53 protein-coding genes, 1 tRNA gene and 1 pseudogene are annotated in these 40,703 nt (G+C 67.9%); 44 read left to right on the top strand and 11 right to left on the bottom strand.

The features are described from left to right. The 25 genes and pseudogenes from Q0916_RS11260 to secY all read left to right on the top strand — a co-directional run. A partial coding sequence (locus Q0916_RS11260; protein ID WP_299237365.1) for a putative RNA uridine N3 methyltransferase occupies positions 1 to 79 on the top strand: 79 nt, incomplete at its 5' end. 5 nt (positions 80 to 84) lie between these two features. Then, on the top strand, positions 85 to 1,095 hold the full coding sequence (locus tag Q0916_RS11255) for a 50S ribosomal protein L3 (protein ID WP_299237364.1): 1,011 nt from the start codon (positions 85 to 87) through the stop codon (positions 1,093 to 1,095). 3 nt (positions 1,096 to 1,098) lie between these two features. Beyond that, positions 1,099 to 1,845, top strand: coding sequence for a 50S ribosomal protein L4 (gene rpl4p / locus Q0916_RS11250; RefSeq protein WP_299237363.1), 747 nt, complete (start codon positions 1,099 to 1,101; stop codon positions 1,843 to 1,845). After that, entirely contained in the window at positions 1,842 to 2,090 is a 249-nt protein-coding gene (locus Q0916_RS11245; protein WP_299237362.1) for a 50S ribosomal protein L23, read from the top strand. The genes rpl4p and Q0916_RS11245 overlap by 4 nt, the downstream gene beginning before the upstream one ends. A gap of 2 nt (positions 2,091 to 2,092) precedes the next feature. After that, a complete protein-coding gene (locus Q0916_RS11240) occupies positions 2,093 to 2,824 on the top strand; it encodes a 50S ribosomal protein L2 (protein WP_299237361.1) in 732 nt (243 codons plus the stop codon). Then, on the top strand, positions 2,821 to 3,243 hold the full coding sequence (locus Q0916_RS11235) for a 30S ribosomal protein S19 (protein WP_299237360.1): 423 nt from the start codon (positions 2,821 to 2,823) through the stop codon (positions 3,241 to 3,243). The genes Q0916_RS11240 and Q0916_RS11235 overlap by 4 nt, the downstream gene beginning before the upstream one ends. A 2-nt stretch (positions 3,244 to 3,245) precedes the next feature. After that, on the top strand, positions 3,246 to 3,710 hold the full coding sequence (locus Q0916_RS11230; RefSeq protein ID WP_299237359.1) for a 50S ribosomal protein L22: 465 nt from the start codon (positions 3,246 to 3,248) through the stop codon (positions 3,708 to 3,710). Next, positions 3,710 to 4,603, top strand: a complete 894-nt coding sequence (locus Q0916_RS11225) for a 30S ribosomal protein S3 (RefSeq protein ID WP_299237358.1) — start codon at positions 3,710 to 3,712, stop codon at positions 4,601 to 4,603. Before Q0916_RS11230 ends, Q0916_RS11225 begins: the two co-directional genes overlap by 1 nt. Before the next feature lie 2 nt (positions 4,604 to 4,605). Further along, on the top strand, positions 4,606 to 4,815 hold the full coding sequence (gene rpmC, locus Q0916_RS11220; protein WP_299237357.1) for a 50S ribosomal protein L29: 210 nt from the start codon (positions 4,606 to 4,608) through the stop codon (positions 4,813 to 4,815). Beyond that, positions 4,812 to 5,090 carry a ribonuclease P protein component 1 gene (locus tag Q0916_RS11215; RefSeq protein WP_299237356.1) on the top strand — a complete coding sequence of 93 codons (279 nt, stop codon included), beginning with the start codon at positions 4,812 to 4,814 and terminating at the stop codon, positions 5,088 to 5,090. The genes rpmC and Q0916_RS11215 overlap by 4 nt, the downstream gene beginning before the upstream one ends. Then, positions 5,081 to 5,419 (top strand): annotated as a pseudogene (locus Q0916_RS11210) (30S ribosomal protein S17); the annotation flags it as partial. The gene Q0916_RS11215 and the pseudogene Q0916_RS11210, both read left to right, overlap by 10 nt. A gap of 2 nt (positions 5,420 to 5,421) precedes the next feature. Beyond that, entirely contained in the window at positions 5,422 to 5,820 is a 399-nt protein-coding gene (locus tag Q0916_RS11205; RefSeq protein WP_299237354.1) for a 50S ribosomal protein L14, read from the top strand. Positions 5,821 to 5,822: 2 nt separating this feature from the next. Next, the gene (rplX, locus tag Q0916_RS11200) at positions 5,823 to 6,191 is read left to right on the top strand and encodes a 50S ribosomal protein L24 (protein ID WP_299237353.1); all 369 of its coding nucleotides are present in this window, start codon (positions 5,823 to 5,825) and stop codon (positions 6,189 to 6,191) included. Next, a complete protein-coding gene (locus Q0916_RS11195; protein ID WP_299237352.1) occupies positions 6,188 to 6,904 on the top strand; it encodes a 30S ribosomal protein S4e in 717 nt (238 codons plus the stop codon). The genes rplX and Q0916_RS11195 overlap by 4 nt, the downstream gene beginning before the upstream one ends. Beyond that, a complete protein-coding gene (locus Q0916_RS11190; RefSeq protein WP_299237351.1) occupies positions 6,901 to 7,431 on the top strand; it encodes a 50S ribosomal protein L5 in 531 nt (176 codons plus the stop codon). Before Q0916_RS11195 ends, Q0916_RS11190 begins: the two co-directional genes overlap by 4 nt. Next, positions 7,428 to 7,601 (top strand): 30S ribosomal protein S14, encoded by a 174-nt coding sequence (locus tag Q0916_RS11185; RefSeq protein ID WP_299237350.1) that lies wholly within the window; start codon positions 7,428 to 7,430, stop codon positions 7,599 to 7,601. Before Q0916_RS11190 ends, Q0916_RS11185 begins: the two co-directional genes overlap by 4 nt. A gap of 2 nt (positions 7,602 to 7,603) precedes the next feature. After that, positions 7,604 to 7,996, top strand: coding sequence for a 30S ribosomal protein S8 (locus Q0916_RS11180; protein ID WP_299237349.1), 393 nt, complete (start codon positions 7,604 to 7,606; stop codon positions 7,994 to 7,996). 3 nt (positions 7,997 to 7,999) lie between these two features. Next, complete coding sequence (locus tag Q0916_RS11175; protein ID WP_299237348.1) at positions 8,000 to 8,533, top strand: 50S ribosomal protein L6; 534 nt, start codon at positions 8,000 to 8,002, stop codon at positions 8,531 to 8,533. Further along, complete coding sequence (locus Q0916_RS11170; RefSeq protein ID WP_299237347.1) at positions 8,533 to 9,270, top strand: 50S ribosomal protein L32e; 738 nt, start codon at positions 8,533 to 8,535, stop codon at positions 9,268 to 9,270. Before Q0916_RS11175 ends, Q0916_RS11170 begins: the two co-directional genes overlap by 1 nt. Next, positions 9,267 to 9,716, top strand: a complete 450-nt coding sequence (locus Q0916_RS11165; protein ID WP_299237346.1) for a 50S ribosomal protein L19e — start codon at positions 9,267 to 9,269, stop codon at positions 9,714 to 9,716. The genes Q0916_RS11170 and Q0916_RS11165 overlap by 4 nt, the downstream gene beginning before the upstream one ends. Continuing rightward, on the top strand, positions 9,716 to 10,267 hold the full coding sequence (locus Q0916_RS11160; RefSeq protein WP_299237345.1) for a 50S ribosomal protein L18: 552 nt from the start codon (positions 9,716 to 9,718) through the stop codon (positions 10,265 to 10,267). The genes Q0916_RS11165 and Q0916_RS11160 overlap by 1 nt, the downstream gene beginning before the upstream one ends. Continuing rightward, positions 10,264 to 10,899: a 30S ribosomal protein S5 gene (locus tag Q0916_RS11155; protein WP_299237344.1), complete on the top strand. Its 636-nt coding sequence runs from the start codon at positions 10,264 to 10,266 to the stop codon at positions 10,897 to 10,899. The genes Q0916_RS11160 and Q0916_RS11155 overlap by 4 nt, the downstream gene beginning before the upstream one ends. Then, positions 10,896 to 11,360 (top strand): 50S ribosomal protein L30, encoded by a 465-nt coding sequence (locus tag Q0916_RS11150; protein ID WP_299237343.1) that lies wholly within the window; start codon positions 10,896 to 10,898, stop codon positions 11,358 to 11,360. Before Q0916_RS11155 ends, Q0916_RS11150 begins: the two co-directional genes overlap by 4 nt. After that, on the top strand, positions 11,360 to 11,854 hold the full coding sequence (locus Q0916_RS11145) for an uL15m family ribosomal protein (RefSeq protein WP_299237342.1): 495 nt from the start codon (positions 11,360 to 11,362) through the stop codon (positions 11,852 to 11,854). Before Q0916_RS11150 ends, Q0916_RS11145 begins: the two co-directional genes overlap by 1 nt. After that, the gene (gene secY, locus Q0916_RS11140) at positions 11,855 to 13,342 is read left to right on the top strand and encodes a preprotein translocase subunit SecY (protein ID WP_299237341.1); all 1,488 of its coding nucleotides are present in this window, start codon (positions 11,855 to 11,857) and stop codon (positions 13,340 to 13,342) included. 117 nt (positions 13,343 to 13,459) lie between these two features. On the opposite strand, the gene Q0916_RS11135 is transcribed toward secY, so the two are convergent. Then, the gene (locus Q0916_RS11135) at positions 13,460 to 14,194 is read right to left on the bottom strand and encodes a universal stress protein (RefSeq protein ID WP_299237340.1); all 735 of its coding nucleotides are present in this window, start codon (positions 14,192 to 14,194) and stop codon (positions 13,460 to 13,462) included. Positions 14,195 to 14,408: 214 nt separating this feature from the next. Here Q0916_RS11135 and Q0916_RS11130 point away from each other — a divergent pair, with 214 nt between their 5' ends. From Q0916_RS11130 to Q0916_RS11115, 4 genes are all read left to right on the top strand, one after another. Further along, a complete protein-coding gene (locus Q0916_RS11130; protein ID WP_414689340.1) occupies positions 14,409 to 16,595 on the top strand; it encodes an amino acid permease in 2,187 nt (728 codons plus the stop codon). Between the two features lie 403 nt (positions 16,596 to 16,998). Further along, positions 16,999 to 18,336, top strand: a complete 1,338-nt coding sequence (gene trkA, locus Q0916_RS11125; RefSeq protein WP_299237338.1) for a Trk system potassium transporter TrkA — start codon at positions 16,999 to 17,001, stop codon at positions 18,334 to 18,336. Further along, positions 18,337 to 19,839, top strand: a complete 1,503-nt coding sequence (locus Q0916_RS11120; RefSeq protein ID WP_299237337.1) for a TrkH family potassium uptake protein — start codon at positions 18,337 to 18,339, stop codon at positions 19,837 to 19,839. It abuts the gene before it with no gap. Positions 19,840 to 20,001: 162 nt separating this feature from the next. After that, the gene (locus tag Q0916_RS11115) at positions 20,002 to 21,669 is read left to right on the top strand and encodes a potassium channel family protein (protein ID WP_299237336.1); all 1,668 of its coding nucleotides are present in this window, start codon (positions 20,002 to 20,004) and stop codon (positions 21,667 to 21,669) included. 48 nt (positions 21,670 to 21,717) lie between these two features. Here Q0916_RS11115 and Q0916_RS11110 read toward each other — a convergent pair whose 3' ends face one another. After that, positions 21,718 to 22,062 carry a hypothetical protein gene (locus tag Q0916_RS11110; protein WP_299237335.1) on the bottom strand — a complete coding sequence of 115 codons (345 nt, stop codon included), beginning with the start codon at positions 22,060 to 22,062 and terminating at the stop codon, positions 21,718 to 21,720. A gap of 85 nt (positions 22,063 to 22,147) precedes the next feature. Between Q0916_RS11110 and Q0916_RS11105 the strand changes: the two genes are divergently transcribed. The 5 genes from Q0916_RS11105 (at position 22,148) to Q0916_RS11085 (ending at position 25,414) form a co-directional block, all read left to right on the top strand. Further along, positions 22,148 to 22,765: an adenylate kinase gene (locus tag Q0916_RS11105; RefSeq protein ID WP_299237334.1), complete on the top strand. Its 618-nt coding sequence runs from the start codon at positions 22,148 to 22,150 to the stop codon at positions 22,763 to 22,765. 78 nt (positions 22,766 to 22,843) lie between these two features. Next, positions 22,844 to 23,746, top strand: a complete 903-nt coding sequence (locus Q0916_RS11100) for a DUF106 domain-containing protein (protein ID WP_299237333.1) — start codon at positions 22,844 to 22,846, stop codon at positions 23,744 to 23,746. Between the two features lie 84 nt (positions 23,747 to 23,830). After that, the gene (gene cmk, locus Q0916_RS11095; protein ID WP_299237332.1) at positions 23,831 to 24,409 is read left to right on the top strand and encodes a (d)CMP kinase; all 579 of its coding nucleotides are present in this window, start codon (positions 23,831 to 23,833) and stop codon (positions 24,407 to 24,409) included. Between the two features lie 2 nt (positions 24,410 to 24,411). Continuing rightward, positions 24,412 to 25,290 (top strand): RNA-guided pseudouridylation complex pseudouridine synthase subunit Cbf5, encoded by an 879-nt coding sequence (locus Q0916_RS11090; RefSeq protein ID WP_299237331.1) that lies wholly within the window; start codon positions 24,412 to 24,414, stop codon positions 25,288 to 25,290. 53 nt (positions 25,291 to 25,343) lie between these two features. Further along, positions 25,344 to 25,414: transfer RNA gene (locus Q0916_RS11085), tRNA-Pro, on the top strand. 95 nt (positions 25,415 to 25,509) lie between these two features. Here Q0916_RS11085 and Q0916_RS11080 read toward each other — a convergent pair. Further along, on the bottom strand, positions 25,510 to 26,760 hold the full coding sequence (locus tag Q0916_RS11080) for an MFS transporter (RefSeq protein WP_299237330.1): 1,251 nt from the start codon (positions 26,758 to 26,760) through the stop codon (positions 25,510 to 25,512). 150 nt (positions 26,761 to 26,910) lie between these two features. Here Q0916_RS11080 and Q0916_RS11075 point away from each other — a divergent pair, with 150 nt between their 5' ends. Both Q0916_RS11075 and Q0916_RS11070 read left to right on the top strand, forming a co-directional pair. Beyond that, positions 26,911 to 28,212, top strand: a complete 1,302-nt coding sequence (locus Q0916_RS11075; protein ID WP_299237329.1) for a M28 family metallopeptidase — start codon at positions 26,911 to 26,913, stop codon at positions 28,210 to 28,212. A gap of 67 nt (positions 28,213 to 28,279) precedes the next feature. Further along, the gene (locus Q0916_RS11070) at positions 28,280 to 28,633 is read left to right on the top strand and encodes a hypothetical protein (protein WP_299237328.1); all 354 of its coding nucleotides are present in this window, start codon (positions 28,280 to 28,282) and stop codon (positions 28,631 to 28,633) included. Positions 28,634 to 28,746: 113 nt separating this feature from the next. Here the strand turns inward: Q0916_RS11070 and eif1A are convergent, their stop codons facing one another. Next, a complete protein-coding gene (gene eif1A / locus Q0916_RS11065) occupies positions 28,747 to 29,031 on the bottom strand; it encodes a translation initiation factor eIF-1A (RefSeq protein WP_299237327.1) in 285 nt (94 codons plus the stop codon). A gap of 208 nt (positions 29,032 to 29,239) precedes the next feature. Here eif1A and Q0916_RS11060 point away from each other — a divergent pair, with 208 nt between their 5' ends. Then, on the top strand, positions 29,240 to 30,427 hold the full coding sequence (locus Q0916_RS11060) for a redox-regulated ATPase YchF (protein ID WP_299237326.1): 1,188 nt from the start codon (positions 29,240 to 29,242) through the stop codon (positions 30,425 to 30,427). Between the two features lie 107 nt (positions 30,428 to 30,534). After that, entirely contained in the window at positions 30,535 to 31,908 is a 1,374-nt protein-coding gene (locus Q0916_RS11055; protein WP_299237325.1) for a cytochrome P450, read from the top strand. On the opposite strand, the gene Q0916_RS11050 is transcribed toward Q0916_RS11055, so the two are convergent. Continuing rightward, positions 31,905 to 33,026: a thiamine pyrophosphate-dependent dehydrogenase E1 component subunit alpha gene (locus Q0916_RS11050; RefSeq protein WP_299237324.1), complete on the bottom strand. Its 1,122-nt coding sequence runs from the start codon at positions 33,024 to 33,026 to the stop codon at positions 31,905 to 31,907. The two genes, Q0916_RS11055 and Q0916_RS11050, sit on opposite strands and share 4 nt — an antisense overlap. A gap of 162 nt (positions 33,027 to 33,188) precedes the next feature. On the opposite strand from Q0916_RS11050, the gene Q0916_RS11045 reads away from it, so the two are divergent. Next, entirely contained in the window at positions 33,189 to 33,311 is a 123-nt protein-coding gene (locus Q0916_RS11045) for a hypothetical protein (protein ID WP_299237323.1), read from the top strand. Positions 33,312 to 33,351: 40 nt separating this feature from the next. On the opposite strand, the gene Q0916_RS11040 is transcribed toward Q0916_RS11045, so the two are convergent. Together Q0916_RS11040 and Q0916_RS11035 are read right to left on the bottom strand one after the other, a co-directional pair. Then, positions 33,352 to 33,681, bottom strand: a complete 330-nt coding sequence (locus tag Q0916_RS11040) for a DUF5658 family protein (RefSeq protein ID WP_299237322.1) — start codon at positions 33,679 to 33,681, stop codon at positions 33,352 to 33,354. 15 nt (positions 33,682 to 33,696) lie between these two features. Next, positions 33,697 to 33,840, bottom strand: coding sequence for a hypothetical protein (locus Q0916_RS11035; protein ID WP_299237321.1), 144 nt, complete (start codon positions 33,838 to 33,840; stop codon positions 33,697 to 33,699). Positions 33,841 to 33,953: 113 nt separating this feature from the next. Here Q0916_RS11035 and Q0916_RS11030 point away from each other — a divergent pair, with 113 nt between their 5' ends. Then, the gene (locus tag Q0916_RS11030) at positions 33,954 to 34,151 is read left to right on the top strand and encodes a hypothetical protein (RefSeq protein WP_299237320.1); all 198 of its coding nucleotides are present in this window, start codon (positions 33,954 to 33,956) and stop codon (positions 34,149 to 34,151) included. Positions 34,152 to 34,236: 85 nt separating this feature from the next. After that, positions 34,237 to 34,668, top strand: a complete 432-nt coding sequence (locus tag Q0916_RS11025; RefSeq protein ID WP_299237319.1) for a universal stress protein — start codon at positions 34,237 to 34,239, stop codon at positions 34,666 to 34,668. Here the strand turns inward: Q0916_RS11025 and Q0916_RS11020 are convergent. After that, complete coding sequence (locus tag Q0916_RS11020) at positions 34,665 to 35,378, bottom strand: fumarylacetoacetate hydrolase family protein (protein WP_299237318.1); 714 nt, start codon at positions 35,376 to 35,378, stop codon at positions 34,665 to 34,667. The two genes, Q0916_RS11025 and Q0916_RS11020, sit on opposite strands and share 4 nt — an antisense overlap. A gap of 70 nt (positions 35,379 to 35,448) precedes the next feature. Continuing rightward, a complete protein-coding gene (locus Q0916_RS11015; RefSeq protein WP_299237317.1) occupies positions 35,449 to 36,132 on the bottom strand; it encodes an SOS response-associated peptidase in 684 nt (227 codons plus the stop codon). Positions 36,133 to 36,250: 118 nt separating this feature from the next. On the opposite strand from Q0916_RS11015, the gene Q0916_RS11010 reads away from it, so the two are divergent. From Q0916_RS11010 to gcvPB, 3 genes are all read left to right on the top strand, one after another. Next, on the top strand, positions 36,251 to 36,631 hold the full coding sequence (locus tag Q0916_RS11010; RefSeq protein WP_299237316.1) for a hypothetical protein: 381 nt from the start codon (positions 36,251 to 36,253) through the stop codon (positions 36,629 to 36,631). A gap of 148 nt (positions 36,632 to 36,779) precedes the next feature. Next, positions 36,780 to 38,108 (top strand): aminomethyl-transferring glycine dehydrogenase subunit GcvPA, encoded by a 1,329-nt coding sequence (gcvPA, locus tag Q0916_RS11005; RefSeq protein ID WP_299237315.1) that lies wholly within the window; start codon positions 36,780 to 36,782, stop codon positions 38,106 to 38,108. Next, entirely contained in the window at positions 38,105 to 39,592 is a 1,488-nt protein-coding gene (gene gcvPB, locus Q0916_RS11000) for an aminomethyl-transferring glycine dehydrogenase subunit GcvPB (RefSeq protein WP_299237314.1), read from the top strand. Before gcvPA ends, gcvPB begins: the two co-directional genes overlap by 4 nt. 89 nt (positions 39,593 to 39,681) lie before the next feature. On the opposite strand, the gene Q0916_RS10995 is transcribed toward gcvPB, so the two are convergent. Continuing rightward, positions 39,682 to 39,942 (bottom strand): HalOD1 output domain-containing protein, encoded by a 261-nt coding sequence (locus Q0916_RS10995; protein ID WP_299237313.1) that lies wholly within the window; start codon positions 39,940 to 39,942, stop codon positions 39,682 to 39,684. Between the two features lie 221 nt (positions 39,943 to 40,163). After that, positions 40,164 to 40,703: helix-turn-helix domain-containing protein (locus Q0916_RS10990; RefSeq protein ID WP_299237312.1), on the bottom strand; the 540-nt coding region annotated here is incomplete at its 5' end.

Here is a 40,703-nt window from a genome sequence, read left to right as displayed (position 1 = left end):
GGTTCCGAACCAGGGTAGCGAGGTCGTCCGGACGGAGGAAGCTCTGTTCGCGACGCTTGCGCCCCTCACACTGGAGTGAGATAAATGCCACAACCAAGCAGACCACGAAAAGGCTCGATGGGCTTCAGCCCCCGCAGCCGTGCGGCCAGTGAGATACCGCGTTTCAACTCCTGGCCGGGCGACGAGGGACAGCCCGGGCTACAGGGCTTTGCCGGCTACAAAGCGGGCATGAGTCACGTCGTGACGATAAACGACGAGCCCGACTCCCCTCGGGAGGGCCAAGAGCAGACCGTTCCGGTGACCGTCGTCGAGACGCCGCCGATGCGGGCTGTCGCCGTTCGAGCTTACGAAGACACACCGTACGGAAAACGACCGCTGACCGAGTCCTGGACCGACGAGATCCACGACGACCTCGGTCGGTCGCTGTCCGTACCCGACGAACAGTCCGGCGACGCCGAAAGCGAGATCCGCGAGGCACTCGACCGAGGAGTCCTCGCGGACGTGCGGGTCATCACCCACACCGTCCCCCGCGGGCTTTCGAGCGTGCCGAAAAAGGAACCCGACGTGATGGAGACGCGCGTCGGCGGCGGCTCCGTGGCCGACCGGGTCGAGTTCGCGTTCGACCTCGTCGACGACGGGGGCGAACACGCCATGACGGACGTGTTCCGCGCCGGCGAGTACACCGACGTCGCGGGGATCACCAAGGGCAAAGGGACGCAGGGTCCCGTCAAGCGCTGGGGCGTCCAAAAGCGGAAGGGTAAACACGCCCGTCAGGGCTGGCGCCGACGCATCGGCAACCTCGGGCCCTGGAACCCCTCGCGGGTCCGCTCGACGGTCCCCCAACAGGGCCAGACCGGCTACCACCAGCGGACCGAACTGAACAAGCGGCTCGTCGACATCGGCGACGACGCGGTCACCCCCGACGGTGGCTTCGTCAACTACGGCGAGGTCGAGGGATCGTACGCGCTGGTGAAAGGCTCCGTTCCGGGACCGAACAAGCGTCTCGTTCGCTTCCGCCCGGCGGTCCGACCGGCCGACCAACCGCGTCTCGACCCCGAGGTGCGGTACGTCTCCACCGCCTCGAATCAGGGATAACCAATGCAGACAACAGTACACGACCTGGACGGGGAGGACGCGGGCGAGACCGAGCTGCCGGCCGTCTTCGAGACGGCCTTCCGGCCCGATCTCATCAAGCGCGCCGTCCTCGCCGCTCAGGCCAACCGAACGCAGGACGCAGGCACCGACGAGTACGCGGGCCTCAGAACGCCGGCGGAGTCCCAAGGCAGCGGCCGCGGGATGGCCCACGTTCCGAGACAGAACGGGCGCGCACGCGAGGTGCCGCAGGCCGTCTCCGGCCGCGCGGCCCACCCGCCGAAAGCGGAGACCGACCGCGGACTCGACATCAACACGAAGGAGCGCAAACTCGCGACGAGAAGCGCGATCGCGGCCACCGCCGACGGCGAGTCGGTCGCCGAGCGCGGCCACGACTTCGATGAGGACCTCGCCTTTCCGCTTGTCGTGAGCGACGAGTTCGAGCACTTAGAGAAGACGAGCGACGCCGTCGACACGTTCGAGGCGCTCGGCGTGTACGCCGACATCGAGCGCGCCGAGGACGGCAAGACGGTCCGCGCCGGCCGCGGCACCACGCGCGGACGGAAGTACACCCAGCCGAAGTCGGTGCTCGTCGTCACGAGCGAGGAGCCCTCGCTGGCCGCCCGCAACCTCGCGGGCGCGGACGTCGCAACGGCCGCCGAGGTCAACGTCGAGGACCTCGCGCCCGGCACCGACGCCGGTCGGCTCACGCTTTGGACCGAACGCGCACTCGAGGGGGTGGCCGAGCGATGACGATCAAACACCCGCTCGTGACCGAGAAGGCGATGAACGACATGGACTTCGAGAACAAGCTACAGTTCATCTGTCTGTCCGAGGCGACGAAGACGGAGATCGCCGAGGCGGTCGAACGGCAGTTCGACGTCGGCGTCGCGTCGGTCAACACGCAGATGACGATGAACGGCGAGAAGAAGGCGACGGTCGAGCTCTCGGCCGACGACGACGCACAGGAAGTCGCCTCGCGGATCGGGGTGTTCTGACGATGGGACGACGCATCCAGGGACAACGCCGCGGCCGCGGAACGTCGACGTTCCGCGCCCCCTCACACCGGTACAAGGCGGATCTCTCGCACCGAAACGTCGAGGACGCCGACGTCGTCTCCGGCGAGATCGTCGGCATCGAACACGATCCCGCGCGGTCGGCGCCGCTCGCGGACATCGAGTTCGCCGACGGCGACCGACGGCTCGTCCTCGCCCCCGAGGGCGTTGCGGTCGGCGACGAGATCCAGATCGGCGTCTCCGCGGAGATCGCCCCCGGCAACACGATGCCGCTGGCGGAGATCCCCGAGGGCGTGCCGGTCTGTAACGTCGAACGACAGCCCGGCGACGGCGGGAAGTTCGCCCGCGCCTCCGGCGTGAGCGCGACGCTTATGACCCACGACCGCAACGCCGCGGTCGTCCAGTTGCCGAGCGGCGAGACGCGGCGGCTCTCGCCCGAGTGCCGCGCGACGATCGGCGTCGTCGCCGGCGGCGGTCGGACGGAAAAGCCGTTCGTCAAAGCCGGCAACAAACACCACAAGATGAAATCCCGCGGGACGAAGTACCCGCGCGTCCGCGGTGTTGCGATGAACGCCGTCGATCACCCCTTCGGTGGCGGCGGCCGACAGCACCCCGGCAAACCAAAGAGCATCTCCCGCAACGCGCCGCCGGGCCGGAAGGTCGGCGACATCGCCTCCAAGCGGACCGGACGCGGCGGGAAAGGAGGACGAGAATGAGTTCGGAATACCAGATCGGCCACGAGGGCGAGTTCACCTACCGTGGCCACACGCTCGACGAGTTGCAGGAGATGGAACTCGACGAGGTCGCGGAACTGCTTCCCGCACGCCAGCGGCGAACAATCGATCGAGGCCTCTCCGTCGAGGAGCAGAAGCTCCTCGAGAAGGCCCGAAACGCGGGCGAAGAGGAGACCGCGAACGACCCGATCCGGACGCATCTGCGCGGCATGCCGATCCTTCCGGAGTTCGTCGGGCTGACCTTCGCGGTCCACAACGGCCAGGCGTTCGAGCGCGTCGCGGTCGAACCGGAGATGCTCGGCCACTACCTCGGCGAGTTCCAGTTGACGCGGAGCTCCGTCGAGCACGGCCAGGCCGGCATCGGTGCGACCCGATCCTCGAAGTTCGTACCGCTCAAGTAACCATGGGAATCAGCTACAGCGTCGACGTCGACCCGGACGAGACGGCGAAAGCCATGCTTCGGGAGCGTCACATGAGCCACAAGCACAGCAAGGAGATCGCCAGGGAGATCAAGGGCGAAACGGCCGCCGACGCCGTTTCGTACCTCGAGTCGGTCGTCGACGGCGAGCGATCGGTCCCGTTCAAGTCCCACAACAGCGGCGTCGGTCACCGAAACGACGTCGACGGGTGGGACGCGGGCCGGTACCCCGAGAAGGCCTCGAAGGCCTTCCTCGATCTCTTGGAGAACGCCATCAACAACGCCGACCACCAGGGCTTCGAGGGCGAGGCGATGACGATCGAACACGTCGCCGCGCACAAGGTCGGCGAGTCCGCCGGCCAGCGGCCGCGGGCGTTCGGTCGCGCCTCCTCGTGGAACACACCTGAGGTCGACGTCGAACTCGTGCTCAGACGGGAGGGCGAGGAGTAATGGCCGACGAACACCAGTTCATCGAGGACGGGCTCCAGCGGACCCGGATCGACGAGTTCTTTTCGGACGAACTCTCGCGGGCCGGCTACGGCGGCATGGACGTCGCCAAGACCCCGATGGGCACGCAGATCGTGCTCAAGGCCGAAAAGCCGGGGATGGTCATCGGGAAGGGCGGAAAGAACATCCGGAAGATCACGACGACGCTCGAAGAGGAGTTCGACCTCGACGACCCCCAGATCGATGTCCAGGAGGTCGACGAGCCGGACCTGAACGCCCAGATCGTCGCCGACCGGCTGGCGAACGCCTTAGAGCGCGGGTGGTACTTCCGGAAGGCCGGTCACACGACGATCGACCGGATCATGGACTCGGGCGCGCTGGGCGCGGAGATCATCCTCAGCGGGAAGGTCACGGGCGCTCGCTCCCGCGTCGAGAAGTTCAACCGCGGCTACATCAAACACAACGGCGAACCCGCCGAGACGATCGTCGACAGCGGCGTCGGCACTGCGGTGATGAAACTCGGGACGATCGGCGTCCGCGTGAAGATCATCCCGCCGGACGCGGAGCTTCCGGACGACTTCGAGGTCTACGAGGACGTCGAGGTTGAGGATTTCATCGAGGAGCCCGAGGGCGACGTCGAGGAGCTGCTCGAAGCGCCCGAGGATCCCGAGGCCGAACCGGTCGGCGCCGACCCCGAGGCCGTCGCCGACGACGCGCCCGACGTCCCCGACGACGTCGCCGAGGAGGTCATCGAGGAGGTCCCCGACGAGGAGGTCGTCGAGGAGGAGGTCGTCGACGAGCCCGACGAGGAGCCCGAAGCGCTCGATGAGGCGGTCGAAGCCGAGGCCGCCGAACTCGTCGAGGAGATGGAAGACGGCGACGAGGAGGCCGAGTGACCATGGCCATCCTGCACGTCGACGAGATGCGCGACATGACGCCCGCCGAACGCGAGGCGGAGCTCGAACAGCTCGAAACGGAGTTGCTCAACGAAAAGGCCGTCCTGGCCGCCGGTGGCGCCCCCGAGAACCCGGGCCGCATCGGCGAACTGCGACGGACGATCGCTCGCATGAAGACGGTTCAGCGAGAGGAGGGCGACCTCGAGGAATGACCCCCGAAACGCTCGCTCGCCACGAACTCGCCGGACTCGACGTCGCGGTCGACGAGTCGCCGAACCCCGACGCGGTCGGGATCGGCGGCCGCGTTCGCGACGAGACGATGCGGACGCTCGTCGTGGCGACGGGCTCGGGGGTCAAGCGGGTGCCGAAGGCGGGGACGACGTTCCGGTTCGAACTCGAGGAGTGCGACGTGCTCGTCGACGGCGACCGGCTCGTCGCGCGGCCCGCCCGCCGCACCGAAACACGCGGAGGTTCACTATGGCAATAGGACTCGACGTACCAAAGCCCCCGGAGCCCGAAAACCCGGAGGCCTACGACTACGAGACGTGTCCCTTCTACGGTGAGTTGCCCGTCCGCGGGCAGGTCATCGAGGGGACGGTCGTCTCGACCGACATGGACCGTACCGTCGTCGTCGAACGGGAGTACGAGGTGAACGTACCCAAATACGATCGTCAGATGAAGCGACGATCGAAGATTCCGGCGCACGTGCCGGGGGTACTGGAGCCGCTCTCGGTCGGCGACGACGTGAAGATCGCGGAGACACGACCGCTCTCGAAGACGAAGAGCCACGTCGTGGTAGAGGTCACGGAGGGGGCCTGATGGAGGCACTCAACGCCGACGTGACCCAGGGCCTCGAGAAGGGATCGCTCGTCGCCTGCGCCGACAACACGGGCGCGCGACAGCTGAAGATCATCTCGACGGCCGGCTACTCCGGCACCAAGAACCGCCACCCGAAGGCCGGACTCGGCGACAAGGTGACCGTCTCGGTCACCAAGGGCACCCCGGAGATGCGGCGACAGGTGCTCGAGGCGGTCATCATCCGCCAGCGGAAGCCGATCCGACGACCCGACGGGACGCGGCTCAAGTTCGAGGACAACGCGGCGGTCATCATCGACGAGAACGACGACCCCCGCGGCACCGAACTCAAGGGCCCGATCGCCCGCGAGGTCGCCGAGCGGTTCGGAAGCATCGCCTCGACGGCGACGATGATCGTATAGCCATGACACGACAACCACACAAACAGCGCAACCGACAGGAGCGCGCCCCGCTGCACGAGAAACAAAAGCAGGTCCGCGCGCCGCTGAGCCCGGAGCTCCGCGAGGAGTACGGAACGCGGCGCGTCCGCGTCAACGCGGGCGACACGGTCGAGATACAGCGCGGCGACTTCGCCGGCGAGTCCGGCGAGGTCATCCGCGTCGACCTGCGGGCCACCGAAATCCACGTCGAGGACGTGACGCTCGAGACGGCGGACGGCGAGGAGGTCCCCCGCCCGCTCGAGGCGAGCAACGTCCAGGTGACGGATCTGGACCTCGAGGACGACCGCCGCGAGGCGCGCCTCGAAGGCGACGCCGAGGAGGACACCGAATGACGAACCACCAGAAACGACTGGCCGTCCCGAAGTCCTGGCCGGTCGAACGGAAAGAGGAGACGTACACGACGAAAGCCGCCGCGGGCCCCCACGGCGAGGACGGGGTTCCGCTTTTGATCGTCCTGCGCGACGTGCTCGGCTACGCCGACTCGAAAAAGGAGGCCCGCTACGCGCTCGATCAGGACAGCGTTCTGGTCAACGGAACGGCGGTCTCCGACGAGCGGCGACCGATCGGGATGTTCGACATCCTCGCGTTCGTCGAACGCGAGGAGTACTACCGGGTGTTCCCGGACGAGGGCGGCCGGCTCTCGTTGACCCCGATCGACGCCGAGAGCGCGGGCTCGAAGCTCGGCAAGATCGTCGGCAAGAGGCAGGTCCCCGGCGGCGACACGCAACTGACGCTGCACGACGGGCGGACGCTTCTCGTCGAGGACGCCTCGGCGTACGCCGGCAACGACTCGATCGTCGTCTCGAACGATACTACGGATATCGTCGCCCACTTCACCTACGAGGAGGGCGCGCTCGTCACGGCCGTCAGCGGGGCCCACGCGGGTCGGATCGGGACGATCGACGAGATCCAGGTCACGCCCGGCTCGTCGGCGAACAACGTCCTCATCGACGCCGCCGACGGCGAGGAGCGCTTCGAGACCATCGAGGAGTACGTCGTCGTCATCGACGAGAACTTCACCGACGACGGGGGTGACGAGGAATGAGCTCCGAGCCCGACGCGGGCGAGTTCCACGAGATGCGGCGCCCGACCGTCGAGAAGGTCGTCGTCCACATGGGCGTCGGCCAGGGCGGAGAGCCCCTCGCGCAAGCCGAGGAGATCCTCGGCGAGGTCGCCGGCCAACAGCCGGTCCGAACGACGGCCAAGCGGACGATCCAGGACTTCGAGGTCCGTGAGGGCGACCCGATCGGCGCGAAGGTGACGCTCCGCGGGGACGAGGCCGTCTCGTTTCTCGAGACCGCCTTGCCGCTCGCCGACATCGACGAGACGCAGTTCGACGACACGGGCAACTTCAGCTTCGGGATCGAGGAACACACCGACTTCCCGAGCCAGGAGTACGACCCCGAGATCGGCATCTACGGGCTCGACGTGACGGTCAACCTGGTTCGGCCGGGCTATCGCGTCCACAAACGCGACAAGCGGACCCAACAGATCCCGGCGAACCACCGGCTGACGGCCGAGGACGCGGTGACGTTCCTCGAAGCGAACTACGACGTGGAGGTCTCAGAATGAGCGAATCAGAACAACAGACGGGCGAGCAGGCCGCAAAGCGGACCGGCCAGCTCGAATCGTGCCAGCGCTGTGGGCGCAAGCAGGGCCTCGTCGGGAAGTACGACATCTGGCTGTGCCGACAGTGCTTCCGCGAGGTCGCCCGCGGCGTCGGATTCAGGAAGTACAGCTAACAATGGCGGACAACGATCCACTGGCCAGCGCGCTGTCGGGGCTCGACAACGCCGAGAGCGTCGGCCACTTAGAGCAGACGATACAGCCCGCCTCGAACGAGATCGGTTCCGTGCTCGAGGTCTTCTACGACCGCGGGTACGTCGGCGGCTTCCAGTTCGTCGACGACGGGAAAGCCGGCCGCTTTGAGGTCGAACTGAAAGGCGCTATCAACGAGTGTGGCGCGGTCAAGCCCCGCTACTCCGCGGGGGCCGACGGGTTCGAAAAGTGGGAAAAGCGGTTTCTCCCCGCCCGCGACTACGGGACGCTCATCGTCACGACCAGCCACGGCGTCATGAGCCACTACGAGGCCCGCGAGGAGGGCGTCGGTGGACAGGTAATCGCATACGTCTACTGAACAATGCGCACAGAAATAGACATCCCGGACTCGGTCACGGCGACGATGGACCACCTCGAGTTGACCGTCGAGGGGCCGAACGGACGCGTCACGCGACGCCTCTGGTACCCCGACATCACGGTCAGCGCGACGGACGGCGCCGTCGTGATCGAGTCCGACGACGACAACGCGAAGACCAACTCCACGGTCGGCACCTTCGAGAGCCACGTCGAGAACATGGTTCACGGTGTCACCGAGGGCTGGGAGTACAGCATGGAAGTGTTCTACTCGCACTTCCCGATGCAGGTCACGGTCGAGGGCGAGGAGGTCGTCATCGAGAACTTCCTCGGCGAGAAGGCCCCGCGACGGACGCCCGTCCGCGGCGACACCGATGTCTCGATCGACGGCGAGGAGCTGACGATACGCGGCCCGGACATCGAGGACGTCGGCCAGACCGCGGCCGACATCGAACAGCTGACGCGCGTTTCGGACAAGGACACGCGGGTCTTCCAGGACGGCGTCTACATCACGGAGATGCCCGACGGGGGTGACGCCTGATGAGCGAGGACGGCGAGTCCGACCCGGACCCGGCCCCCGAGTACGACGAGCTGACCGACATCAGCGGCGTCGGCGACGCGAAGGCCGAACGGCTCCGCGAGGCCGGCGTCGAGACCGTCGACGGCATCCGGGGACTCACCCAGGAGGAACTCGCAGACATCGAGGGCATCGGCAACGCGCTCGCGGCGCGTATCAAAGCCGACGTCGGCGACCTCGAGGTCGCAGACGAGACCGAAGCCGAGGTCGAAGACGAGACGCCCGACGCCGACGAAGCGGAGACGGACGAAGACGTCGAGACCGAACTGCGGCCCCGCGGTTTGGCCGAGAAGACGCCGGAGCTGAGCGACGCCGAATCGCGGCTCCTCGCACAGCGGCAACGCGTCGGGAAACCGCAGTTCAACCGGCAGGACTACCACAAAAAGAAGCGGACGCCGACCTCGTGGCGACGGCCCCGCGGCGGCCTCTCGAAACAGCGCCGCGGCGTCAAGGGGAAAGGCCCCAAAGTCGAGGCGGGCTACCGGACGCCGAAGGCGGTCCGGGGGCTTCACCCGAGCGGCTTCGAGGAGGTCCGCGTCGAGAACCCCGACGACCTCGAGGGGATCGACGGCGATCGGGAGGCCGCGCGGATCGGGTCGACGGTCGGCGCGCGCAAACGCGAGCGGATCGAGGAACTCGCCGAGGAGGCGGGGATCCGCGTCCTCAATCCGACGTACGTCGAACAGGAGGTCGAGGAATGACTGATCTGAAGGCACAAAAACGGCTCGCGGCCGACATCCTCGGCGTCGGGAAGAACCGCGTCAGGTTCGACCCCGAGGCCCAAAGCGAGATCGCGGACGCGATCACACGGGACGACGTCCGGGAGCTGATCGAAGACGGAACGATCGAAGCGAAAACGGCGACGGGCAACTCCCGTGGCCGCGCCCGAGCGCGACAGAAGAAACGCTCCTACGGCCACCAGAAGGGCCACGGAACCCGGAAGGGGAAATCGGGCGGCAGACAGAACGAGAAGGACAACTGGCAGAGCAAGATCCGCGCACAGCGGCGCGAGCTCCGGGAGCTCCGCGACGAAGCGGAGATCGACCGCTCGCAGTACCGCGAGCTGTACGAGATGGCCAGCGGCGGCGAGTTCGACAGCGTCGCGGACCTACACAGACACATATCCGACGAATACGGTGAACAATAATGGCGACAGGACCACGATACACGGTGCCGATGCGGCGTCGCCGCGAGGCCCGAACCAACTACCACCAGAGGTTGCGCCTGCTGAAATCCGGCAAACCACGCCTCGTTGCTCGCAAGAGCAACAGCCAGACCAGGGCGCAGCTGATAGTCACGGGCCCGCAGGGCGATGAGACAGTCGTGAGCGCCGCCTCGAACGACCTCGAGACGTTCGGCTGGGAGGCGCCGACGGGCAACCTGCCCGCGGCGTACCTGACCGGCTTTCTGGCGGGGAAACGCGCACTCGCGGCCGGCCTCGGGGAGGCGGTCCTCGACATCGGGCTCAACACCGCGACCCCCGGAAACAAGGTGTTCGCGGTGCAGGAAGGGGCGATCGACGCGGGCCTCGAGGTCCCGCACAACGAGGACGTCTTCGCGGACTGGGAGCGGACCCGCGGCGGACACATCGCGGCGTACGCCGAACAGGAAGACGGGCTCTACGGCGGCGACTTCGACGCGACGGAGCTTCCGACCCACTTCGACGAGGTACGGGAGCGCATGGAGGATGAACTATGAGTAACGGATGGGAGCCGCGAACGCGGCTCGGACGACAGGTAGCGGACGGTGAGATCACTTCGATGCGCGAGGCCCTGCAGTCGGGGCTTCCGCTGAAGGAGCCGGAGCTCGTCGATCAGCTCCTCCCGGGGCTCGAAGACGAGGTGCTGGACATCAACATGGTCCAGCGGATGACCGACTCCGGGCGGCGCGTGAAGTTCCGGTGTGTCGTCGTCGTGGGCAACCGCGACGGCTACGTCGGGTACGCCCAGGGCCGCGACGACCAGGTCGGCGGCGCGATCCAGAAGGCGATCGAGATCGCGAAGCTGAACATCATCGACGTGCCCCTCGGGTCCGGCTCCTGGGAGGACCGCCCCGGCGGGCAGAACTCGCTGATGCGCCGGACGACGGGCAAGGCGGGCTCCGTCGAGGTCGAACTCGAACCCGCGCCGCGCGGGCTCGGCCTCGCGGCCGCACCGACCGTCAGACACGTCCTCGAACTCGCGGGCGTCCAGGACGCCTGGACGAAGTCCCACGGCAACACGCGGACGACGCTGAACCTCGCGAAGGCGACGTACAACGCCCTGCAGAACGCCTCGGAGTCCCGGACGCCGGAGCACACCCGACAGGTCCGACAGGAGGCCAGAGAATGAGAGCGATCGTCCAGCTCCGCGGCGAGGTCAACCAAAGCGAGGCCGTCCGCGACACGCTCTCGATGCTGAACCTCCATCGGGTCAACCACGCGACGTTCGTCCCCGAGACGGACACCTACCGCGGGATGGTGACGAAGGTCAACGACTGGGTCGCCCACGGCGAACCGTCCCGGGAGACGGTGGAGATGCTCCTCGCGCGGCGCGGCGAGCCCGCCGAGGGCGACGCCGACATCGACGACGCGTGGGTGTCCGAACACACCGCCTACGATGACCTCTCGGCGCTCGCCGAGGCGCTGTTGGGAGAGGAGACGAAACTGCAAGAGGAGGGGCTCGCACCGACGCTCCGTCTGCACCCGCCGCGCGGCGGTCACGACGGGGTCAAACACCCGACGAAGGAAAACGGGCAGTTGGGCCCACACTCGAGCGTCGAGATCGACGCACTGCTGGAGGCGATGCGATAATGACTTCAAAGAAACGACGACAGCGCGGGTCCCGAACGCACGGCGGCGGCACGCACAAGAACCGCCGCGGCGCCGGCCACCGCGGCGGGCGCGGTCGCGCGGGGCGCGACAAACACGAGTTCCACAACTACGAACCGCTCGGCAAGTCCGGGTTCACGCGGCCACAAAAGACCCGACGCGAGACGGAGACGGTCAACCTCCGCGAGATCGACGAGGACATCGCGGTGCTTTCGGCCGACGGCGTCGCCGAGGCGTCCGGCGACGGGTACGCGGTCGACGCCCGCGATCTCGTCGAGGACGGCCACGACGCCGACGTCGTGAAGATCCTCGGCGCGGGACAGGTACACAACGAACTCGAGGTCGTCGCCGACGACTTTTCGGCCGACGCCGAGGCGGCACTCGAGGCCGCCGGCGGCGCGGCCGTCCTCTCGGAGCGCGGCGAAGAACTGCGAGCCGAAAAAGACACAACCGACGAGGACAACGAGGAAGCGTAAATGAGCTGGAAGGAGGCCGCCGAGCCGGTACTCACGCGGCTGCCCGCCGTCGAGCGACCGACGGGCCACGTCCCGTTCAAGCGGAAACTCGCGTGGACCGCGGGCGTGCTCGTGTTGTACTTCTTCCTGACGAACGTCGGGGTCTACGGGCTCGGACAGGGACAGGACATCTTCGGGCAGTTCCGGACCATCCTCGCCGGCGCACAGGGATCGATACTGCAGGTCGGGATCGGCCCGATCGTCACGGCGTCGATCGTGCTACAGCTGCTCGGCGGAGCGGACCTGCTGGGGTTGGACACCGAGGAGAACCCCCGCGACCAGGCGCTCTATCAGGGCCTCCAGAAGCTCCTCGTTATCATCATGACGACGCTGACCGCCCTGCCGATGGTGTTCGCCGGCTTTCTGCAGCCGAGCGCTCAGATCGCCGGATCCATCGGCCCGAACGGAATCTCGACGACCGCGCTCTCGTGGATCATGTTCGCCCAGATCTTCGTCGGCGGCATGCTCATCCTGTACATGGACGAGGTCATCTCGAAGTGGGGCGTCGGCTCCGGGATCGGGCTGTTCATCATCGCCGGGGTGAGCCAGCGACTCATCGGCGGGTTCATCGCCTGGAGCGGACTCGACGCCGGCTACGTCGGTTTCTTCCCGCGGTGGTACGGCATCCTCACCGGACAGGTCGAGGTCGGGCCCGTCCTCACGCAGACCGGGCTCTCGGATCTGTTCTTGGGTCCGGGCGAACTGCTCGGGTTCATCACGACGCTTTTGATCTTCGGGATCGTCGTCTACGCGGAGTCCGTCCGCGTCGAGATCCCGCTGAGTCACTCCCGGGTCAAGGGCGCCCGCGGTCGGTTCCCGGTCAAACTCATCTACGCGAGCGTCCTGCCGATGATCCTCGTTCGCGCGCTACAGGCGAACATCCAGTTCGTCGGGCGCATCCTCAACGCCCAGTGGAGTTCGATGCCCGCCTGGCTCGGCGACTACCCGCCGCAGTCCGAGGGGCTGGCCGAGCCGACCGGCGGGCTGTTCTACTACCTGGCCCCCATCTACACGCCCGAGGACTGGATGTGGTGGCTCGGCGAGACCCAGGCCGCGACCTGGCAGATCATGGCCCGCGTCGGCGTCGATCTGACGTTCATGATCGTCGGCGGCGGCATATTCGCCATCTTCTGGGTCGAAACGACCGGCATGGGGCCGAACGCGACCGCAAAGCAGATCCAGAACTCGGGGATGCAGATCCCCGGGTTCCGGCAGTCACCGGGCGTCACCGAGAAGGTGCTCGAACGCTACATCCCGCAGGTGACCGTCATCGGCGGCGCGCTGGTCGGCCTGCTGGCTGTCATGGCGAACATGCTCGGGACCATCGGACAGGTCTCCGGCACCGGGCTGTTGCTGACGGTCTCTATCACCTACAAGCTCTACGAGGAGATCGCCGAGGAACAGCTGATGGAGATGCACCCGATGATGCGCCAGATGTTCGGCGACTGATCGGGTTCACCACCGCTCTCGACGCCTTCGCCCCGGGCGGCCGCGTCGGTCCGCCGGTAACGATACCAACGAATACGACGCGTGTCGACTCCCGGTACCGATTTGATGCGCGGCCTCCTATGCGTCCCGGACGACGAGAACCGGCCGCTCGACGCGTTCGACGACGCGTCCGGTCGTCCGACCGAGGATCCGATCGCGGAGCGAGGGCTCGGATTCCCCGACGATGAGTATCTCGAACTCCCCGGCGGCCGCGACGATGGCGTCCGTCGACGAGTCGCCCCGGTCGAGTCGACACTCGATGCGGTCGGACCCGATCCCGCGCTCTATCAACCGATCGCGGGCGTCTTCGAGCAGCGACTCGCCCCGAGCGGCCTCGTCGTCCGATCCGGCGACGTTGTACAGGGCCACGGTGATGCTGTTGTCTCGCATCAGATCGCCAACGAACCGAACGATCCGCTCGAGGTTCTCGTCGCCGCGTATTGGCACGAGCACGCGGGCGAGCGTCGCGGCGTAATCGCCGGGGACGAGGACCGCATCGACGTCGTACTCGTCCGCGACGCGATCGATGGTCTCGTCCTTGTCGTGGGTGAAGACGACGACGGACTCGACGTCTGCGCCCCGGTCCGCGAACCGGGCGACCACGTCCTCTATCGCGGCGGTCACCTCCTCCTCGCGGTTCGCTCGGATCTGATCCGGCGCCGCCTGGCTCGGGACGGGGTAGTACCCCAACACGACGATGCGTATCGGGGCGAGCGCCTCGGCCAGCGCCACGGGCAGGGTCTTGGCCTCGGCGGCGTCTATCGGAACCAGCACCGTCGATCCCTCGCGCCCGTCGGCGTCGGTGTCGCTCATACACCGGTGTTCCCGCCCACCGCAATTAAACGGCGGGGCTGCCGTACTCACCGTCGCACGCATCCAGGCGTTTATATACCGCCGAGCCGTCTCACATCGTGAGACAAGACGGTGAGTACCACTCGCATCCGTTCGCACGGTCGGGACACCTCAACCCCGGGGCGATGACGTGAGCGAGAGCCAACTTGATCGGACGCTCGGCTTCACCGAGGCGATGACGCTGGGCGGCGGGACGATGATCGGCGCGGGGATATTCATCCTCCCGGCGATCGCGGCCGAGGGCGCCGGCCCGGCGAGTTCGATCTCCTTCGGTATCGCGGGTTTCGTTGCGCTTCTCGCCGCGCTCTCGCTTGCGGAACTGGCGACCGGGATGCCGATCTCGGGGGGCAGCTACCACTACGTCAACCGCGGGCTCGGGAGCTTCTTTGGGAGCATCGTCGGGTGGGGGATGTGGACCGGCCTGATGTTCGCCAGCGCGTTTTATATGGTCGGGTTCGGGCAGTACATCGTCGAATCCGCCCCGTTCTTGGACGGGCGGGCGCTCATCGTCTTCGTCGGACTCATCGGGCTCTGTCTCATCGTCGGGGTGAACTACTACGGGACCGAGGAGTCCAGCGGCGCACAGAACATCATGATCGGCACCGAGTTCGTCATCGTGCTGCTCTACACCGGCATCGGGCTCTTTTTCATCGAGACGGCGAATCTGGTCGACTTCGCGCCGACCGGCCCGTCGGGGATCGTCGCCACGACCGGAACCGTTTTTGTGACGTTTCTCGGCTTCGAGATAATCGCGACCGTGGCCGGCGAAATCAAAGAGCCCGGCAGGCTCATCCCCCTGACGATGGTGCTCTCGGTCGTCGGGGTGACGATCCTGTACATGATCATCATGATCGTCTCGACCGGCATCATCCCGTACCAGGAACTCGGCGGATCGCTGGTCCCCGTCGCCGACGTTGCGGTCGTGTTCGCGGGCTCGATCGGCGTGCTCGCCATCGTTTTCGCGGCGGTCATCGCGGCCATCTCGAGTTCGAACTCCTCCATTCTGGCGGCCTCGCGGGTACTTTTTGCGATGGGACGGGACAACCTGATGACCGACTGGCTGAACGAGACCCACGACCGGTTCCACACGCCTCATCGCGCGGTCGTTGCGACCGGCGCGGTGACGGCCGGGCTGATCGGCGTCGGTCTGGAGATCGAATCGATCGTTGCGCTGCTCGCCGAGGTGGCGAGTTTCAGCTTTCTCGTGACGTACGCGCTCGTCCACGTTGCGCTCGTCACGTTCCGGCGGGCCGACCCCCCGGAGTACGACCCCGACTTCGAGGTGCCCGGGCTGCTGTACCCGGCGATCCCCGTCCTCGGCGTGCTCGCGTCGGTGTTCGTCATCACGCAGATGTCGCGGATCGTCCAGTTCGTCGGCGTGGGACTCACCGTGCTCGGGGGGCTCTGGTACGTCGTCTACGCCCGGAACAACGCCGTCGAGGACGGGCTGCTCCGCGACGCCCTTCCCGGGCGAGAGCCGACGTACACCGTGCTCGTTCCCATCGTGAACCCGGACACACAGCGGGGCTTGCTGGAACTCGCCGGCGCCAGCGCCGCCGCGAACGCCGACGGGAAAGCGGTGGACATCGTCGCGCTCAACGTACTCCAGGTCACCGGCGACGGCCGACAGAACGTCGCGGCCGCCCGTCTCGACCACCAGCGCGACCTGCTGGAGGCCTCCCGAGATATCGCCGAACGCATAGACATCCCGATCCGAACCCGCGCGGTCGTCGGCAGCGACGTCAGCGAGACCATCCGCGAGGTGATCGAATCCGACGAGGCAGACCACGCTCTGCTCGGGTGGCGCGGGTCCTTCGGCCGTGGCGCGTACGCGTACGGACCGAACCTGGACGCCCTCCTTGCGAGCCCGCCGACCGACGTGACGCTGGCCAACTTCCGCGAACGCCCCCTCGGCGACGTCGTGGCGCTCGTCGGCCGGGGTCCGAACGCCCCGACGGCCGCGCGCAGAGCGGCGGAGTTCGTGCGCCTCAGCGACGGGCACGGACGATTGACGCTAATCAACGTCCAACCGCCAGACGACGCCGACGACGGAGCGACGACCCCGGACGGCGACCCCGCGGAGCGCGGCGAGGAGACGGTCGAAGGGGTCGCACGACAGGCTGGACTCGACCCCGAGGCGTACGACGCGTCGGTTCTGGTCGGCGACTCCGTCGTGTCGGCGGTCGCCGGCATGGTCGGCGAGCGCGATCTGGTCTGTCTCGGATTATCCGACCGATCGGACCTCCTCGACGACCGATCCGGATCGATCGCCGAGAGGATCCACGACCGCACGGCCTGTAACGTCGTGATCGCAACACGCGGCCAGGAGGTCCCCGAGAAACGGCGCGATCCCGGCGAGTAACGCCTCCCGAGAGACGCCCGACGTGGATTTCACGATCCACGACCCACGACCCACGAGCCGCGGACCACCCCGAGAGCGGGACCCCCACAGACCGATCCCCCGACGTTTCGGGTCCGCCGGGGCTCCAACTTTTGAGGCGTCCCTCGACGGTACCCGGTCGTTCACCCGGGTCTCGATGAACGAGTCTCGACCGTTCGGCCGTCTGAGCCGTCTCAGCCGTCTCGGTCGTCGTTCTACCGGCCGCTGGCTCCCGTACTCCTCCGCAAAGGCGGCGCTACACCGCGCCGTGTTGGACCGAGACCCCCGACGGTGAGACCGGTCTGTTCCGGAGCGCCGACGGCTCCGTGTCACCGCTTTTCATCCGGATAGTAACTCACTTCAGGCGCCCCGAACCATGAGGAGTATGCGCACCGTCATCGTCGGGGCCGGCGAGGTCGGGACCTCGATCGCGAAGAACCTCTCGTCGGATCACGACGTCGTCGTCATCGACATCGACGAGGACCGGGCGGAACAGCTGAAGTACGACCTCGACGTGATGACGCTCACCGGCGACGGGACCACCCTGACGACGCTCCGGTCGGCCGAGATCGAATCGGCCGACCTGTTCATCGCCAGCACCGACAACGACCGGACGAACCTCGTCGCCTGCGAAACGGCCAAGACGATGGCGGACCCCTTCACGATCGCCCGCACGAAACGCGTCGAGTACCTCCGGACCTGGGAGCTGACCGAGAAGGCCTTCAGCGTTGACTTCATGGTCTGTTCGGACCTGCTGACCGCCGAGAACATCGTCCGCGTCGTCGGGCTGCCCTCCGCGATCGACGTCGACCCCTTCTCGGGCGGGCTCGTCCAGATGGCGGAGTTCGAGATCAACGAGACGAGCCCGGTCGCCGGACAGACGATCGCGGAAGCCGATCGCTTCGACGCGCTGACCTTTGCCGGGCTGTTCCGCAACGACAAACTCGTCCTCGCAAAGGGGACCACCCGCATCGAGGCCGGCGACCGGGCGGTGGTCATCGGAAGCCCCGAAAGCGTCCAGGCGTTCGCGAGCGACATCGCCCCGGAGGCGACACCCGACGAGGCCGACGAGGTCGTCATCATCGGCGGCTCGGAGATCGGCTACCAGACCGCACGCCTGCTCGAGGAGCGCTCGCTGTCGCCGCGGATCATCGAGCAGGACCCCGATCGGGCGCGCTATCTCGCAGAGGAACTGCCGGACACGCTCGTCATGGAACACGACGCGACGGACACGGACTTCCTCGCCCGCGAAAATATCGACGAGGCCGATGTCGTCGTCGCCGCATTAGAGAGCGACGAGCGGAACCTCCTCGTCTCGGTGCTCGCAAAGCGACTCGGGACCGATCGCGTTGTCGCGGTCGTCGACATCGGCGAGTACGTGACGCTCTTCGAGGAGATCGGCATCGACGTCGCGATCAACCCCCGGCAGGTGATGGCCGAGGAGATCACCCGCTTCACCCGCGGCGGCGTCGCCGAGAACATCGCGCTCTTAGAGAACAACCAAGCCGAGGTGTTGGAACTCAAACTGAGCGACACGAGCGAGCTGATAGACCGACCGATCAAAGACGTCGCGGCCGACCTCGGTGCGAACGTCGTCTTCGGCGCGATCACGAGAAACGGCGAGCTGATCGCCCCCCGCGGCGACACGGAGCTGTACACCGGCGACCACATCGTGGTGTTCTCCGAGGCGTCGTTCGTCGAGGAGCTCACCACGATGGCGTAGATGGTCCGAATCCGCGTCGATTGGCGGACGAGCCTCGATCTGACCGGGCGGGTGCTGTTGTACCTCGCCGTTCCGCTCGTCGTTCCGCTCGTCGTCGCCCTCTGGTACGGCGAACCCCTCGCCCCGTTTCTCGTCGCCATCGCCGCGTCGTTGCTTCTCGGCGGCGGGTTCCGGGCCCTCCCCGGCGATCCGAGCAGCCTCGGGCCGCGGGAGGCGTTTCTCGCGGTCGCGGTCATCTGGCTTCTCGTCGCGGCGGTCGGCGCGATCCCGTTCGTCGTCGCCTCCACCGGGACGATCGCACACCCGATCAACGCGATGTTCGAGTCGATGAGCGGGCTGACCACGACGGGGGCGACGACGCTCCAGGACTTCTCGATCCACGACCGCTCGGTGCTGATGTGGCGACAGCTCATCCAGTGGCTCGGCGGGCTCGGCATCCTCATCCTCGCGACGGCCATCCTCTCGGAACTCGGGGTCGGCGGCGCACAGCTGATGGAGAGCGAATCCCAGACCCGAAACGTCAACAAGCTGACCCCGCGGATCTCGGAGACCGCCCGGCTCATCTGGGGGCTGTATCTTGGGCTCACGGCGCTCGCCGTCGCCGTCTACTACGGGCTCAACCTCGCCGGTCTCGCGCCGAACATGGGCCCGTACAACGCTTTTGCCCACGCCTTCACCTCGGTCGCCACCGCCGGTTTTTCGCCCGAGCCCTCGAGCGTCGGCGCGTTCGCGCCGGTCGTCCAGTGGGCCGTCGTCCCCTTCATGATCGCGGGATCGACGAGTTTCGTGCTGATGTACTTCGCGATCCACGGCGACCCGATGCGGCTGTTGACAAGCGAGGAGTTTCACTTCTACATCGGCACCATCGCCTTCTTCTCGGCGGTCGTCGCCGCGAGTCTGGTCTTCGATTCCACGACGCAGTTCAGCACCGAGGCGACGGTCCGACACGCGGTCTTTAACGTCGCCTCGATCGTGACGACGACCGGGTACGCGAGCACCGACTTCACTCTCTGGTCGGCGGCCGCAAAGCACATGCTCTTCGTGTGCATGTTTCTGGGCGGCATGGTCGGCTCGACCACCTGCTCGATCAAGTCCCTCCGGTGGCTGGTCGCGCTGAAGGCGTTCAAGCGGAACCTCTTTACCAGCGTTCACCCGAACGCGATCCGGCCGGTCCGGCTCTCCGGGCGGTCGGTCGACGAGGCGACGATCCGGGACATCTACGCGTACCTGCTTTTGAGCATCGTCATCTTCTTTCTGTTCACCATCCTCATCATCGTCGACTCGGCCCGGATCGGCACGAACGTCTCCGAGTTCGAGGCGATGGGGGCGGCGGCCTCGACGTTTCTCAACATCGGCCCGGCGTTCGGCGCGGCCGGTCCCTTCGGCACCTACGACGGGTTCTCCACGACGACGAAGACGGCGATGATCCTCCTGATGTGGGTCGGCCGGATCGAGATCATCCCGGTGCTCGTGCTCTTTACCGCGGCCTTCTGGAAGTCCTAACGGGACGCGCCGACCGCACCCCTCATAGCCGGGACGGTCCCGACGGCCGCGGTCGCTGGTAGACGCCCGAGACGGCCCGGCGGTGCCGGCTCGCTCCGTGATCGCTTCCGAACGATCGCCGCGCCCGCACAGGTTTTTCACCGCCTCGGTTCAACGGCTGGCATGGACCGGATCAAGCGTCGAGCAGCGTACTATTTCCTGTTCATCGTCGCGTTGATCGTCGCCTCGACCGTCGTGTACGATTTCGGAATGCGGACCTTCGAGCCCGGGCCGTACCCGCCGCCGGGGACCGAAGTCTCGATTCTGCACTCCATGCAGGTCGTCGTGGAGACGTTCACGGCGACCGGGTACGGCTCGGACTCGCCGTGGGCCAGCGCGGAGATGAACCTCCTCGTGATGGTTCTGGACATCACCGGCGTTGGCCTGTTCTTTCTGGCGCTGCCGGCCGTGTTGCTCCCGTTCCTTCAGGAGGCGCTCTCGCCGTCGCCGCCGACGGACCTCGACGCGGACGTGGCGGGCCACGTCGTCGTCTGTTCGGACACCTCCCGGGCCGAGACCCTGATCGACGAACTCGACGCCAACGGCATCGAGCACGTCTTCGTCGAACCGTCCCGGGATCGCGCCCTCGAGCGCAGGGAGGACGGCTACCGCGTCATCCACGGCGACCCGGAGTCGACGGCCGACCTGGAGGCGGCGAACGCTGCCACCGCGAGGGCGCTCGTCGCGGACCTCTCCGATCAGGTGGACGCGAGTATCGTCCTCGCCTCGAAGGAGGTGAGCGAGGACCTCCCGGTCATAAGCGTCGTCGAGGACGCCGACGTGAGACGGTACCACGAACTCGCGGGCGCCGATCACGTCCTGACGCCGCGGCAGGCGCTCGGGCGGGGGCTCGCGAGCAAACTCACGACGGGGGTCTCCACCGACATCGGTGACAGCGTCCGACTCGGGGAGAACTTCGAGGTCGCCGAACTCCCCGTCGACCGGAACAGCCACCTCGCCGGCCGGACCATCGCCGACAGCGACCTCCGGGCGGAGTACGGCGTGAACGTCATCGGGGCGTGGTTTCAGGGCCGCTTCGAGGCGCCGGCACCGATCGACAAGACGCTCACCGACGGGACCGTCCTCCTCGTGGCCGGCGAAAACGAGGCGATCGACCGGCTCAAGACGACGGCGCTGCCGCGCACCCGCCGCAGCGAGTCCACGGAGGTGATCGTCGTCGGCTACGGCGAGGTGGGACAGACCGTCTGTGCGGCGCTTTCGGAGGCGAACATCCCGTACACGACGATCGACCTGCGGGACGACGACGGCGTGGACGTCGTCGGCGACGTGACCGAACCGGAGGTGCTCCGGGCCGCCGGGATCGACTCGGCCGCGGCGATCGTCCTGGCGCTCCCGGACGACAGCCTCACCGAGTTCGCAACGCTCGTCGTCAGGGAGGTCGACCCGACGACAGAAACCATCGTCCGGGCCGAGCAGGCCGACGGCGTACAGAAGGCCTACCGCGCCGGCGCGGACTACGTCCTCTCGCTGGCGACGGTCAGCGGACGCTCGATCGCCTCGCGGATCGTCGACGACGGGACCGTCGTCTCCGTCGACACGAACGTGAACCTCGTCCGAACGACCGCCCCGGCGCTCGCGGGCCGGACGCTCGCAGACACGAACATCCGGGAGGAAACCGGGTGTACGGTGGTCGTCGTCAAGCGCGGCGAGACGGTCCACGTCGACCTCGACGGGACGTTCAGACTCCAGGAGGACGACGAGTTGGTCGTCGCGGGCACGGACGACGACGTCCGTCGGTTCACGGAGCGCTACGCTTCGGCCGCCGAGTGACCCGACGCGCCGTCCGACGCTGATTCGGGTCGTCGCAGCCCTCGGCGCTCACCGGAGTTCGTACCGCTCGGGGCGCTCGTAGACCTCCCGGAAGAGCGCCTCGAGGAAGTCGGCGACGCGTTTCGCGTCGGTCACGGCCGAGAGATACCGGACGCCGTCGGGCGCCTTCCTCGTTTCCGGCTGTTCGGTCTTGAACACCCGGTACGCCTCCAGCAGCCCCTCCAGACGCTCCCGTTCGGCCGGCGTCGCCTCGAGTCTGATCGCGCGGTCCTCGTACTCGACCGTGACGCCCTCGGCCTCGAAGACGACCGGCTCGTCGGCCCGCCTGGACTCGACGATCCGGCGGACGAACTCCCGCTTGCGGTCGCCCGGCGTGTCAGCCGCCGTCGGCACGCGTTGCGGTCGGGTCCGGCGGCATATCAACCCCCTGCTCGTCCTGTTCAGACAACTCTTTTAGGTGGCGGTCTGTACGGGCGGTATGAGCCAACCGAAGGTCCTGTTGCTCGGGCCGCCGGGCGCCGGAAAAGGCACCCAATCGGGCAACGTCGCCGAGACGTACGGCGTCGAACACGTCACGACGGGCGATGCGCTCCGCGCGAACAAGGACATGGAGACCGAACACGGGACGCCCAGAGAGTACATGGAGGCGGGCGAACTCGTCCCCGATCCGGTCGTCAACGAGATCGTCGAGGCGGCCGTCTCCGAGGCCGACGGGTTCGTCCTCGACGGGTACCCCCGGAACCTCTCGCAGGCGGAGTACCTCGACGGGATCACCGCCCTCGACGTCATCGTCTCGCTCGACGTCGGCCGCGAGGAGCTCGTGCGGCGGCTGACCGGCCGCCGCGTGGACCCCGAGACCGGGGAGATCTACCACACCGAGTTCGACATGCCCGACGATGACGCGGTCGCCGACAGACTCGTCCAGCGCGACGACGACACCGAGGACACCGTCCGCGAGCGCCTCCGGGTCTTCGAGGAGAACACACAGCCGGTGATCGAGCACTACGAGGAGGCGGGCGAACTCGTCCGGATCGACGGCGAGCAGTCCCCGGAGGCCGTCTGGACGGATCTCAAGGCGGCGATCGACGACGCCTGAGCGACGCCGCGCGCTCGACGGCGGGCCCGGACCGCGAGAGTAAAAGGTTGATTACCCACGACACACAACGCTCGGACGATGACACGCACGGCCTCGAAGATACAGGAACTCGTCTCGGAGGACGCGGAGATGGAGTCCGCCATCGAGTACCTCCTCGAACGGGCGGACGAGGGAACCGTCGCCTGGGGTGACGTCTCCGACGAGCTGACGAGCGGCCAGTGGGGTCGGCTCATCGAGACGGGCGTCCTCGTCGACTCCGACGGCGAGGGGTTCGACGTCGCCGACCCCGACGGGGTCCGAAACGCCCTAGAGGACGACGACATCGAGTTCGAACTCCCCGACGCGCCCGACACCGACTCCTCGTGGTCGAAGTGGGACAAGGTGGCCGCGGTCGGCGCGATCGGGCTCTTCGCCGGGTACGCGTTCCGATCGGTCCGGGAACCGCTCGCGGACACGCTCAACATCGCCCTCGGGCCGCTGTTGGATCTGCTCCCGTTTTTCGTCGTCGTGATGATGCTCGCGCTCTTTACGGGGCTGTACTCGACGCTCCTGCAGTCGAATCTGATGGACATGGAGGTGATGGGCGCCTACCAGAGCCGGATGAAGGAGATCCAAGAGCGGCGCAAGGAAGCCAAGGAGCGCGGCGACGACGAGGCCCTCGAGCGCATCCAAGACGAGCAGATGGAGGCGATGACGGACAACCTCGGGATGTTCAAAGAGCAGTTCCGACCGATGGTCTGGATCATGGTGCTGACGATCCCGGTCTTTTTGTGGATGTACGCCGTGGTCGGGTTCCGCGGCGCGCCGCTGTACCCCGGGCTCGATCTCGCGCCGATCGTGCTGCCGATCGCCGGCGAGGTCGGCTGGAACGTCTCGATCCTCGGGCCGATCCAGGCGTGGATCGTCTGGTACTTCGTCTGCTCGATGTCGTTCACGCAGATCATCCGCAAGGCGCTGAACATCCAGACGACCCCGACGTAGCCCGACGGGACCCTCGGGGCCGAACCCCCGACTCGCCCCGCCGTGAAGGGCAACGTCTTTTAGCGACAGCGGCGGAGTAGCGGTATGTTGATAACCATCTCCGGCCCCGCCGGCAGCGGCAAGAGCACCGTCGCCGCCGGGTTGTCCGAGAGACTCGGGTACGAACACGTCAGCGGCGGGGACATCTTCCGGGAGTTGGCCGACGAACGCGGCCTGACGCCGCTCGAGTTGAACAAACTCGCAGAGAGCGACGACGCCATCGACCGCGATCTCGACCGCCGACAGCGCGAACTCGCCGCCGAGCGCGACGAACTCGTCCTCGAATCGAGACTCGCCGGCTGGATGGCCGGCGAGTACGCCGACTTCCGGATCTGGCTGGACGCGCCCCTCGACATCCGCTCGAAGCGGATCGCCGACCGCGAGGACAAGCCGATCGGGACCGCCCGCGAGGAGACCGTCGAACGCGCCGACAGCGAGGCGCTGCGGTACGACGAGTACTACGGGATCGACATCGACAGCCTGGAGATCTACGACCTCTCGCTCAACACGGCGCGCTTTTCGCCCGGGTCGGTCCTCGACGTCGTCATCATGGCCGTCGAGGCGTACGACCCCGGCGACGACGAGGGGAAAACGCCGATCGACGGGATCGAGTACGACTTCTGATCATGGACGGACGCGGCCCGCCGGCCGACAGATCGCCCGAGGCGCTGTTGGACTTCGGCGTCATCAACCTGGACAAACCGCCCGGTCCCTCCGCACACCAGGTCGCCGCGTGGGTCCGGGACATGTGCGACGTCGGACGAGCGGCCCACGCCGGCACGCTCGACCCGAAGGTCACCGGGTGTCTGCCGGTGTTGACCGGAACGGCGACCCGCCTCGCGCAGGTGTTCGACGACAGCCGAAAGGGGTACGTCTCGGTGCTCGAACTCCACGCCCCGGCCCCGACCGACCTCGAGTCGACGCTCGAGGAGTTCGAGGGCCCGCTGTACCAGAAACCGCCGCGGAAATCGGCCGTTGCGAGGCGGCTCCGCGTCCGGACGATCCACCGACTCCGGGCCCTCGAGTGCGACCAGCGCCGCGTCCTGCTCGACGTCGAGTGCGAGAGCGGGACGTACGTCCGGAAGCTCTGTCACGACCTCGGCCTCGCGCTTGGCACCGGGGCGCACATGGGCGATCTCCGGCGGACGAAAACCGGCCGCTTCGACGACTCGACGCTCTCGACGATGGAGGACCTCGCCGACGGCCTCGCCTTCTGGCGGGACAACGACGACCCGGAACTCCTCGAGAGCGTCGTCTCACCGGCCGAGCGGGCCCTCGAGGGGCTCCCGAGTCTGACGGTCGCGCCCTCCGCCGCCGCCGAGATCGCCAACGGCGCGCCGGTGTACGCTCCCGGCGTGATCGACGCCGCGCTACGGGACGCCGAACCGGGGTCGCTTCTGGCCTGTTACACCCCCGACGGCGCCGCCGTCTCGCTCGGCCGCCTGGCCGGTGACCCCGAGGCCGACGGCGGTCTCGTCGCCGATCCCGAGCGCGTGTTGGTGTGAGGCGGGCCGAAACGAAGAGACTAAACCTCCGACTGCCGTCGGTCGACACGCGAGGGACCGTGGGGTAGTGGTATCCTCTGCGCATGGGGTGCGTTGGACCCGTGTTCGAATCACGGCGGTCCCATCGTCTCGCTGTAAACCGCTTTCGAGCAGCGACGCCCCCGAACGCGCTCCGGTCGAGCGGCCCGCGGCGTCCGCAAAAAACCGTTCTCGCCCCCCTCAGGACCCCCGCGAGCGGACGGCGACGCCGACCCACACGGCCGCGGCTCCGAGCGCCCCGACGAGGCCAGCGACGACGAACGCCCCCCGGTAACTCCCCGCGGTCTGAAACCAGACGCCGGCGAGGGAGGGCGCGAGCAGCCCGGAAACCGAAAACGAGACCGAAAGCAGCGCGAACAGCGTGTTGAGCGACCTGTCGCCGAAGATGTCCGCCGTGACCGCGCCGAGTAACCCCCCGCACCCGCCGTAGCCGACGCCGAGCGCCGTGACGAACGCGAGAAACGGGCCGGTCGTCGAGGCGAGGCCGAGCCCCACCGTTGCGCCGCCCAAAAGCAGCGCACAGGCGACGAACGTCCGGACCCGACCGAGGTGATCGGAGAGCCAGCCGATCCCGAACCGCGCAAGCGTCGTCGTCCCGCCGACGACCGCGATGGCGAACACGCCGGTCGATCGGCCGACGCCGACGTCCGTCGCGTGGAGCACGACGTGGCTCAACACGGCGAAAAGCGGGGCGAAGACCAACAGCCATCCGGCGAAGACGAGCCAAAACGAGCCCGACCGGAGCACCGACCCGAGGTAGCCACGCTCATCGGTCGCGTCGGCCGCAAGAACCGCCTCGGGGTCGGCGAACTCGACGCCGAGGTCGGCCCCGACCGCCTCCGGCCCGTCGGCGAAAAGCGAGACGACGACGACCGACAGCGCCGCGACCGCGGCGGCGACGAGGAGCATCGCCCCCCGCCAGCCGAACGCGGAGATGGCGTAGTCGGCGCCCGGCGGAATGACGACGAGGCCGACCCCGAGGCCGGCCGAGGCGAGCCCGGCGGCGGCCCCGCGGCGGCGCTCGAACCACGCCGGGAGCGTCGCGTACCCGACGATGTACAGCCCGGACATGCCGACGGCCGAGAGGACCCCGAAGGCGACGAGCAACTCGGCGTAGGACCCCGCCATCGACGTCCAGACGAGCCCGACGACGAGGACGGCCGCGGAGCCCGCCGCGACGCGTCGCTGTCCGACACGCTCCGTCAGCCGTCCGGCGCCGACGGCGGCGAGATAAAGGACGGCCGTCTGGAGCCCGAAGACGAGCGCGATCACCGACCGCGAGCTGTCGAACTCCGCGATGAACGCGTCGTAGAACACGCCGAAGGCGTACGTCGTCCCGAAGACGACGACGGAGGCGAGAAAACAGGCGACCGCGATCACCCACCCGTAGTACACCCGATCGGCGAGTTCGGCCCGGAGTTCGAAGGACATTCGGCGTCCGTATCTCCCACCGAGCGGCGGCTTCAATGTGTGGGTTTCGCCCCGACCGCCCGGCGGCGGCCCGTCTCGACGCGACGCGATCCGACCGCGCCGTCTGCGCTCGCCCCGATAGCTTTTATCCGCGTCCCCGTTAGCACGCCCATGTCCGCGTGGATCGGACGGACCTTCGAGAGCGACGTCGGGTGGAACCACTTAGAGACCCTCGTCGACACCGGCAACCGGATGGCGGGCAGCGACGGCGAGCGGCGCGCAGCCGAGGCAACGCGGGACGCGCTCGAGGCGGTCGGGTGCCGGAACGCCCGCCTCGAGCCCTTCGAGATCCAGGGGTGGACGCGGGGATCGGCCGACGTCCGCGCCGGCGGATCGACCCACGAGGCGATCGCGCTGCCCCGGAGCCCCTCGGCCGACGCGACCGGGGAACTCGTCGATCTCGGCTACGGGCTCCCCTCGGACTTCGAGCGGGACCTCGAGGGCGCGGTCGTTCTCGTCGCGAGCGACATGCCCGAACACTACGGCCGCTACGTCCACCGCCGCGAGAAGTACTACCACGCGGTCGAGGCCGGCGCGTCGGCGTTCGTCTACCGCAACCACGTCGAGGGCTGTCTGCCGCCGACGGGCAGCGTCGGGACCGACGATGAGCCGATCGGTTCGATCCCCGCCGTCGGCGTCTCGAAGGAAGTCGGCGCGCGGCTCGGCCGCCGGTTTTCCGGCGACGCCGTGACCGTCTCCGTCGACGCCGACATCGCCCCCGCGAGGAGTCACAACGTCCACGCCGAACTCGGCCCCGACACGGAGCGGGCGGTGCTGTTGACGAGCCACGTCGACGCCCACGACATCTCCGAGGGGGCGACCGACAACGCCGCCGGAACGGCCGTCGTCCTCGAGGTCGCCCGCGCGCTCGCCGACCGCGAAGGGGACCTCGATACGCGGGTCCACTGTCTCGTCTTCGGCGCGGAGGAGGTCGGTCTCGTCGGGTCGACGCGCGACGCCGACCGACGCGACCCCGAGCGGATCAAAGCCGTCCTGAACAACGACGGCGTCGTCCGCGATCGGACGCTCGTCTGTCACGCCCACGGGTTCGACGGCCTCGTCGACGCCGTCGAGCGGGTCGCCGACCGGACCGACCACCCGATCCGCGCGCCGCCGGAACTGAACCCACACAGCGACCACTGGCCGTACGTCACCCGAGGGGTCCCCGGGTACCACGTCAGATCGAGCACGGGCGATCGGGGCCGCGGGTGGGGCCACACCCACGCCGACACGATCGACAAACTCGAGGCCCGGACGCTCCGCGAGCAGGCGATCCTGCTGACGGAACTGACGGTCGAACTCGCCGACGCCGAGACGGCGATCGCGCACCGATCGCCCGACGCGATCGCCGAGCAACTCGCGGCGGAGGACCTCGCGGAGGGGATGCGGGTCATCGGCGATTGGCCGTACTGACCGGTCGAGCGTCCGGGTCGACGTCCGTCCCGAGGTATATTTATGCGACCGAACCGAACTCCCGGTCGTGCCAGACGGGTCCGACGGTGGCCAGCGCTCGCCGGACGGCATCGACGACACCCCCACCGTCGCGTGCCGCCAGTGCGGTACCGAGTGGAACCTCGAGTACGAACTCGACACGCTCCGGGTCGGCAACCGCGCCGTCGAGCGCTTCGCGCTCGATCACAAGCGACACACCGGGCACTTCCCGGACGACGTCAGACCCTGGATCGTCGCCTGCGAGAGCTGTCCCGACGGCGACGAGTTTCTCACGGAACGCCCCGCGCGCCGGTGGGCCGAGACCCACGCCCGACACACCGACCACGAGGTGACGGTTTCGAGCGCCGACGGCGAGGCGACGACGATCGCGCCCGATCGCTGAGGCGACGGCGTTCGCGCCGCTCGGCGACCGAGCGACCGAGAAACGTCCTCACGCGAACGTAAGACGCGGAACGCGGAGCCCCACGACCCGGCGCCTGCGGAGGCGTACGGAGTTTACTCGATGTGGCCTTCGCGGCGCAGCTGTTCGGCGTCCTGGCTGTCGTAGCGCCACTCGATGTTGGCCTTCTCGTCCTGCCAGTCCCAGGGCTCGACGAGGACCGTGTCGCCCTCGTTGATCCAGACCCGGTACTTCATGCGGCCGGGGATCCGGCCCATCCGGCTTTTGCCGTCCTCACACTGCACGCGGACGTGGTTCCCCCCGTCGTGTTGGGTTACCACCGCGAACAGCTCGTCGTCGTTGGGCATCCGTAGGTTCTTCCGCCCTGACTCTTCGCTCACGGCGTATCTACGCCCTCCCGCGCATAAAAGCGTGCGGGAGGGGTGAGACCCCGACGCACGGCGACCGAACGCGGGACCGACCCGGACGGCGAGGACGCGCCCCCGGTTGGCCCTGGCCCGCCGATCCCTCTACCGGTCGCGTGATACTCGTTCGCACGCTCGCGGCGTTTGATAACCCTTTAGCGGCTCGTTCGGCTCCGTACGCACAATGAGCTACACGATCGGGCTCGTCGGCAAGCCCTCCGTCGGCAAGTCCACCTTCTTCAACGCCGCGACGATGAACGACGTCCCCGAGGGCGCCTACCCCTTCACGACGATCGACCCCGCGGTCGGCGAGGCGTACGTCCGTGTCGAGTGTGCGGCCCCGGAGTTCGGCCGCGAGTGCACGCCGAACCACGGCTACTGCGCCGAGGGCGTCCGGTTCGTTCCGACGAAACTCGTCGACGTCGCGGGGCTGGTCCCCGGCGCCCACGAGGGAAGAGGCCTCGGAAACCAGTTCCTGACGGACCTCAACGAGGCCGACGTGTTGATCCACGTCGTCGATTTCACCGGCCGGACCGACCTGAACGGCGAACCGACAGAGGACCACGACCCCCGCGAGGACATCGACTTCCTCGAGACCGAACTCGACATGTGGTACCTCGACGTCCTCGAGAAGGGAATCGAGCGCCACCGCTCGGGCTACGACGGCGCCGAGCGGGCGATCGAGGCCGACCTCGCCGAGCAGATGTCCGCCTTCGGCATCGACGAAACGGAGCTCTCGCAGGTCCTCCTCGCGTCCGATCTCGGGTCCGATCCCGCGGCGTGGGACGACGCGGACCGGGAGGCGCTCGCCCGCGAGATCCGGATCCGGACGAAGCCGATACTGATCGCGGCGAACAAAGCCGACACAGAGGCCGCACAGGAGCGCTACGCCGAGATCGCGGCCGACCCCGACTACGAGCACCTGACGATCGTCCCCGTGTCGGCCCACGCCGAGAAGGCCCTCAAGCGCGGCGACGAGACCGGCGCCCTCGAGTACCGCCCCGGGGACGACGCGTTCGACGTCACGGGGGACCTCCCGGCCGAGGAGCGCGCCGGCCTCGCGGAGATCGAGACCTTCCTCGAGCGGTTCGGCGGGACCGGCGTCCAGCGCGCCCTCGAGGCCGCGCTGTTCGAGGAGTTGGGCGCGATCGCCGTCTTCCCCGGTGCGCGCGCGCCGGCAGAGGACGGCTCGTTCCTGCAGGACTGTTTCGTCTTCCCCGAGGGGTCGACCGTCGAGGAGTTCGCGTACTCGCTTCACACCGACATCGGCGACGGGCTGTTGCACGCCCACGACGTCCGGTCGAGCCGACAGATCGGCGCCGACACGGAGCTCACACACCGCGACGTCATCGAGATCACGACGACGACCTGAGCGCTTGCCGCCGTCCGTCGTCGCTCGCCTACCGTCCGCCGTCCCCCGGAACCCGGAGACGCTTCCGGGCGCGAAAGCCACAATAGGGCTCGGTCCAACCAAGTAGTATGTCTCGATCCCTCCCGGCCCCGCCCGAGTCCGGCGTGCTCAACGCTCTGCGGTTCGGCACGGGGACCGCCCGGTTCCTCGAGGGCGTCCAGGCCCGATTCGAGGACGGAACGGCGATCCCGATCCCCGGGCGCGCGCCGCTCGTCGTGTTGACCAACCCGGAACTCGTCGGCGAGGCCCTCGATCGGCCCGACACGTTCCGCCGGGTCCCGGCGCAGGGCGCTGCTGCGATGATCGCCCAAAACGGGCTCGTACAGAGCGAGGGCGACCTCTGGTCCCAACAGCGCTCGGTCATGGCCCCCGCCTTCGGCGGGCGGCAGGTGACCGCCTACGCGAACGCGACCGGTCGCCGGGTCCACGACCGCGCCGCCGAGTGGGCGGACGCCGGCGACCACGAGACGGACCTCCACCGCGAGATGACGTCGATCACGCTCCGCGTGGCCTCCGAGACGATCCTCGGCGAGGACATCGGCGCCGAGCGGGCCGACCGGTTCCACGGCTGGATGCGCGCCGCCGGCGAGGAGTTCGAGTTCGGCCTCGAAACGGTGCTCCCGGACTGGGTGCCGAACGCCGTCTCACCCGAGTTCGAGGCGGCGGCGGCCGGCATCCGGGGGCTGAGCGAGGACCTCATCGAGAAACGGCGGGCAGCCCTCGCCGCCGGCGAGGCCCCCGACCGGCCCGACATGCTCACGATGCTGCTCCGGCGGGAGGACGACCCCGAGGTCGAGTACCCCGAAAACCAGATCCGCGACGAGGTCGCGACCTTCCTCATCGCCGGCCACGAGACGACGGCTCTGAGCCTCACGTACGCGCTGAGCCTGCTCTCGTGGCACCCCGAGGCGCGCCGACGGGTCCGGGCCGAGGCGCGTGCGACCCTCGGCGAGGGGCCGCCGACCCGGGACGACCTGGCCAGCCTCGAGTACACGAAGCGGGTTTACCGGGAGGCGCTCCGGCTGTACTCGCCCGCGTGGGCCGTTTTCAGACGGGCCGACGGCGACGCCGAACTCGGCGGCTACCGGATCGCCGACGGGTCGGCGGTGATCATGCCGCTTTGGACGATCCACCGCGACGGCCGGTACTTTGAGGATCCAGAGACGTTCGATCCCGACCGCTGGACGCGGACGACCCCGAACGAGACGGCGGCCTACCGCCCCTTCTCGTCGGGGCCACACGCCTGCGTCGGACAGGGGTTCGCGCTGGCCGGCGCGACGCTCGTCCTGGCTCGGCTGACCCGGGAGTTCGACATCGACGTTCCCGAGGACGCCCTGGACGATCTCCGGTTGACGCCGACGCTCCGCCCCGCCGACGGCGTGTCGGCGACGGTCGCGCCGGCCGCCACGGCGGACCGAACCGGACCGCGGGCGTCCCGCTAACTGTCCTCCAACAGCGCCTCGTCCCCGTGTTTCTCGCGCAGTCGGCGCAGGTACTCGCGCTGCTCCCGGACCCGCTCGGGGAGGTCGGCGTAGGCGTCCGCAAAGAGGTCGTCAGGATCGGTCTCGACGTCCGCGGCGCGGTCGATCGCCTCGGCGACCGCCTCCGTGACGTCCGTTTCGATCGCGTCGGCCCGCTCGTCGTCGAGACTCCCCCGCTCGCGGAGGAACGTCTCCAACCGTGGGATCGGGTCCCAACGCTTCCAGCGTTCGACCTCCGCGTCGTCGCGGTACGCCGAGGGGTCGTCCGCCGTCGTGTGCGCGCCGAAGCGGTACTGGACGGCCTCGACGAGTGTCGGGCCCGCGGCCCCCTCCGCCGCCGACTCCGGGCGACTTTCCGTGACGGCCTCGGCCCGCTTTCGCGCCTCGGCGACGACCTCGAAGGTCGCTATGGGATCCATCCCGTCGACCCGGACGCCGGGGAAGCCGTACGCCTCGGCCTTCTTTGCGAAGCTCTCGCTCGCCGTCTGTGTCCCCGCCGGCACGGAGATCGCCCACTGGTTGTTGTTGCACACCAACACGGCGGGCACGTCGAAGACGCCGGCGAAGTTGAGCCCCTCGTGGAAGTCCCCCTGACTCGTCGATCCCTCCCCGAAATGACAGACGACGACCCCGTCGTCGCCGCGGAGCTTCGACGCCCAGGCCATCCCGACCGCGTGCGGGATGTGCGACCCGACGCCGATGTTCAGCGGCGCGATGTTGTGCTCTGTTAACGCGGCGTTTCCCTCCTCGTGGCCCATCCAGTACCGGATGTACTCCGCGAGCCCGCCGCGGTCGATCACCGCACCGTGCTCGCGGTACTGGTACAGCACCCAATCGTCCTCGCTCAGCGCGTACATCGAGCCGAGCTGTGAGCCCTCCTGGCCGGCGAGCGAGGCGTAGGTCCCGAGTCGACCCTGCCGCTGGAGGCTTATCATGCGCTCGTCGAAGTGCCTGGCGAGGCGCATGTCGCGGTACAGCTCGACCAGCCGCTCGTCCGACACGGGCGGCTCGTAGCCGTCCTCCAGCGGCCGGCCGTCGGCGTCGAGCCGCCGGTGTACGTCCGCCTCTTCGAACTCCATACCGCGAATGTGGACGCCCACACCATAGCTCTGTGGTCCGTCCACCCCGGAGCGGTCCGCGATCGTCGTGGGTGCGACCCGCGATCGGTTCCGGCGTTCGGGGGCGAAACGCTACGCATAAGTAACCGCACCACTCAAAAGCGCAACACCGGATCACCGCTCATGAAAGACTACATCGTCGAGGACGAACAGCGGCTCTCGCCCATCGTCGTCGCAACGACGGCTGTCCTCGTCGCGATATTCCTCCTAGGCGTGTTTTATCGGCTCGGAACCGCGCTCCTCTGAGCGTCCCCGAGCACAGCGAGCCCCGACGCGTCGGCCGCGCTCAGACGACGCCGGCGATGACGAGGCCGTTCCAGACCGTCACCACGCCGCCGACGAGCGCCAGCGCGAACGGGACCGCGACGCGCCCCGGCGTCTCGAGCGCCCGCCAGACGACGTAAAACGCCGGGAAGACGACGAGTTTGATGCCGACGAGCGCGATTCTTCCGTGGGCCTCGACGAGCGGTTTCGCGATCGGTCCGGCCTCCGCTACGCCGCCACTCGAGAGCCCGAGAACGGTCGTCACCGCGTCACCGACCCCGTACAACCCGACGGCGGCGATCCAGAGGAGCCGCTCGTTCGAACCGAGGACCGCCACGGTGTCGTCGCTCACACGCGTCCCCTGAAGCTACGGCAGTATAACGGCACCGGCGGCGACCGCGAGCACCACGACGAAAAGCGAGATCACGAGAAAGTCCGCCATCGGGGAGATGTACGCCTCGCCGCCCTCGGTCGCGACCGTCTCGACCGTCCGTGGGGTGTCGGCTGCCATGCGCGGTCGTACGCCGCGTCCGTATTTCAACGCCCTCTCGGTTTCGAGCGCTGAGTCGGCACCCGGTTGTCGGTACGGCAACCCATATTAGCGCGCGGCGCGGTAACACGCCCGTGTCGGGGTCCCGAGACCTCCGCCGGCCGAAGCACGCGATCCCGCCCCAATCCGAGGAGATCGAGCGCGAACTGGCGCGCGGGGACAGAGAGCTGTTGCACTGTCTGCGCTGCGGCCGGCAGCTCGCGGCGCTTCGACACGGCGATTCGTGTCTGTTCTGCGGGTCGAAGGCGATCGTCGTCGAGGCCTGGGGGTGACGCGCCGACCGCCGGAGCCGAGCCCGCCCGCCCCTCGAGACGCGAGACGGCCCGTTTGAAGTGGGTGGGACTCGGAGAGCGTGTCATGTACGACTCCGTTCTGTTGCCGACCGACGGAAGCGACGGTGCCGTCGAGGCGCTGGATCACGCACACGCCGCCGCGACGGCGTACGGGGCCGACTTGCACGTCGTCTCGGTGATCGACAGACGCGTCGTCCTCGCCGCCGACGCCGACGAGAAACCCGACGTCCGGGCGCGACTCGTCGACGAGGCCTCGACCGCCGTCGAGGAGCTGCGGGCCCGGATCGACGATCCCGACGTCTCCGTGACGACGGCGACCCCCGAGGGCGTCCCCCACCGCGAGATCCTCTCGTACGCCGAGGAGGCCTCGATCGACCTGCTCGTCCTCGGCACCCACGCCCGGACGGGGCGCGAAAAGCGGCTCAACCTCGGCAGCACGACAGAGCGCGTGGTGAAGAAGGCCGACCGCCCCGTCCTCGTCGTCGATATCAGCTAAGACGGCTCCCCGACGGTGTTTCTGAGCGTTCCGATCCCCTCGTAGTGAATCTCGATCTCGTCGCCGGGCTCGATCACCCCGGGGTTGGCCGGGCTCCCGAAGCTGACGACGTCGCCCGGCCGAAACGTGAACCGCTCGGAGAGAAACGAGACGACCTCCCGCGGTCGGATGAACATGTTCTCGGTGTTGTCCGCCTGTCGCCGCTCGCCGTTGATGTGCGTCGTCATGTCGAGACCGACCGGCTCGACGTCCGCGACGACCGGCCCCAGCGGCCCCGAGGCGTCGAAGGCCTTTCGCGCCGTCCGGCGCTGTTGGTCCAGGCAATCGAGGTCGTTGAGGATCGTGTACCCCCGGACAACATCGTCGACGTCGCTCTCGTCGACGCGTTTGCACCCCGTGTCGATGACCGCCGCCAGCTCCCCGGCGTAGGTCACCTCGCTCGAAAAGCTCGGGTACGGGATCGGCTCCTCGGGCGGGTGCAACGACACCGGCGGCTTGATGAAAAAGTCCGGCTCCTCGGGGATCTCGTAGTCCATCTGGGCCACCTTCTCGCCGAAGTTCCGGCCCACGCAGTAGAACGCCGAGGGCTCACACGGGGCGAGCAGGTCGTACGCCTCGGGCTCGTAGACCCCCGCGTCGGTGCGGACGGTCCCGTCGTCGTACTCGCCTTCGAACACCCCATCGGCCGTCTCGATGCGTGCGCGTTTCATGCCCGTGTGCCGTCCGCCGGTCTGTTAGGTGTTGTGACATCGCCGCCGACGCGGCGGATCCCCGGCGCGATCACTCGAGCGGTCGGATCAGCTCCGGGTCGTCGTTTGCGGGGCTGTTGACCGCGGTCGAGACGGGGTACGAACGGAGCCCCGACGGCGGCGCCGGATCGAGCGGCACGTCCCCGCCGGCGAGCCACTCGTCTTCCTCCTCCGGCCCGAGGATGACCGCCATCCGATGGTGGAGCGGCTCGACGACCTCGTTCGGCTCCGTCGTTATCACGGTGAACGTCTCGATCGGACCGCCGTCGGTCGGTTCCGAGGCCCCGTCGCCGAAATCGCCGAGGCCCGCCTGTCGGGTCTCCGGCGTCCAGCGCTCCCAGAGGCCGGCCATCGCGAACGGCCGGTCGTCGTCGTATGCGACCCGGTAGGGCTGCGTTCCGCCCCCGTCATCGACCCACTCGTAGAACCCGTCGGCGGGGACGAGACAGCGCCGGCGCTCGTAGGCCTCGGCGAAGGCGGGCTTGTCGGCCACCGTCTCGGCGCGGGCGTTGATATGGGAGTCGCTGGCGCTGTCTGCCCACCGCGGAACGAGACCCCACTCGAGCCACCGGGCGCGGTCCGGATCGGCGTCGGTGACGACCGGCAGCGACTGTCCCGGGGCGGCGTTGTACCGCGGCTCGAACCCCTCGAACGCCGCGTCGAAGCGCGCTTCGAGATCGCCCCGTGGGGTGAAGAGGCTGTATCGTCCACACATACCGACGGACACGGCCTCCCGCTCGTTATAGCTGACGCCGGGCGCTAGGCCGCCGGACCCGACGCCCCCATTGGTCGTTCGCCGGCGAATTTAACCCATCTGACGACGTACAACGCCCGTGGCCGACGACCAGCCGACGTTCGCCATCCCGAAGCGCCCGACCAGGCGCTACCCCCGGCGCGGCGGCGTCGAGTACGAGGGCCAGACGGTGTTCTCGCTGACGCCGGCCGGAGAGTACGACGACGACGCGCTCCGGGCGCTCGTCGAGGCGGTTCTCCGCCGCCCCCCGTACCGGTACGGCGACTGGTTCGACCTCCCGATGCCGCTGTATCTCGTTCACGACGACCGGACCGGCGACACGTTCCGGGCGGCGGTCCGGGACGGTGCCGTCGAGTTGTACGTGCTGCCGGAGACCGAGCGCGACGGGCTTCGGGCCTTCTACGAACGGTTGTGTGAGTCCTCGGAGACGTCCTGGAACGTCGCCTGCCGGACGGACTGACGCGCCCGCGGCGGCCGGGCCGCGCAGCCGACGGCCATCGCCCCACGCCGGAGCCGAGACGCGCCGCGCGACCGCCGACCCCGTCCGGTTCGTGCTCTCACAACCCCTATTACCTCCCGGTGCCAACCGCCGTCAACGACACGTTCTCATGACAACGAACGGCAGCCCCTACGCGTCACACACGGACGCAGAGACGGCGGCGATGCTATCGGCGGTCGGGGTCGACACCGAGGCGGCCCTCTTCGACATCCCGGAGTCGGTCCGGTTCGACGGATCGCTCGACATCGACCCGAAGGACGAGCGGACGGTGCGGGCGCTCGTCGATCGCACGCTGAGCCGCAACGACGACCTCGTCGAGTTCCTCGGCCGGGGCCACTACGACCACTACGTCCCGTCGCTCGTCGACCGACTGTCGGCCCGCTCGGAGTTCCTGACGAGCTACACCCAGTACCAACCCGAGGTCGCCCAGGGGTTCCTACAGGCGCTCTTCGAGTACCAATCGATGATCGTCGAGTTGACCGGACTCGGCGTCGCGAACTGCTCGATGTACGACGCCGCGACGGCCCTCGGCGAGGCGGCGACGCTCGCCGTCCGCGTCCGGGAGGCCGACGGCGACCGGATCCTCGTGCCCGAACACCTCCAGGAGGGCCGCCGCCGAACCCTCTCGAACTACCTGATCGGCCACGACATCGACGTCGAGTCCTACCCGATGACCGACGGCATCGCCGACCTCGGGGCGCTCGAGGCGTCGATCGACGACGAAACGCTGTTGGTGTACGCCGAGACCCCGACCGTCCGGGGCGTTATCGAAGAGCGGCTGGGATCGATCGGCGGGTTGGCGGCCGACCACGACGCGCTGTTCGCCGTCGGATCGGACCCGATCGCGCTGTCGGTGCTAGAGCGCCCGGCCGACGCCGGGGCGGACGTCGTCATCGGCGACGCGTCGACGCTCGGCCTCCCGTCGGCATACGGCATGGGGACCGGCCTCTTCGCCTGCCGGGAGGCGTTTCTCCGTCAGGTCCCCGGCCGTCTCGTCGGCGCCGGCGAGGACGAACGCGGCCGGCGGGCGTACACCCTGACGCTGCAGACCCGCGAACAGCACATCCGCCGCGAGCGGGCGACCTCGAACATCTGTACGAACCAGGCGTGGGTCGCCCTCCGCATCGCGATGCACGCGGCCTGGCTCGGTCCGGAGGGGCTCACCGAACTCGCAAACGAGTGTGTCACCCGGGCCGAGACGCTCGCCGAGCGGGTCGACGACATCGGGGGCATCAAAGCCCCGGTCCACGACCGACACCACTTCCGGGAGTTCCTCGCCCGCACCGACCAGCCGGCCGCCGCCGTCCGCGAGGACCTCGAAGCCGCGGGCTACGCCGTCCACGCCGTCGGCGAACACGAGATACAGGTCTGTGTCACCGAAACGAACGACGGGACCCTCGATGGGTTCGTCGAGGCCCTCCGGGAGGCCGCCCGATGACGCCGCCGAACGGGGCCGACAGCGCGGACGACGCCGACGGCGCAAACGACGCGGACGACGCGGACCGTCTCGCCTACGATCAGGCCCGCTGGAGCGCCGGCGAGGAGGCGTACGAGCCGCTTTTGTCCGAGAAGAACACCGAGCGCGTCGCGGTCGAGTCGCCGCTGCCCGACGACCTGACGCGCGAGGAACTGACGCTGCCGGCGGTCTCGGAGCCGACGCTGGCCCGACACTACACCAGGCTCTCGGAGATGAACTACGGCGTGGACTCCGGGCCGTTCCCGCTCGGGTCCTGTACGATGAAGTACAACCCGAAGTTCACCGAGGACGTCGCGGCCCACCCCGAGGCCTCCGTCCACCCCGACCGCTCCACGCGGTCCGTCCAGGGCGTGTTGGCGCTCCGCTACCGGCTCCAAGCGCAGCTCGCGACGATCGGCGGGATGGACGCCGTGACCCTCCAGCCGCCGGCCGGCGCCGCCGGCGAGTTCACGGGGATACTCGTCGCCAGGGCCTTCCACGAGGCCAACGGCGACGAGCGAAGCGAGGTGATCGTCCCGGAGTCGGCCCACGGAACCAACTTCGCGAGCGCCGCCATGGCGGGGTACGACGTCGTCGAGCTGCCGAGCGCCGAGGACGGCCGCGTCGACCTCGAGGCGCTCGACGCCGCGCTCTCCGAGGAGACCGCAGCGCTGATGCTGACCAACCCCAACACGCTCGGCCTGTTCGAGCGCGACATCGTCGAGATAGCGGGGATGGTCCACGACGTCGGCGGACTGCTGTACTACGACGGCGCGAACCTCAACGCGCTGCTCGGACGCGGCCGCCCCGGCGACATGGGGTTCGACGTGATGCACTACAACGTCCACAAGACGTTCGCAACGCCGCACGGCGGCGGCGGTCCGGGGGCCGGCCCGGTCGGTGTGGTCGCGGACCTGGCGCCCTTTCTCCCGGACCCGCACGTCCGACAGGCCGAGGACGGCTACGAGCGGTACACGCCCGACCAGACCATCGGGAAGGTCCACGGGTACGAGGGCAACTGGCTCGTGCTGTTGAAGACCTACGCGTACATCTCGCGGCTCGGCGAGGAGGGGCTGACGGACGCGAGCGCCAAAGCCGTCCTCAACGCGAACTACCTCGCCGAACGGGTCGACTACGAGATCCCCTTCGGACCGTTCCACCACGAGTTCGTCGCCAGCGCCGGCAAACAGGACGCCGCCGACGTTGCGAAACGAATGCTGGACTACGGCGTCCACCCGCCGACGACGAAGTGGCCGGAGATCGTCTCGGAGGCGCTGATGACCGAGCCGACCGAGGCGGAGCGAAAGCGGACGCTTGACCAGCTGGCCGCGGCGTTCAACGCCGCTCGCGCCGACGACGACGACACGCTTGCGGACGCGCCGAACCGGACGGCCGCCCGCCGGATCGACCAGGCGTCAGCGGCACGGAACCCGCGGCTGTCGTGGCACGCCCTCGACGACGAGTAGCGCCTCTCGCGTTCGTCCGCCGGGTGCCGCCCGGCGGCCCGCGATCTTGGAAGTTGAGACCACACCGGGATTAGCAGGGCTATTCTCACTCACGCGTCTCGTTCGACGATGACACGCACCGTTGATGCGTACATGATCGTCACAAGTGCGTCCTGAAAGAGAAACTCCACAGAGGGCATATGACTGGTCTCCTCGACTGTACGAGTTTTGAACAAGCCATCTAATTTGTCTGCATCAACGAATTCCAACACCGGAGGTGATCTGCTGAGCTCCGGCCAGTCTTCGACTGCTTTCATAACTGTCTCAATGACCGCATCCGAAACACAGACAGGTCTGTCAAATTCACGCACTACTTGGGAATCTGTACTCCATCCCGTAGGTTCAGACTCTCGGTGCGGAGAGCTTTTGGCCATACAGGATACATCTATTCTATAATCAAACGTCTTCTGCCCTCTAATATCGGGCTACCAAATTTAATGCCTATATGGAAAGGATCGCTATTTGCAGCCAGTTCTCCGACTGGCCACAGGCAGGGCAGTCTGAATACCTCAGAATGTGGCTCTGAGCCAGGTCACGGTTCGGTTGAATCCTGATAGAGAGTCGTCAGCAGATTAGACTCAGCAGCTCGAAGATGCTGGTTGAACGTTGACTGTGCGATATCGAGAGTCTCGGCAATCGACGTCGAATCTGCATCCCGCGGCCAATTAAAATACCCTGCGTAGAGCGCCGTCTGCAAGACTTCTTCTTGCCGGGCGGTAAGAGCTCCATCAAGACGTGCTGAGAGCGAGGTATTGGTTTCTCCCCGCTCACTATCCAGTTTGGATAACAGGGTGAGATCGCTGTAGTCTTCCCGGAGTGAACTCAGATATTCCCCGACGTCGACTGTGAATGGCACGGTTACTGAAACCACGATCTCGTTGGACTCGGAAGCGTTTGTGATCTGATTTATCGCAGCTCCTTGATCGGTCAGTTTCTCGCAAAAGCTGCTGTTCCGCACCGGGATTTTACAGTGGATACAATTTCGAGAGTCGCTCAAAACAACCGTCTCTGGATCGAAACCAGCAGCTTCGAACGCCTCGTGAGTCACGTTTTCTCCGGTCAATCGCGCGAA

It is taken from the genome of Natronomonas sp., assembly GCF_028274965.1.
GTDB lineage: Archaea > Halobacteriota > Halobacteria > Halobacteriales > Haloarculaceae > Natronomonas.
Note: the sequence above shows the minus strand (reverse complement) of the source record. Positions and strands in the feature narration are given on the sequence as shown.

Coding starts and splice junctions, on each gene's coding strand:
- Q0916_RS11195 (WP_299237352.1), top strand. CDS start 6,188: ATGACGAACCACCAGAAACGACTGGCCGTCCCGAAGTCCTGGCCGGTC.
- Q0916_RS11145 (WP_299237342.1), top strand. CDS start 11,360: ATGACTTCAAAGAAACGACGACAGCGCGGGTCCCGAACGCACGGCGGC.
- Q0916_RS11055 (WP_299237325.1), top strand. CDS start 30,535: ATGTCTCGATCCCTCCCGGCCCCGCCCGAGTCCGGCGTGCTCAACGCT.
- Q0916_RS11025 (WP_299237319.1), top strand. CDS start 34,237: ATGTACGACTCCGTTCTGTTGCCGACCGACGGAAGCGACGGTGCCGTC.
- Q0916_RS11225 (WP_299237358.1), top strand. CDS start 3,710: ATGGCCGACGAACACCAGTTCATCGAGGACGGGCTCCAGCGGACCCGG.
- Q0916_RS11230 (WP_299237359.1), top strand. CDS start 3,246: ATGGGAATCAGCTACAGCGTCGACGTCGACCCGGACGAGACGGCGAAA.
- Q0916_RS11035 (WP_299237321.1), bottom strand. CDS start 33,840: ATGGCAGCCGACACCCCACGGACGGTCGAGACGGTCGCGACCGAGGGC.
- Q0916_RS11120 (WP_299237337.1), top strand. CDS start 18,337: ATGGTCCGAATCCGCGTCGATTGGCGGACGAGCCTCGATCTGACCGGG.
- Q0916_RS11180 (WP_299237349.1), top strand. CDS start 7,604: ATGGCGGACAACGATCCACTGGCCAGCGCGCTGTCGGGGCTCGACAAC.
- Q0916_RS11215 (WP_299237356.1), top strand. CDS start 4,812: ATGACCCCCGAAACGCTCGCTCGCCACGAACTCGCCGGACTCGACGTC.
- Q0916_RS11235 (WP_299237360.1), top strand. CDS start 2,821: ATGAGTTCGGAATACCAGATCGGCCACGAGGGCGAGTTCACCTACCGT.
- Q0916_RS11060 (WP_299237326.1), top strand. CDS start 29,240: ATGAGCTACACGATCGGGCTCGTCGGCAAGCCCTCCGTCGGCAAGTCC.
- Q0916_RS11240 (WP_299237361.1), top strand. CDS start 2,093: ATGGGACGACGCATCCAGGGACAACGCCGCGGCCGCGGAACGTCGACG.
- Q0916_RS11080 (WP_299237330.1), bottom strand. CDS start 26,760: ATGTCCTTCGAACTCCGGGCCGAACTCGCCGATCGGGTGTACTACGGG.
- Q0916_RS11160 (WP_299237345.1), top strand. CDS start 9,716: ATGGCGACAGGACCACGATACACGGTGCCGATGCGGCGTCGCCGCGAG.
- Q0916_RS11165 (WP_299237346.1), top strand. CDS start 9,267: ATGACTGATCTGAAGGCACAAAAACGGCTCGCGGCCGACATCCTCGGC.
- secY (WP_299237341.1), top strand. CDS start 11,855: ATGAGCTGGAAGGAGGCCGCCGAGCCGGTACTCACGCGGCTGCCCGCC.
- Q0916_RS11190 (WP_299237351.1), top strand. CDS start 6,901: ATGAGCTCCGAGCCCGACGCGGGCGAGTTCCACGAGATGCGGCGCCCG.
- Q0916_RS11185 (WP_299237350.1), top strand. CDS start 7,428: ATGAGCGAATCAGAACAACAGACGGGCGAGCAGGCCGCAAAGCGGACC.
- Q0916_RS11100 (WP_299237333.1), top strand. CDS start 22,844: ATGACACGCACGGCCTCGAAGATACAGGAACTCGTCTCGGAGGACGCG.
- Q0916_RS11135 (WP_299237340.1), bottom strand. CDS start 14,194: ATGAGCGACACCGACGCCGACGGGCGCGAGGGATCGACGGTGCTGGTT.
- Q0916_RS11105 (WP_299237334.1), top strand. CDS start 22,148: ATGAGCCAACCGAAGGTCCTGTTGCTCGGGCCGCCGGGCGCCGGAAAA.
- cmk (WP_299237332.1), top strand. CDS start 23,831: ATGTTGATAACCATCTCCGGCCCCGCCGGCAGCGGCAAGAGCACCGTC.
- Q0916_RS11155 (WP_299237344.1), top strand. CDS start 10,264: ATGAGTAACGGATGGGAGCCGCGAACGCGGCTCGGACGACAGGTAGCG.
- Q0916_RS11050 (WP_299237324.1), bottom strand. CDS start 33,026: ATGGAGTTCGAAGAGGCGGACGTACACCGGCGGCTCGACGCCGACGGC.
- Q0916_RS11170 (WP_299237347.1), top strand. CDS start 8,533: ATGAGCGAGGACGGCGAGTCCGACCCGGACCCGGCCCCCGAGTACGAC.
- Q0916_RS11090 (WP_299237331.1), top strand. CDS start 24,412: ATGGACGGACGCGGCCCGCCGGCCGACAGATCGCCCGAGGCGCTGTTG.
- Q0916_RS11255 (WP_299237364.1), top strand. CDS start 85: ATGCCACAACCAAGCAGACCACGAAAAGGCTCGATGGGCTTCAGCCCC.
- Q0916_RS11205 (WP_299237354.1), top strand. CDS start 5,422: ATGGAGGCACTCAACGCCGACGTGACCCAGGGCCTCGAGAAGGGATCG.
- Q0916_RS11015 (WP_299237317.1), bottom strand. CDS start 36,132: ATGTGTGGACGATACAGCCTCTTCACCCCACGGGGCGATCTCGAAGCG.
- Q0916_RS11115 (WP_299237336.1), top strand. CDS start 20,002: ATGGACCGGATCAAGCGTCGAGCAGCGTACTATTTCCTGTTCATCGTC.
- Q0916_RS11020 (WP_299237318.1), bottom strand. CDS start 35,378: ATGAAACGCGCACGCATCGAGACGGCCGATGGGGTGTTCGAAGGCGAG.
- Q0916_RS11075 (WP_299237329.1), top strand. CDS start 26,911: ATGTCCGCGTGGATCGGACGGACCTTCGAGAGCGACGTCGGGTGGAAC.
- rpmC (WP_299237357.1), top strand. CDS start 4,606: ATGGCCATCCTGCACGTCGACGAGATGCGCGACATGACGCCCGCCGAA.
- Q0916_RS11045 (WP_299237323.1), top strand. CDS start 33,189: ATGAAAGACTACATCGTCGAGGACGAACAGCGGCTCTCGCCCATCGTC.
- rpl4p (WP_299237363.1), top strand. CDS start 1,099: ATGCAGACAACAGTACACGACCTGGACGGGGAGGACGCGGGCGAGACC.
- Q0916_RS11150 (WP_299237343.1), top strand. CDS start 10,896: ATGAGAGCGATCGTCCAGCTCCGCGGCGAGGTCAACCAAAGCGAGGCC.
- rplX (WP_299237353.1), top strand. CDS start 5,823: ATGACACGACAACCACACAAACAGCGCAACCGACAGGAGCGCGCCCCG.
- Q0916_RS11130 (WP_414689340.1), top strand. CDS start 14,409: ATGACGCTGGGCGGCGGGACGATGATCGGCGCGGGGATATTCATCCTC.
- gcvPB (WP_299237314.1), top strand. CDS start 38,105: ATGACGCCGCCGAACGGGGCCGACAGCGCGGACGACGCCGACGGCGCA.
- trkA (WP_299237338.1), top strand. CDS start 16,999: ATGCGCACCGTCATCGTCGGGGCCGGCGAGGTCGGGACCTCGATCGCG.
- Q0916_RS11175 (WP_299237348.1), top strand. CDS start 8,000: ATGCGCACAGAAATAGACATCCCGGACTCGGTCACGGCGACGATGGAC.
- gcvPA (WP_299237315.1), top strand. CDS start 36,780: ATGACAACGAACGGCAGCCCCTACGCGTCACACACGGACGCAGAGACG.
- Q0916_RS11245 (WP_299237362.1), top strand. CDS start 1,842: ATGACGATCAAACACCCGCTCGTGACCGAGAAGGCGATGAACGACATG.